Source organism: Duganella sp. Dugasp56, assembly GCF_047304105.1.
GTDB classification, from domain to species: domain Bacteria; phylum Pseudomonadota; class Gammaproteobacteria; order Burkholderiales; family Burkholderiaceae_D; genus Rugamonas; species Rugamonas hordei.
Genome location: NZ_JBGLYQ010000041.1, coordinates 1 through 57,173, shown reverse-complemented (window position 1 = coordinate 57,173; position 57,173 = coordinate 1). Strand labels below are relative to the sequence as shown.

Below are 57,173 nucleotides of genomic sequence, written 5' to 3'. Positions count from 1 at the left end.
CGCCCAAGCGCGACGACTACCAGGTCGCCGTGCTGACGCTGGCGCTGGAGAAGACCGTGTCATCGTTCGGCCCGTTTTCGGTGGTGCGGGTGCTGGATAGCCTGAGTACCTTCCGCGTACGGCGGGAAGTCCATGAAGGCAAGCACCTCAACGTCCACGTGGGCCCATGGCGAGACCTGGAGGCCGGTGATCCGCAGGAACGCAACTACCTGATCAACACACCCATCTTGGGCGGTTTGCTGGGCTATCGAAGGCTGATCGTACGCAGGGAAGACCTGGCGAAATTCAAGGCGATCGCCAACGAAGCGCAGCTCAAGAAGTTGATGGCGGGGCTGGGCCGCGGCTGGGTGGATGCCACGGTGCTGCGCCACAACGGCTATCAAGTGGAGGACAGCGGCAATCTGGCGACCTTGCTGGACATGCTGCTGACCAAGCGCTTCGATTACCTGCCGATCAGTGTGGTCGAGGCGAGTTCCCTGCTCGAGCGGCACGCGCAACTGGCGAGCGAACTGGCCTTGGTGCCGGATCTGGTGCTGTACTACCCGCTGCCCGCCATGTTCTACGTCAGCGCCAGCGAGCCCAGGCTGGCACAACGGCTGGAAGCGGGAATGGCGGCGATCAAGCGGGATGGATCGCTGGATGAGTTGACCGCGCGCCACTTCCAGAAGGAAATCCAGCAGTTGAAAACCAGTTCCAACCGCTGTTTCATCCTGACCAATCCGCTGTTGTCGAAAATCTACGCGCCGCCGCCGCGCTTTATTTGATCAGCGATTCCAGCGCGTACAGGTCGGCCGGATTCTCGCGCTGGCGCACCACGTGGCAGACGTCGCCGTCGACGATGATCTCGGCCGCGCGGCCGCGCGTGTTGTAGTTCGACGCCATCGTCATGCCATAGGCGCCTGCGCTGTGCATCACCAGCAGGTCGCCGGCTTCCACCGCCAGTTCGCGGTCGCGCGCCAGCCAGTCGCCCGATTCGCAGATCGGTCCCACCACGTCATAGGTCAGCGCGCCGGACTTGCCCTGCACCACGGGCTGCATGTCCATCCACGCCTGGTACAGGGCCGGACGCGCCATGTCGTTCATCGCCGCATCGACCACGCAGAAATTCTTTTCCTCGCCGTGCTTGATGAACTCCACCTTGGTCAGCAGCACGCCGGTGTCGCCGACGATGGAGCGGCCCGGCTCGAAGATCACCTTGATCGGCTTGCCGCCGTGACGTTCGCCGCGCCAGGCGTCGATCCGCGCGAACAGGCGGCCCAGGTAGTCGCCCACCGGCACCGGCGCGGCTTCCCCCGCTTCGCCGTAGTTGATGCCGATGCCGCCGCCGATGTCCAGGTGGTGCAACACGATGCCTTCCGAGCCCAGTTTGTCGATCAGCTCGATCAGGCGGTCCAGCGCCTCCAGCAGCGGCGCGTCGTCCAGCAGCTGCGAGCCGATGTGGCAGTCGATGCCGGCCACTTCCAGGTGCGGCAGCTTGGCGGCGGTGCGGTAGGTGTCGAGCGCGTCGTCGAAGGCCACGCCGAATTTGTTGGCCTTCAGGCCGGTGGCGATGTACGGGTGGGTCTTGGCGTCCACGTTCGGGTTGACGCGCAGCGATACGCGCGCGGTCTTGCCCATGGAACCGGCCACTTCATTCAAGCGGTGCAGCTCGGGGATCGATTCGACGTTGAAGCACAGGATGTCGTGCGACAGCGCCAGGCGCATTTCGTCGACGCTCTTGCCGACGCCGGAGAAGATCACCTTGCGCGGATCGCCGCCGGCCGCCAGCACGCGCAGCAGCTCGCCGCCGGAGACGATGTCGAAACCCGCGCCCTGGCGCGCCAGCAGGTCGAGGATGGCCAGGTTGGAATTGGCCTTCATCGCATAGCAGACCAGCGCGTCGCGGCCGGCGCAGGCGTCGGCGTAGGAGGCGAAATTGGCCAGCAGCGCGGCCTTGGAGTACACATAGGTCGGCGTGCCGAACTGCTCGGCGATGGCGCTCAGCGACGCGCCCTCGGCGTGCAGCACGCCGTTTTGATAAGAAAATTGCGACATAAGGAAAATTATTGTTGTGGTGCTGGGGGAGTGGACGGTGCCGGGGCAGCTTCGGTGCTCTTGGCAGGCTTGGCCGGAGGAATCTTGGGCAGATACAGCGGGCCGGGTTGGCCGCAGGCGCTCAGCAAGACGGTCAGGCACAGGGTCGCTGTGCCGATAAATAAACGGAAAGAGGACTTCACGATAAAATCATGGATTAAGTGTAGATATTGGAGTGTAGCATGGGCGAATCAGAATTCCTGGCGCAGGCCGAGGCCACCCTCAGCGCCATCGAGGCCAAACTGGACGATTTGAACGACGAGGACATGCTCGACGTCGAGTGCAGCCGCAGCGGCAATGTGCTGGAAATCGAGTTTATCGACAACGGTTCCAAGATCATCGTCAACAGCCAGGCCGCGATGCAGGAGCTGTGGGTGGCGTCCCGCTCGGGCGGCTACCACTACAAGCAGAAGGACGGCAAGTGGCTCAACACCCGCGACGGCAGCGAATTGTTCGCCGCGCTGTCGGAGATGGTCAGCACGCAGGGCGGCAGCCCGGTGGTGCTGGCTCCCTGATTCCCTGATGTGGCCTAGAACAACTCGTTCTTGACGGCGTCCTTGGCTTTTTCCTCCGCCGGCGTGCCATGGGTGGCGCCGTCGATATTGTGGACGCCGGTGCCCGGCGGGTTCTCCGCGTAGTAGTACTCGTCGCCCACCAGCATCACGCCGTCCGGCACCGCCCGCTCCTCGATCGGGATATTCTTCAGCGCCTTTTGCATGTAGCCGATCCAGATCGGCAGCGCCAGGCCGCCGCCGGTTTCCTTGTTGCCCAGGTTCTTGGGCTGGTCGTAGCCTATCCACGCGATCCCCACCAGATGCGGCTGGTAGCCGGCGAACCAGGCGTCGATCGAGTCGTTGGTGGTGCCGGTCTTGCCCGACAGGTCGGGACGCTTGAGCACCAGCGCCTTGGTCGCCGTGCCGAAGCGCACCACGTCCTTCAGCATGCTGTCCATCAGGAAGGCGTTGCGCTCGTCGATGACGCGGTTCTTCTCGTCGCCGGCCTTGTCCGGATTGGCCTGCGACAGGATCTTGCCGTCGGCGTCGGTCACCTTGGAGATCAGGTAAGGACTGACTTTGTAGCCGCCGTTGGCGAACACCGAGTAGGCGCCGGCCATCTGCAGCGGCGTCACGTTGCCCGCGCCCAGCGCCAGGGTCAGGTAGGGCGGGTTCTTGTCGGCGTCGAAACCGAAGCGGGTGGTGTATTCCTGGCCGTACTTGGCGCCGATCTTGTGCAGGATGCGGATCGAGATCATGTTCTTGGACTTGGTCAGGCCCTTGCGCATGGTCATCGGACCTTCGTACTTGCCGTCGTAGTTCTTCGGCTCCCACGCCTGGCCGCCGGTCTGGCCGGCGTCGAACGAGATCGGCGCGTCGTTGATGATGGTGGCCGGCGACAGGCCGCGCTCCAGCGAGGCCGAGTAGATGAAGGGCTTGAACGACGAGCCCGGCTGGCGCCAGGCCTGGGTCACGTGGTTGAACTTGCTGCGGTTGTAGTCGAAGCCGCCGACCATGGCCTTGATCGCGCCGTCGTGCGTGTCGGCCGCAACGAAGGCCGATTCGATTTCCGGCAATTGCGTCACCAGCCAGTCCTTGCCCTCCTGCATGACGCGGATCACCGCGCCGCGGCGGATGCGCTTGTTCGGCGCGGCCTTGTCGGACAGCCACGAGCGGCCCATCTCCAGCCCCGGGCCGGCGATCTTGATTTCCTCGCCGGTGGCGGTGACGGCGGTGATCAGCTGCGGCGTGGCCGACAGCACCATGGCGGCGATGATGTCGTCGCTGTCCGGATGGTCGGCCAGCTCGGTCTCGATGGCGTCGTCAGCCTCTTCCTTGTTCTGCGGAATGTCGATATACGCTTCCGGGCCGCGGTAGGCGTGGCGCTTCTCGTAGTCCATCACGCCCTTGCGCAGCGCCAGGTAGGCGGCGTCCTGGTCGGCCTTGGTGATCGTCGTGAACACGTTCAGGCCGCGCGTGTAGGTGTCTTCCTTGAATTGCTCGTAGACCAGCTGGCGCGCCATCTCGGCCACGTACTCGGCGTGCACGCCGAACTCGCTGCTGTCGGTCTTGACCTTGAGCTGCTCGGCCTTGGCCGCCTCGTACTGCTTGTCGGTGATGTAGCCGAGGTCGTGCATGCGCTGCAGGATGTATTGCTGGCGGGTGCGCGCGCGCTTGGGGTTGACCACCGGGTTGTAGGCCGACGGCGCCTTCGGCAGGCCGGCCAGCATGGCAGCCTCGGCCACGCTAATGTCTTTCAGATTCTTGCCGAAATAGATCTGTGCTGCCGACGAGAAGCCGTAGGCGCGCTGGCCCAGGTAGATCTGGTTCATATAGACCTCGAGGATCTGGTCCTTGGACAGGTTCTTCTCGATCTTCCACGCCAGCAGCACCTCGTAGGCCTTGCGCTTGAGCGTCTGCTCGCTCGACAGGAAGAAGTTGCGGGCCACCTGCTGGGTGATGGTCGAGGCCCCCTGCTTGGCGCCGCCGGTGGCGTTGTGCACGGCCGCGCGCAGGATGCCGGTGTAGTCGACGCCGCCGTGCTCGTAGAAGCGGTCGTCCTCGATCGCCAGCACGGCCTTTTTCATCACGTCGGGGATGTCCTTGATGCGCACCAGGTTGCGCCGCTCCTCGCCGAATTCGCCGATGAGGACGTTATCGGCCGAGAAGATACGCAGCGGCATCTTGGGCCGGTAGTCGGTCAGCGTGTCGAGTTCGGGCAGGTTGGGGTAGGCCATCGCCAGGCCGAACACCACCAGCAGCAGCGCCACCAGTCCGAGGCCGACCACGGACAGGCCGGCCAGCAGGAAGAAACGCGACGGTGCTTTGCTGTTGCCGGCGCTCTGGGGCGGGTTCGATGGTGGAGGTGCCGAATTGGAAGTGGCCATGCGATCTTTCTGTTGATCTAGCTGTTATGTATGCGACGCATTATAAGCGAGCGGTCACCCCCACGGCGCGCGCTGCCGGATGACAGGAATATTTCCCCGTGAGTAACAAAACAACTGAGTTGCTTTAGGCCTAACAGCAGCGCAATAAAGTGTGGCGAAACCCTCACACCACGGCAATTGTGCACAATAGAAATACCTTTACACTTATATAGGCACGATTTAATGTACGGTCTTATATAAGCAGTCTAAACGCTGGTTTTCAAACGAGTTCCTATATGCAAACAGTTCCAAGCGTCATCCGGCGGCACTGCGGTGCTGGCGTCAGCCATGGCGCCGGGGGGCTCGTATGATCGATATCCAGACGCTGCTGGGACAGGGCAATCCGCCGCTGGTCGGGATCGACATCAGCACGTCCAGCGTGCGGCTGGTGGAATTGACGCAGAGCAAGGGCGACATCCGCCTCGAGCGCTACGCCTCCGAGCCGCTGCCGCGCGGCGCCGTGGTCGACGGCAATATCGAGAACATGGACCAGGTGGTCGAGGCGGTGCGCCGGGTGTGGAAGAAAAGCGGCACCCGCGCCAAGCACGCCGCGCTGGGCATGCCGCCCGCTTCCGTGATCACCAAGAAAATCATCCTGCCGGCCGGCATGTCGGAAGACCAGCTGGAAGTGCAGGTCGAATCCGAGGCCAGCCAGTACATCCCGTTCGCGCTCGACGAGGTCAGCCTGGACTTCGACGTCATCGGCCCGGCCGCCAATTCGCCGGAAGACATCGAGGTCATGCTGGCCGCCTCGCGCCGCGAAAAAGTCGAGGACCGCGTCGCCATCGCCGAAGCGTCCGGCCTGAAGGCCACCGTGATGGACATCGAATCCTACGCCGCCCGCGCCGCGCTCGACCGCGTCACCGCCCAGTTGCCCGAGGCGGGCGCCGGCCAGGTGGTGGCGCTGTTCCAGGTCGGCGCCCAGGTCACCCATATTTCCGTCATGCTGGACGGCGTCACCGTCTACGAGCGCGAGCAGCCGTTCGGCGGCAACGCGCTGACCCAGGACATCGTCCGCTCCTACGGCATGGCCTTCGACGAGGCCGAGTCGCGCAAGAAGTCCGGCGACCTGCCCGACAACTACGCCGCCGACCTGCTGGCGCCGTTCCTGGAAAGCGCCGCGCTGGAAGTCACGCGCGCGATCCAGTTCTTCTACACGTCCACGCCGTACACCAAGGTCGACCAGCTGTTCCTGGCCGGCGGCTGCGCGCTGCTGCCCGGCCTGCTGGAACTGGTGGCCAGCCGCACCAAGATCTCCAGCGCCGTCATCTCGCCGTTCAAGGGCATGCAGCTGGCGCCCTCGGTGCGCGAATCGCAGCTGCGCAGCGACGCGCCGGCTTACCTGGTCGCCTGCGGCCTGGCCTTGCGGAGGTTCGGCTGATGATCAGAATTAACCTGCTGCCGCACCGCGAGGAAAAGCGCAAGCAAAAGAAGGCCGCCTTCTTCGCGCTGCTGGCGCTGGGCGCCATCGTCGGCGTCGGCGTGGTGCTGCTGGTCGGCGGCTACAACGCCCGCGCGATCTCGATCCAGAATGAACGCAACCAGGTCATCAAGACCGCCATCAGCGGGCTCGACACGAAGATCGCCGAGATCGCCACGCTGAAGCAGGAAATCGAAGCGCTGAAGGCGCGCCAGCAGGCGGTGGAAGACTTGCAGGGCGACCGCAACCAGCCGGTCTACCTGATGGATGAGCTGGTCAAGCAGACCCCGCCCGGCGTCTACCTGAAAGGTTTCAAGCAGGAGGGCCAGAAGGTGTCGCTGCTCGGCTATGCGCAGTCGCAGGAGCGGGTGTCCGAATTCCTGCGCAACCTGGCCGGCGTGTCGCCATGGCTGGAGCGGCCGGACCTGATCGAAGTGCACTCAACCGGCCTCGGCCAGGGCAAGACCGCCAAGAAGGTGGTCGAGTTCAGCATGGCGGTCAACATCAAGCGTCCGCGCGACAAGGACCTTCCCGCCGATGGCGCCAAGGGCAAACCGCCCGCCGCGCCGGGGGCTGGCGTCCACACGGCAACCGGCCTGCCGCCGGCCAAGAGCTAGGAGCGGCGCCATGGCAAAGAATCTCAATTTGAACCTGATGGCGGCCCAGCTGGCCGACCAGTTCCGCAACCTCGGCGACCGCCACCCGGGCCAATGGCCGGTCGCGCCGCGCGTGCTGTGCAGCATCGGCGTGATGGCGGTGGTGGTCGGCCTGGGTTATTTCTTCTACTGGCAGTCGCAGTTCGAGGAGCAGGACGCCGGTGCCCAGGCGGAACTGAAACTGCGCGACGAATACAAGATCAAGACCGCGCAGGCGGTCAACCTGGAGGCGCTGCGGGCGCAGAAAGTCCAGGTCGACCAGTATGTCGACCGCCTGCAGAAGCAGCTGCCGAGCAAGGCCGAGATGGCCGCGCTGCTGACCGACATCAACCAGGCCGGTTCCGGCCGCGGCCTGCAGTTCGAGCTGTTCAAGCCGGCGCAGGTGGTGGTCAAGGATTACTACGCCGAACTGCCGATCGACATCCGCGTCACCGGCAGCTACCACGACATCGGCGCCTTCGCCGGCGACATGGCCAACCTGCCGCGCATCGTCACGCTCAACAACATGACCTTGAACACCGGCAAGGACGGCGTACTGACCCTGGAGGCGGTGGCCAAGACCTTCCGCTACCTGGATCCGGAAGAGGTCAGCGCCCAGCGCAAGGCCGCTGCCGACAAGAAGAAGGCGGCGAAAAAATCATGAAGATCCTGATCCCGCCCATGGCGCCGTTGTTGCCGCTTCTATTACCGCTTCTGCTGCTGTCCGGCTGCGGCGACAGCGACGTGCAGGAAGTGCGCACCTGGATGAAGCAGGTCGACTCGCAGGCCAAGGTGGCGGTGCCGCCACTGGCCGAGCCGAAGACCTTCATCCCCTTCGCCTACGTGCCGAACGACGCGGTCGACCCCTTCAACCCGAACAAGCTGCTGGCCGAGCTGGCCAAGGCCTCGGCCAAGGGCGGCAGCGGCATCCGGCCCGACATGGACCGGCGCAAGGAACTGCTGGAGAGCTATCCGCTCGACACCATCAAGATGGTCGGCACCATGCAGCAGCGCGGCGTGTTCTACGCGGTGCTGCAGATCGACCGCTCGGTGCACCATGTGGTCGTGGGCCAGCACATAGGCCAGAATTTCGGCCTCATCACCAGCATCGGCGATGACGCTGTCAGCATCAAGGAAATCGTACAGGATGCGACCGGCGACTGGGTCGAACGCATGTCGAAGTTGGAACTGCAGGAAAGCAAGGAGAACACCAAATGACCGCTCACAACATGCCCCGGCGCGCACTGGCGGCCGCCACCCGGGCGCCTGCGCGGGCCTTGACGTGCGCCTTGATGGCGCTGGCGCTGGCCAGCCAGCTGGCCGGCACCGCCCACGCTCAAACAGCCGCCGCCACGCCCGCTGCGGCCGGCAACGCCATCGAATCGATCAGCGCCAACCAGCAGGGCGCCAACGTCATCGTCAAGATCGCGCTGAAGAACGCGCCGGACAAGCTGCCGATCGGCTTCGCCATCACCAATCCGCCGCGCATCGCGCTGGACTTCGGCGCCACCTCCAACGGCACCGGCAAGAGCGCGCAAGACCTGGCGCTGGGCGACCTGCGCAGCGTCAACGTGGTGCAGGCCGGCGAGCGCTCGCGCCTGGTGTTCAACCTGAAGCGCAGCCTGAACTATGCCACCGCCATCGACGGCAACTCGGTGATCCTGACCATCGACGGTTCCGGCGGCCTGGCCACGGCGGTCGACTCGCGCGGCCTGCCGGTCGCCGCCGCAACGTCGGCGCCGGCCGGCCGTCAACTGCTGCGCGACATGGATTTCCGCCGCGGCGCCAACGGCGAAGGCCGGGTCGTGGTCGACCTGCCCAACAGCCAGGTGGCGGTCGACGTGCGCCAGACGCCGAACGGCGTGGTGGTCGACTTCCTCAAGACGGGCGTGCCGGAGAGCCTGCGCCGCCGGCTCGACGTGGGCGACTTCGGCACCCCGGTGTCGCTGGTCACCACCGTGCCGCAGGGCGACAACACGCGCATGACGATCGAGGCGCGCGGCCTGTGGGAACAGACCGTCTACCAGAGCGACACCCAGCTGGTGATCGACGTCAAGCCGATCAAGGAAGACCCGAACAAGCTGACCCAGGGCACCCAGGGCTACCGCGGCGAGAAGCTGTCGTTCAATTTCCAGAACGTCGAAGTGCGGGCGGCGCTGCAGGCGATCGCCGACATTTCCGGACTGAACATCATCACCAGCGACAGCGTCAGCGGCAACCTGACCTTGCGCCTGAAGGAAGTGCCGTGGGACCAGGCGCTGGACGTGGTGCTGCAGGCCAAGGGCCTGGACATGCGCAAGAACGGCTCGGTGCTGTGGATCGCGCCGAAAGAGGAATTGCTGACCAAGGAAAAGCTGGAGCTGGAGCAGCGCGCCCAGATCGCCGACCTTGAACCGCTGAAGTCCGAGATCTTCCAGCTGAACTACCAGAAGGCCGACGCCTTCAAGACCGTGTTCGGCCTCGAGGGCGGCGGCGCCGACGGCAAGAACCGCATCCTGTCCAAGCGCGGCAGCGCCATCATCGAACCGCGCACCAACCAGCTGTTTGTCACCGACATCCCGTCCAAGCTTGACGATATCCGCAAGCTGATCGCCAAGACCGACATCGCCTCCAAGCAGGTGCTGATCGAGGCGCGCATCGTCGAGGCCAGCGACACCTTCACCCGCAACCTCGGCGCCAAGCTGGGCTTTGCCGACATGCGCACGATACGCGGCGGCGACGCCGGCTACCAGATCGGCAACGGCAACACCCGCATCGGCATCGGCGGCAACCTGACCGGCGTCGGCGAAGCCACCGGCCAGGTCAAGGTCACCGACAACAGCTACAACAACACCCAGTTCATCAACCTGCCGGCGGCATCGATCAACGGCGCCAACGCCGGCAGCCTGGCGGTCAGCCTGTTCTCGTCGGCCGCCAACCGCTTCCTGAACCTGGAACTGTCGGCGCTGGAAGCGGACGGCACCGGCAAGATCATCTCCAGCCCGCGCGTGATCACGGCCGACAAGGCCATCGCGCTGATCGAGCAGGGCATCGAACTGCCCTACCAGGTGGCCACCAGCAGCGGCGCCACCTCGATCGTGTTCCGCAAGGCCAACCTGCGGCTGGAAGTGACGCCGCAGATCACGCCGGACGGCAACGTCGTCATCGACGTCGACGTCAACAAGGACAGCGTCGGCCAGGAAACCCGGGCCGGTTTCGCCATCGACACCAAACACGTCAAGACCCAGGTCATGGTGGAGAACGGCGGCACCGTGGTGCTGGGCGGGATCTACCAGCAGACCGAGCGCAACACCACCGACAAGGTGCCGCTGCTGGGCGACGTGCCGGTGCTGGGCTACCTGTTCCGCAGCAACAGCCGCACCAACGACAAGACAGAATTGCTGGTCTTTATCACGCCGAAGATCGTCGCCGATCGGCTGTCGACGCGCTAAGCAACTGAATCGCAGGTAACTCTATGACCACTATGGAAAGAAGCACCATGAAAAAAATTACCGGATGGCTGGCCGCGCTGGCCTGTTCCAGCCTGCTGGCCGCTTGCGGCGGCGGCGGCGGATCGCCTGGCACCAACAGCAACGGGGTGACGCCTTCCAAGGTCGCCACCGTGGTGCTGACGTCCAGCGCCGCCACCATCGCCTCGTCGGGTCTGGACGGGACCGAGGTGACGCTGACGGCCATCGTCAAGGACAGCGGCGGCAACGCACTGGCCAACGAGACCGTGAGCTTCAACGCCAGCTCGGGCACCGTCAGCAGCACCAACCGTGTGACCGACAGTTCCGGCAAGGTGGTTGAAAAACTCAGCGTCAAGGGCGACACCTCGCTGCGCACCATCACCCTCAGCGCCAGTGTCGGCAGCGTCAAATCGACCGACATCAAGATCGACGTGATCAACGCCGTGCCGACGCTGTCGCTGACCACCGACTCGGGCACGCTGGCCTCGGCCGGCACGGCCGGCAACGAAGTCAACGTGGTGGCGCTGGTGCGCGACTCCAACAACACCGTGATGCCGGGCGTGACCGTCGACCTGAAGGTCGATTCGGGCAGCCTGTCGCTGACCAATCGGGTCTCCAACGCCCAAGGCCTGGTGACAGAGAAACTGGGCACCGGCGGCGATTCGACCTCGCGCGCGATCAAGATCACCGCCACCGTTCCCGGTGCCACGCCGGTCACCACCGTCGTCAACGTCGCCGGCAACAAGCTGACCATCAACGCCCAGCCGACCATCAACGTGGGTGCCAGCGCCGACGTCACCGTCAAGCTGGTCGATTCTGCCGGCAATGCCTTGGCCGGCAAGCCAGTGGTGTATGGTTCCAACGCCAACTCGCTGACCGTCAAGGGCGGCGGCTCGGCCGTCACCAATTCGGCCGGCCAGCTGGTGCTGACCTATGCCGCCAGCGGCGGCACGGCCGACGTGATCACCGTCAAGGCGGCCGGCGAAACCACCACGGCCGGCATCGCGATCAATTCCTCGACCTTCGGTGTCAAGGTGCTCGATGCCGGTGGCAACGTCATCACCTCGGCGTTCATCGGCGGCTGCCAGCAGGTCGCCGTGACCGGTGGCCCGAGCGGCAACGTCACCATCAGCAGCTCGCGCGGTGTGGTCTACGCCAATTCGGCTTGTACCTCGCAGCTGGTCGGCACGCTGCCGCTGGCAAGCGGCGCCGCCACCGCGTATGTCAACGCCAGCGGTCCGGGCGTGGCCACCATTACGGCCACCGCCAGCAGCCTGACCACGCAGACCGACCTGGAATTCATCGCGCCGCTGACCGGCATCGCCACCATCAGCGTGCAAGCCGATCCAGCAGTTATAGGAGTCAACACGTCCGGCAGCACCACGCAGCAGACCACCTTGCGCGCTGTGGTGCGCGACGGCACCGCGCAGAACAACGTGGTCAAGAACGCGCAGGTAGCGTTCTCCATCGCGACCGACCCGAGCGGCGGCACGCTGACCCAGCCTGCATTGGTGATCACTGGCGCCGATGGCGCCGCCACGGTCAGCTTCATCGCCGGCACCAATCCGTCGGCCAAGGATGGCGTGCAGATTCGGGCCAGCATCATTGGCGGTTCCGGCGCCAGCGCGGTGGCCAGCCTGACGGTGGCGCAGAAATCGCTGTTCATCAGCGCGGGCACCGGCAATACGGTGTCCGTGCCATCCAGCGCGCTGTACCAGCTCGACTACGCCGTTGTGGTGACCGACGCCGCCGGCAACGCCGTGCCCAGCGTCAAACTGACCGCTTCAGTGCTGCCGACCTCGTACTACAAGGGCGTCATGCAGTACACGGTGCCGTTGGGGCCATGGTCGCCTGTGCGCAGCGCCCAGTGCGCCAATGAGGATGGCAACCATGACGGTATCCTCGACAGCGGCGAGGATACCAACGGCAACGGCGTGCTCGATCCCGGCATACCGGTCTCGGTCACCACCAACGTCACCACCGATGCCCAAGGGCGGGCCGTGGTCTCGCTGGTGTATCCGAAGGACCGCGCCTATTGGCTCGATGTCAACCTGACGGTACGAGGCCAGGCCAGCGGCACCGAGCCAGGCTACGTCGGTCTGGTACACTTGCCGGGTTTGTCGGCCGATTATGCGATCCAGGCCATATCGCCGCCAGGCATCACCAGCCCCTATGGGACCTCAACCTCATGTACTACCCCGAATTAACCCGGATTTTTCATGCCTAATGTGTTTCTAGTCGGCCTGATGGGGGCAGGAAAAACCACCATCGGCCGCATCCTGGCCCGCAAGCTGGGATTGCGTTTCATCGATTCAGACCACGAGATCGAAGCCCGCACCGGCGCCTCGATCCCGTGGATCTTCGAAATTGAAGGGGAGCAGAGTTTCCGCCGGCGCGAGGCGGACGTCATCCGCGAGCTGACCGGGCAGCAGGACCTGGTGCTGGCCACCGGCGGCGGCGCCATCCTCAACGCCGACAGCCGCGCCTTCCTCAAGTCGCGCGGCACCGTGATTTACCTGCGCGCCACCGTCCACAGCATCCTGCAGCGCACCGCGCACGACAAGAACCGGCCGCTGCTGCAAACGGCCGATCCGCGCAAAAAACTCGAAGAATTGATGGCCGTGCGTGATCCTTTGTACATGGAAATTGCCGATGTAGTAATCGATACCGGCCGACCTAACGTACAATCGATGGTCCAAACCATTTTGACCCAGCTGGAAACGAGGGCCTGCGAGGCCTCGCCCAACTGCGTCACACAAGCCGAACCATCGATGAACGAAGAATCCACCATCCTGTTAAATGTCGAGCTGGGCGAGCGCAGCTATCCCATCTCCATCGGCCCCGCGCTGCTCAACGACGGCGCGCTGCTGGCGCGTCACGTCAACGGCGGCAAGGTCGCCATCATCACCAACACCACCATCGCGCCGCTGTACCTGGCGCGCGTCGAGGCGGGCCTGCGCGGCGCCGGCAAGGACGTGATGTCCATCGTGCTGCCGGACGGCGAAGAGTTCAAGAACTGGTCCAGCCTGATGCAGATCTTCGACACGCTGCTGGCCAACAAGGCCGACCGCAAGACCACGCTGATCGCGCTGGGCGGCGGCGTCATCGGCGACCTGACCGGCTACGCGGCCGCCAGCTACATGCGCGGCATCGATTTCATCCAGGTGCCGACCACCCTGCTGTCGCAGGTCGATTCCTCGGTGGGCGGCAAGACCGGCATCAACCACCCGCTGGGCAAGAACATGATAGGCGCGTTCTACCAGCCGCGCGCGGTGATCGCCGATACGTCGACCCTGGAAACCCTGCCGGCGCGCGAGCTGTCGGCCGGCCTGGCCGAGGTGATCAAGCACGGCGCCATCATCGACGCCGCCTTCTTCGACTGGATCGAAGCCAACATGGCCAGGCTGATGGCGCGCGACAAGGGCGCGCTGGCCTACGCCATCGCCCGCTCCTGCGAGATCAAGGCCGACGTGGTGCGCCAGGACGAGCGCGAAGGCGGGCTGCGCGCCATCCTGAACTTCGGCCACACCTTCGGCCACGCGATCGAGAACGGCCTGGGCTACGGCGCCTGGCTGCACGGCGAAGCCGTCGGCTGCGGCATGGTGATGGCGGCCGACCTGTCCCATCGCATGGGCCTGGTCGACGCAGCCACCGTGGCGCGCATGCGCGCGCTGGTGGCGGCGGCCGGCCTGCCGGTCAAGGCGCCGGACCTGGGCGCCGAGCGCTGGCTGGAGCTGATGGAAGTCGACAAGAAGAACGAGGGCGGCGCCATCAAGTTCATCCTGCTCAAGCCGCTGGGCGCGCCCAGCATCACCAACGCGCCGCGGGAACTGCTGCTGGCCACGCTGGCAGCCTGCGTTTGATCGGATCCCCCGCCATGCTGCCCGACGAATTCCTCGCCCCTTACGCGGCCCATTCGGCGGGCGGAGCGGGGCGCCGCTTTCCTGAAACGGCGCACGCCTCGCGCAGCCAGTTCCAGCGCGACCGCGACCGCATCATCCATTCGTCGGCCTTCCGCCGGCTGGAATACAAGACCCAGGTGTTCCTCAACCACGAAGGCGACCTGTTCCGCACCCGGCTGACGCACAGCCTGGAGGTCGCGCAGGTCGGCCGTTCGCTGGCGCGCAACCTGCGGCTGAACGAGGACCTGGTGGAAGCCATTTCGCTGGCGCACGACCTGGGCCATACGCCGTTCGGCCACGTGGGCCAGGACGTGCTGAACGAATGCATGAAGGACCATGGCGGCTTCGAGCACAACCTGCAAAGCCTGCGGGTGGTGGACGAGCTGGAAGAGCATTACGGCGCGTACGACGGCCTGAACCTGATGTTCGAAACCCGCGAGGGCATCCTCAAGCACTGCTCGCTGAACAATGCGCGCCTGCTGGGGCCGGTCGCCCAGCGCTTCATCGACCGCACGCAGCCGTCGCTGGAGGCGCAGCTGACCAATCTGGCCGACGAGATCGCCTACAACAGCCACGACATCGACGACGGCCTGCGCTCCGGCCTGATCACCATCGAGCAGCTGGAGCAGGTGGAATTCTTTGCCCGGCTGTGGCACGACGTGCAGCAGACGTTCCCGGGCCTGTCCGGCCGCCGCGCGATCTACGAAACCCTGCGCCGCCTGATCACCGCGCTGGCGGACGACCTGATCGTCACCTCCAGCGCCTTGCTGGCCGACGCCGCGCCGAAGAGCATAGACGAGGTGCGCGCGGCGCCGCCGCTGATACGCTTTTCCGATGCCATGCGCAAGGATGCGACCGAGCTCAAGCGCTTCCTGCGCGAGAACCTGTACCGCCATTACAAGGTCAACCGCATGCGCGTGAAAGCCAGCCGCATCGTGCGCGAGCTGTACGGCGCCTTCATGGCCGAGCCGGTGCTGCTGCCGCCGGACTACCAGGACAAGTCGGGCGACGTCGGCAAGCAGGCGCGCAAGATCGCCGACTACATCGCCGGCATGACCGACCGCTACGCCATCCGCGAACACCGCCGCCTGTTCTCGCTCGACGAACTTTGAGCTGTTAAAACATCCTCTGCTGCGCGGCCTTGCTGTCGCCCACCAATTCCAACAGCAGTTTCTTGATCGGCGCCGGCAGCGGGGCGTCGGCGATGCGAGCGGCGTCGTACCAGACGTGGCCAGACTCGGCGGCCATCGCCAGCCGCCGCGCCAGGGTCACACGGTAGGGCGCGATGTGCAGCTTGTAATGCGTGAACACATGCGTCACCGTCGACAGCCGCTCATGCGACTCCATCTCGCCGAACTTGCCCACCGCTGACATCAGCGCATCGTCATCGGCCGCCGGCACGTCGTCGTCCTCGGCCAGCAAGTGGCCGTCCAGTTCCGGCAGCGACAGCAAGCCGCCCCAGATGCCGCTTGGCGGACGCTGTTCCAGCAGCACCTGGCCGCCGTCGATAATCGCCAGCATCACCGCATGTTTTTCCGGGCTGCTTTTCTTCGGCTTGCGCACCGGCAGGTCCTTGGTGCGGTTGCTGGCGTAGGCCACGCAGCGCGGCTGCATCGGGCAGCGTTCGCACGACGGGCTGCTGCGCGTGCACAGGGTGGCGCCCATGTCCATCAGGCCCTGCGTGTACGATTCGATGCCTTGCTCCGGCAACAGCGCCTCGGCGCGGCGCCACATCATTTCCTCGGTCTTGCGCTCGCCGGGATAGCTGTCGATGCCGAACACACGGGCAAACACGCGCTTGACGTTGCCGTCCATGATGGCCGCCCGCGTGCCGCTGGAAAACGCCGAGATTGCCGCCGCCGTCGAGCGGCCTATGCCGGGCAACTCCGCCAGCAGGGCCGGATCGGACGGGAACACGCCGCCGTATTCGGCCACCACGCGCTGCGCGCACTTGTGCAGGTTGCGCGCCCGCGTGTAGTAGCCCAGGCCGCTCCACTGCGCCATCACATCCTCGACCGGCGCCGCCGCCAAGTCGCGCAAGGTGGGGAAGCGCTCCAGGAAGCGCGCGTAATAGCCCAGCACCGCCGACACCTGCGTCTGCTGCAGCATGATTTCCGACAGCCAGATCAGATACGCGTCGCGCGTGTTTTGCCAGGGCAGCACATGGCGTCCATGCACTTTTTGCCAGCCGATCAGATCCGCCGAAAAGCTGGGATCCGCAAAATTCTCCACTGCTACAACCTTCATTCTTTTCCTAGATTAAGCCGCGGCGTCCAGCGCCACGAATTCCGCATTGATGGCGATGCTGATATTGCCCGCCAATTCATTGAGCCGCGCCTTCTGCGCGTCCAGCTCCTGCTGGCTGCTTTCAAACGCGTCGATTTTCTGCTCCAGGCTGTCGGTCGCATCGTGGATGCGCTGGATCGACGCCAGCCTATGCTTCAACTGGTCCTTGTGCTGGCGGATCTGCGCCTCCAGCGGCGCCATGATCACCTTCAGCCACGCCTCGGCGTCGTTGTTGGCCGACTTGAAGCAGCCGCGTACGCGCGAGGCGATGGTGTCGAAAAACTTCTCCATCAGCACCACCCGGCTGGTGGTCAGCAGGGTCGCCGTGCCGAACTGCTTGTAATAGATCGCCTCGATGGCGACGATCTCCTCGCGGTAGCGCTCCAGCGAAAACGGCATCGGCAGCGCCAGCGTCAGCCCGTGCTCGTTGGAGAAGCGGCGGTACATCACGCCCATCATCTCGGCGATCTCCACGGTCTTGCTCTCGGCCGCGTCGAGGTTGGCGCGGATGCGCTCGAAGTAGTTGCGCACGGCCTCGCGCACGCCGGTGAAGAAGCGGCTGCGCTGCATTTCCTCGCGCACCTGGTCGATGTCGTCGCGCACGATGTCCATGCCCATGCTGGTGTACAGCTCGGTGGACAGGCGCGTGAACACGGCGCGCGTGGCCTGCAGCTTGAACAGGCTGGCGTCGAATTCCTTTTTCTCGACGTCGATGCGGCGCATCATGTGCGCGATCACGCTCTGGTTTTTGCCGCGCAAGCTCTTCAGCTCGTGCAATTGGTCGACGATGCCGCGCGCGCGCGCGTTGACCAGGCCCAGCTGAGCCGCGCTGAGCGCCTGCAGTTCCTCGCTCAGCTGCTTGCGGACGATTTCCTTCTTGGCCGGGATCAGCTCGTTGAACAGCGCGCTTTCCAGCGTCTGCAGGCGGCTGCGCTCGAGCAGCGCGCGGTCCTGCGTGATCTTGGCCACCAGCGCCTTTTGCGCCGACACGGGAAACACCTGGCGCGGCTCCAGCGCCAGCACGTGGGCGACGTTGGCCTGCTGGCGCTCGATCTCGACGTTGACCTCGGCTTCGCTGCGCAACTCGTCCCACATGCTGTCGATCTTGTTCAGCACCACCAGGCGGCCGGCGCCGGCGCCGATGTGGTTGCGCCAGACTTCGATGTCGCTCTTGGTCACGCCGGTGTCGGCCGCCAGGATGAACAGCACCGCGTGCGCGTTGGGAATCAGGTTCAGCGTCAGCTCGGGCTCGGTGCCGATGGCGTTCAGGCCCGGCGTGTCGAGGATCACCAGCCCCTGCTTCAACAGCGGGTGCGGGAAGTTGATCAGCGCGTGGCGCCACAGCGAAATCTCGACCATGCCCTGGTCGTCCAGGGTGACCGGCATGTCGGGATCGTCCTCGTCGTACAGGCCGTAGCGCTTGGCTTCCTCGACCGGCACGTGGCGCGTCATGCTGACCTGCTTGAACACTTCGTGCATCTGGTCGGCGGCGTCCAGGTTCAGCGGCAGCACGGTCCAGGCGGCCGGCTGGTCGCGGTAGTCGCTGGTGGACAGGTGGTCGGCGCGGGTCTCGATCGGCAGCAGGCGTATCGACGGCGCCATGCTGGGATCGTACATCAGCTCGGTCGGGCACATGGTGGTGCGGCCGGCGGCGGACGGCAGGATGCGCTGGCCGTAGTCGGCAAAGAAGATGGCGTTGATCAGCTCGGATTTGCCGCGCGAGAATTCGGCGACAAACGCCACCGACAACTTGTCGTCGGCCAGCCGCGCCAGCGTGCGCATGATGCGCTGGTCGGTGGCGGCATCGGTCAGGGACGCCTCGGCCACCCAGGATTGATAATTTTTTAACGCGGTGACGACACCTTGCCGCCACGCGCTGTATTGCTCGAAATCCCTGACCATCATGTCTGCCCTTATTTTTGGCAATTCACACAGTAGAACGTGGACCGCTGCCCCTGCTTGATCTGCCGTATCGGCGCCGCGCACACCTTGCAGGGCACGCCAGCACGATCATAGACGAAATAAGTCTGCTGGAAATACCCGGATTGCCCGTTGACGCTAATAAAATCGCGCAAGGTGCTGCCGCCCTGGACAATGGCCTCGGCCAGGATCTCGCGCACCGCCTGCGCCAGCTTTTCATAGCGCGCCAGGCTGATGCGCCTGGCCGGCGTCTTCGGATTGATGCCGGCGCGGAACAGGCTTTCCGAAGCATAAATATTGCCTACGCCGACAACGATATCGCCGGCCAGCAGCACCAGCTTGACGGCCGCGCTGCGCTGGCGCGTCTGATCGTACAGCAATTTGCCGGAGAAGCCCGGTTCCAGAGGTTCCACGCCCAGCCCGCGCAGCAGCACGTGATGCTCCAGCAAGCCGTCGGCGTCGTCGTGCCACAGCACGGCGCCGAAGCGGCGCGGATCCTTCATGCGCAGCACCTGCAAGCCCTTGGGAGCCTGCACGACGAGATCAAAATGATCATGTTTTTCCGGCTCGATGCCGCTGTCCATCACCCTCAGGTGGCCCGACATGCCGAGGTGGACGATCAGCGTGCCGTGCTCGAAATGTATCAGCAAGTATTTGCCGCGGCGCCCGGTCCGCAGCACCTGCCGTCCGGCCAGCAGCTGCCGCAGCTGCGGCGGAAACGGCCAGCGCAGGCCGTCGCGGCGCATCACCACCGTCTCCACGGTACGGCCTTCGATATGGGGCGCGACGCCGCGGCGCGTCACTTCAACTTCTGGTAATTCTGGCATCTGAGAGGCAGGCAGTCGAAATTATGAGATGGCACAGTCTGGCTGAGGCGGAATATTTGGTTACACTAGTCAAAAGACGCAATCGATGTGATGGGCGTAAAATCCGACTGACGCTGTACCTTTTGCCGACTTGCCAGGATCTTCCCTTGAAAAACGCTTTCGCCATTGTAACCCTCTCTGCCTTGCTGTCGGCGTGCGCCGTGGCGCCGCAAAAACAGGCCGAGTCCGCCGCGACACCCGGCCAGGCCCCTGCGGCCGCGCCGGACAGCGCCGCGCCGGCCGAGGATGGCGTTGCCGCCGCCCCGGCGCCTGCCGAGGAAGCGCTGCCCAACACCGAATTGACCGGCGATCTGCTGTTCCGCATCACCAAGGCCGAACTGGAATTCAAGCAGGGCAAATGGCAGGGTTCCTACATCACCATGATGGCGCTGGCGCAGCAGACCCGCGACCCGCGCCTGGCGCGCCGCGCCGCCGAAATGGCGCTGGCCGCCAAGCAGGGCGGGGAAGCGCTGGCGGCGATCCGCCTGTGGCGCAGCCTGGCGCCGGATTCGGACGAGGCCACCCAATACTTCCTCGGCTTCGCCGTCGTCAACGACGACCTCAGCGAAGCGGAGCAGATTTTTACCGACCGCCTGAAGGCCGCGCCGGTGGCTGGCCGTCCGCTGGCGATGTTCCAGATGCAGCAATTCCTGCTGCGCGCCAAGGACAAGCCGGCCGCGTTCGCGCTCGAACAGCGCGTGCTGGCACCCTACGGCGACACGCTGGAAAGCCATCTGATCCTGGCGCAGGGCGCGTTTGCGCTGGGCGACAACGAGCGCGCCCGCACCGAGGCGGAAAAGGCGCTGGCCATCAAGCCCGATTCGGAACTGGCGATCCTGACCACGGCGCAGGTGTCCGGCGACATCGACAGCGCGATGAAGACGCTGTCCGCCTTCCTGGAAAAATATCCGAACTCGCGCGAGGTGCGCGCCGCCTACGCCCGCATCCTGGTCGACGCCAAGCAGTACGATCCGGCCCGCAAGGAATTCCTGACCCTGCTGAAAGACCAGCCGGACAACCTGGCCACCTTGTACGCGCTGGGCGTGATGGCGATGCAGACCAACGATGTGCCGTCGGCCGAGAAATACTTCACGCAATTCGTCAACGTGCTGGCCGACCATCCCGGCGATGAGCGCGATCCGTCCAAGGTGCTGATGATACTGTCGCAGATCGCCGAGCAGCGCGGTGACCTGGACGCGGCCTACAACTGGCTGGAGCGCGTCGACGGCAGCGATGAAAAGATCTTCCTGGCCGCGCGCATGAAGATGGCGTCGCTGACCGCGCGCAAGGGCAATGTCGACGAGGCCCGCAAGCAGCTGGCCGAGCTGAAGCCGTCCGAGCCGGCCGACCAGGCGCAGGTGTTCCAGGCCGACGCCCAGATCCTGCGCGACGCCGGCGACAACCGTGCCGCCTACACCGTGCTGGAAAACGCCGTCAAGCGCTACCCGGACAATCCCGACCTGCTGTACGACTTCGCGCTGATCGCCGAGAAACTGGGCCAGCTGGAACTGATGGAAAAAGCGCTGCGCCAGGTGATGATCGCCGCGCCCGACAACCAGCACGCCTACAACGCGCTGGGCTACTCGCTGGCCGAGCGCAACGAGCGCCTGCCGGAAGCCTACGCCTTGATCGACAAGGCGATGAAGATGGCGCCGGGCGATCCCTTCATCATGGACAGCATGGGCTGGGTGCAGTACCGCATGGGCAACCTGAGCGAGGCGGAAGCCTTGCTGCGCCGCGCCTACGCGCTGCGCAGCGATCCGGAAATCGCCGTGCACCTGGGTGAGGTGCTGTTCGTCAAAGGCGACAAGAACGGCGCGCAGCAGATGTGGCAGGAAGCCCAGAGCAAGGACCCGAAAAACGACGCGCTGAAAAGCACGCTGGCGCGCCTCAACCAAAGCCTATGATACGACCATCCTCTCTGATATTCGCCGCCGCGTTGGGCGCACTGGCCGGCTGCGCCACCACCTCCGCGCCGCGCTCCGGCGCCGCAGTCGCGCCGTACCGCGACAGCATCGACCTGGCGGGCCGCATCGCCATCAACTACAGCCGGGACGGCAAGCGTGAATCGCTGAGCGGCAAGTTCACCTGGCGGCAAAGCAAGGCCAATACCGACGTCAGCCTGATCTCGCCGACCGGCCAGACAGTGGCCGTCATCAACGTCACGCCGTCGTCGGCCACCTTGAAGCAAAGCGGCAAGGAGGCGCGCACCGCGCCCGACCTCGACAGCCTGACCACGCAGACGCTGGGCTGGACCTTGCCCGTATCGGGCCTGCGCGACTGGCTGCAAGGCTACGCCACCGCCGTGGACGGCAAGCGCTTCGTCGCCACGCCGGCCAACGACAGCGTCGTCACGCGCGACGGCTGGAAGCTCGACTACGTGTCATGGCAGGATGACGCAGCGGCCGTCCCGCAGCCGAAGCGCATCGACGTCACGCGCATCGCGCTGGGCCAGCAGGTCGATGAGATGGCGATCCGCATCGTCATCGATCCGGTCGCACAGTAAAATGCCGGCATGACTGAACTGAAAAACTGCCCGGCTCCGGCCAAGCTCAACCTGTTCCTGCACGTGAACGGCCGCCGCGCCGACGGCTACCACCTGCTGCAGACCGTATTCCAGCTGATCGACCACGGCGACACGCTGCATTTCACGCTGCGCGACGACACGGCCCTGCGCCGCGTGACCGACCTGCCGGGCGTGCCGGAAGAGAGCGACCTGATCATCCGCGCCGCCAGGCTGCTGCAGGCCGAGGTGCTGCGCCGCCAGGGCGCCTTGCCGCGCGGCGTGGACATCGCCATCGACAAGATCCTGCCCATGGGCGGCGGCCTGGGCGGCGGTTCGTCCGACGCGGCCACCACGCTGATGGCCTTGAACAAGCTGTGGAACGCCGGCCTGGACCGGCAGGAACTGATGGCGCTGGGCCTGCCGCTGGGCGCCGACATCCCGTTCTTCATCTTTGGCGAAACCGCCTTTGCCGAAGGGGTGGGGGAGGCCATGCGGCCGGTTCAGGCGCCGGATTGTTGGTATGTCGTCATCGAACCGGGCGTGGCGGTGCCGACCGCGGCAATTTTTTGCTCGGAATATTTGACAAGGGATACTCCCCCCGTCATAATAACGGACTTTTCCAGCCACCTCGAAAATCGAAACGGATTGACAGGGTTTGGAAAGAATGACTTGCAGCAGGTAGCAACCAGGTTGTTCCCGCCGGTGGCAGAGGCGATAGAATGGCTGGGGGCTTACGGTGATGCCAGGATGACTGGCTCCGGTGCTTGCGTGTTTAGTGCGGTGGCAACCGAGGCTGAAGCGGATGCGGTGCTTGAAAAAGTGCCGGCAAAGTGGAAAGCGTGGAAGGCCAAAGCGCTGGAACGCCACCCGATCATCGCGGCGCTGTAGGGCATAAAAAGGCACAAAAAAATTTGGCTTAGCGTGAAAATGGCTGTAAAATACCGGCCAGTAACGACAAGCAGTCAGTTGCGTAGGGGAATCGCCAAGCTGGTTAAGGCACTGGATTTTGATTCCAGCATACCAAGGTTCGAATCCTTGTTCCCCTGCCATTCGTTTGTATCTGGATCCGTCGAGGCGCAAGTCTCCGGCCAGGTAAAGCAAAGATGGCTCCGCCCAGAGCGAGTCATTCTACTAAGATACTACTAGTACAGCGCCACGCGGCTTTCGCTGGCGATCCTTCAAAAATTTCTACGACTATCTCTGGGACTCCCATGGCTTACGAAAACCTGATGGTTTTTACCGGCAACGCTAATCCTGCGTTGGCAGAAGGAGTCGCAAAAAATCTCGGCATCCCTCTCGGCAAGGCAAACGTCTCGAAATTCTCGGACGGCGAAGTGATGGTCGAAATTAACGAAAACGTCCGCGGCAAAGACGTCTTCGTCCTGCAATCGACTTGCGCACCAACCAACGACAGCCTGATGGAACTGATCCTGATGGTCGATGCGCTGAAGCGCGCGTCCGCTGGCCGTATCACCGCTGCGATTCCTTACTTTGGCTATGCCCGCCAAGACCGCCGTCCGCGTTCGGCGCGCGTCGCGATCTCGGCCAAGGTGGTGGCCAATATGCTGGAAAAAGCCGGCGTCGAGCGCGTCCTGATCATGGATCTGCACGCGGACCAGATCCAGGGCTTCTTCGATATCCCGGTTGACAATATTTACGCTTCGCCAATTCTGCTGGGCGACCTGCAGAAGAAGAACTACCAGGACCTGCTGGTGGTGTCGCCGGACGTCGGCGGCGTGGTCCGCGCGCGCGCGCTGGCAAAACGCCTGGGCTGCGACCTGGCCATCATCGACAAGCGTCGTCCGAAGGCCAACGTGTCCGAAGTGATGAACATCATCGGTGAAGTCGAAGGCCGCAATTGCGTGATCATGGACGACATGGTCGACACCGCAGGCACGCTGGTCAAGGCGGCCGAAGTGCTGAAAGAGCGCGGCGCACAGAAAGTGATCGCGTATTGCACGCACCCTGTGCTGTCCGGCCCGGCGATCGAGCGCATCACCAATTCGTCGCTGGACGAGCTGGTCGTGACCGACACCATTCCGTTGTCCGACGCGGCCAAGGCTTGCGGCAAGATCCGCCAGCTGACCTGCGCGCCGCTGCTGGCCGAGACGTTCAAACGCATCATCAAGGGCGACTCGGTGATCTCCCTGTTTATCGACTGAGATAAACGGTTTAGCCAGTTTTTGAGGCGGCGCGACAAGCAAAAACGCTTGTCGCGCCGTTGTACTTCCCGGTTTCATGAGCGCAGTCAGCTCATTTTCGAGGCACCCTGGTCGCGGGGGCCTCATAACACGGGGCGCGAGCCCTGTTATTTTTGGAGTATCACATGAAAGTTGTTGCATTCAAACGCGAATTGCAAGGTTCCGGAGCGAGCCGCCGCCTGCGCAATTCGGGCCAAACCCCAGGCATCATCTACGGCGGTACCGAAGCGCCAGTGACCATCTCGCTGGATCACAACGCGCTGTACCACGCGCTGAAAAAAGAAGCCTTCCACTCGTCGATCCTGGATCTGGAAATCGACGGCAAGACCCAGCAAGTGCTGCTGCGCGACTTCCAAGTCCACGCATACAAGCAACTGGTTCTGCACGCTGACTTCCAGCGCGTTGACGCTTCGAAAAAAGTGCACATGAAAGTGGCTCTGCACTTCGCTAACGCCGATGTGTCCCCGGCAGTCAAGCTGCACGGCGCCACCATCAGCCACGTAGCCAACGAAATCGAAGTTTCGTGCCTGCCGAAAGACCTGCCAGAGTTCATCACCGTTGACCTGTCGAACATCGACGTCGGCCACTCGCTGCACATCGGTGAACTGACCCTGCCAGCCGGCGTGACCGCAATCACCCACGGCGCCAACCTGACCATCGCTACCGCTTCGGTACCAGCTGGTCACGTGGCTGCTGAAGCTGCTGCAACCGAAGCTGCTCCTGCAGCTGAAGCCAAGCCAGCCGCCAAAGCCAAGAAGTAATCACTGACACCGCCCTCGGGCGGTTGATGCAAGAAGCCCGCCGGCCATGCCTGGCGGGCTTTTTTACCATAAGCACACCATGCCCATACGTCTCATCGTCGGCCTAGGCAACCCAGGCCCCGAATACGAACAAACCCGCCACAACGCCGGCTTCTGGCTGGTGGACAATCTCGCCAACGACGTCGGCGCGCGCCTGCAGCGCGAGACCAAGTACAACGCGCTGATGGCCCGGGCCTCCGTCGCCGGCCAGGAAGTGTATCTGCTGGAGCCGCAGACGTATATGAACCGCTCCGGCCAGTCGGTCGGCGGGCTGTGCCGCTTCTTCAAGATCGCGCCGGACGAGGTGCTGGTCGTGCACGACGAACTGGACCTGATGCCCGGCACCGTGCGCCTGAAGAAGGGCGGCTCGTCCGGCGGCCACAACGGCCTGAAGGACATCACCGCCGCGCTCGGCACGCAGGACTACTGGCGGCTGCGGCTCGGCATCGGCCACCCGCGCACGCTCAGCCTGCAGCAGCAGGTGGCGGACTTCGTGCTGCACCGTCCGCGCCGCGAAGACCAGGAGCTGATCGAGCAGGCGATAGCCAAGTCGCTGCTGGTGATGCCGCAGATCGTCGAAGGCAAGTTCGACGCCGCCACGATGAAGTTGCATACGGCCTGAAGCGCCAGTGGTATGCTGGAGCCATCCCCACTCCAGCCCAAGGACCATCGATGAAGCTCCTCCCGATCGCCGCGTTGCTGCTGGCGCAAGCGGCCCAGGCGCAGCAAGGCGCCGCCGTCTCCAGCCAGATCAATGGCATGTATCCCCAGCTCGACGCGATCTACAAGGACTTGCACGCGCATCCCGAGATCGCCTTCCAGGAACAGCGCACGGCCGCCAGGCTGGCCGCCGAGATGCGCGCGATCGGCTTCGAGGTGACCGAGAAGGTCGGCAAGACCGGCATCGTCGCCATCTACAAGAACGGCGCCGGCCCGACGGTGCTGGTGCGTACCGAGATGGACGGCCTGCCGATGGAGGAAAAGTCCGGCTTCGCGTATTCCAGCAAGGCGCACGCGCTGCTGGACGGCAAGGACACGATGGTGGCCCACAGCTGCGGCCACGACGTCCACATGACCGCCTGGCTGGGCGCCGCGCGCGCGCTGGTGGCGATGAAGGCGCAATGGAAGGGCACCCTGATGTTCATCGGCCAGCCGGCCGAGGAGACCGTCAGCGGGGCCAAGGCCATGCTGGCCGACGGCCTGTTCAAGCGCTTCGGCAAGCCGGACTACGCGTTCGCGCTGCACAGCTGGCCGCTGGCCTACGGCACCATCGGCTACAACAGCGGCGCGGTGTCGTCGAACTCGGACGCGATAGAAATCACCTTCAAGGGCCGCGGCGGCCACGGCTCGGCGCCGGACAAGGCGCTGGACCCGATCGCCATCGCCGCGCGCTTCGTGGTGGAGGTGCAGACGGTGGTCAGCCGCGAGAAGGATCCGAAGGAGTTCGGCGTGGTGACGATAGGCGCGATCAACGGCGGCACGGTCGGCAACATCATCCCGGACACGGTGCGCGTGCGCGGCACGATACGCTCGTACAGCCCGGAGGTACGGGCCAAGCTGCTGGCCGGCGTGCGCCGCATCGCCAACGCCTCGGCCGCGATGGCCGACGCGCCGGCGCCGGACGTGGAGCTGATCAGCGGTGGCGCCGCGATTGAAAACAGCGACGCGCTGGTCACCCGCACCGAAGGCGTGCTGAAACAAGCCTTCGGCGACGCCAACGTCGCCCGCATGCCGGCGATGACGGCCAGCGAGGACTTCTCGCAATTCGTCAACGAGGGCGTGCCGGGGATGTTCTTCTTCACCGGCGTCTACGATCCGAAGGCGGTGGCCGAGGCGGCCAGGCCGGGCGGCAAGCCGCTTGCCTTCAACCATTCGCCGTACTACGCGCCGGTGCCCGAACCGTCGATCAAGACCGCCGCCCAGGCGATGACCTTGGCGGTCTTGAACGTGCTGCCCAAATAAATCCGGGGTCAGATCCGAAAATTGGACACGGCCTCTGCCGCAGCGGCCGCTACGGCAGAGGCCGTGTCCAATTTTCGGATCTGACCCCGGGTTTTTATTTGCTGGCGGCGATCCAGCGGTCGACGCGGGCTTCCAGGATAGGCAGCGGCAAGGTGCCGTCGCCGATCACCACTTCGTGGAATTTCTGGTAGCTGAACTTATCGCCCAGCGCCTGCTGCGCGCGGGCCCGCAGTTCCAGGATCTTCAACGAGCCGATCTTGTAGCTCAGCGCCTGCGCCGGCCATACCATGTAGCGCTCGATCTGGTTTTTGGCGCGCGCTTCCGGCCAGCCCAGCGTGTCGGCCAGGTAGGCGATCGCCTGCTCGCGGCTCCAACCCTTGGCGTGCATGCCGGTGTCGACCACCAGCCGCGCGGCGCGCAGCATTTCCGCGTTCAGGTGGCCGTAGTAGGCCACCGGATCTTCATACAAGCCCATCTCGCGGCCCAGCGTTTCCGAGTACAGCGCCCAGCCTTCGGTGTAGGCCGCGCTGTTCGGGTTCTCGGTGCTGAACTTGCGGAAGTCCGGCAAGTCCAGCTCTTTCAGCAGCGCCGCATGCAGGTGGTGGCCCGGCACGCCTTCGTGCAGGAACAGGCTGACCATGTCGACCCGGCTGTATTTTTTCGGATCGTTCACCACCGGCCAGAACACGCCCGGATGCGAGCCGTCCGCCGCCGACGGCGTGTAGTGGTCGGACGCGGTGGCGCGCGTCAGTTCCGGTTCCAGGTGCAGCTCCAGCTTGGCTTTCGGGATCAGACTGAAATAGGTCGGCAGCTTGGTCTGCACCTGCGCGTAGATGTCGCGGTAGGCTTGCAGCACCTGTTCGTCGCTGGTGAAGATCCTGAACTTGTCCTGCGCGCCTACCCATTGCGGCAGCTGCTTTTCCGGGCCCTCGTAGCCCAGCTTGGGACCGAGCGCGGCCAGCTGCTGCTGGATGCGCGCCACTTCCTTCAGGCCCAGCTCATGCACCGCGTCCGGCGTCAGCGGCAGGTTGGTGCTGTCCTTGATGCGGGCCGCGTACCAGGCGGCGCCGTTCGGCAGCGCGCTCCAGCCGGTGCTGGCGCGGCTGGCCGGCAGATACTCGTTTTCCAGGAAGCTGACCAGGCGGTTCAGCGCCGGCGCGATCTTGCCGTCGACCGTCTTCAGGTAGGCGGCGGTCAGCTTCTGCTGGTCGGCGGCCGAGAAGCCGGCCGGGAAGCGCGTCACCGGCGAATAGTAGACGCTGGCTTCCGGCGTCGCGCTGCGCAGGTTCTGGAACTGCGGCAGCATCGCCACCGTGATCGCCTTCGGCTGCACCACGCCGGCGCGCATGCCTTCCCTCATGTTGGCGATGGCCTGGTCGATCCAGCCCGGCAACTGGTTCAGCCGGCTCAGGTAGGCCTGGTACTGCTTGACCGTGCCCAGCGGCTGCGAACCGGTGCCGTCGGCATAGTTTGCCAGCGTGGTGATCACGTTGTCGAAATGATTCAGCGGCAGCAGATGCTCGGGGAAGGACTCCAGCTGCATCGCGTTGTTGAGCTCGTAGGACAGCAGGTCGTAGGTCAGCTGGTCCTGGCTGCCCAGCTGGTCGCGGCGCACCGCCATCAGCTGCTTCTGCATGCCGCGGTACAGCGCGAACTGGGCCGCCCGCACCTTGGGCGAAATGCTCAGGCCGATCTGGTCGTCGTAGCGGCTGTCGCCGTTGGCGGTGGCGAACAGCAGCGGATCGAACTTGCAGCGCGCGGTGTGGAAGGCCGCCGCCAGCCTGGCCAGTTGCTTCTGCGCCGCGCCGGCCCGCACCTGCGCGTTGGCCGTGGCCGCCAGCGCCGGCGGCGCCATGCCGGCCCCCATCAGTAACGTCGCAATCAGGGTGGCGGTGGTCAGCGCGGCGCGCGGGCGGCGGGAGTGGGGCATACGTTGTCCTCGATGGGTAGTGGATAGCGCCCAGCAGTCTAGCATCTCTGGCGCTGGACGCAACAGGGGCGGACGCCTTGCCGGCCGTCCGCCCCCCGTATCCATCATGGATTACTGCGCTACATCAACCTTGCTTGGCCTTGCGGCGGCGCGCGGCGAAGCCGGTCAGGCCCAGCCCGGCCAGCAGCATGGCGTAGGTCTCCGGTTCCGGAACGGCTTGCGCCAGGCCGTCCATCGCGTAGATTTGAGCGGTGGTTTTATTGTAGGTTGGATTGGCCAGGATGTTCTGGTTCAAGTTCCAGCCCATGGCGTCAAACGCGGCCAGGTCGTTCTGGGTCACCGAACCGCCGGCACAGGCGGCGATGGTTGGATCCATGATGCCGACCGAGCGGGTGCTCAGGAAGCATTTGCCACCCAGGTCCAGCACGGCCTTGTTGTCGGCCCAGTGCGAAGTCTGGTTGCCGTCGCCGTTGTAGGCACCGGTCGAGAAGAACGCCGCTTCCTGGTTGTTGTCCGGCAGGTTGAACACGCTGGCGCCGCCGTCGATCGAGAAGAACGCGGTCTTGTTGGCGCCCCAGTTCAGGTAGCGGGTGCCGTTGGCTTCCACGCCGGAACCATAGCGGAACAGGTCGAGCGTGCTGCCGATGGCGAACTCGTCGATATTGGTGGTGCCGAAGGCGCCGGCGTTAAAGAGCGAAGCGTATGGGCCTTTGCCGCCCAGCAGATCGAATGTGTCGGAGCCGCTGACGAAGCCCAGCGCGTGGCCGATTTCATGCACGGCAACGGCGGTGAAGTCGTATTTGCCAGTGGCGATGCCGTCGGTCGGGTTGTAGTCGAAGGCGAAGTTGGAACTGAAGGTGATGCTGGCATCGGCGTGATGGGCCGCATAACTGCCGGTGTAAGTGGCGTTCATGCCCATGGCTTTCAGCACAGAGGTGTTGACGTCCAGGTACTGGTTGATACCGTTGCTGCCGTTCGAGATACGGCTGTTCAGCGTGGTGTCGATGCCGCTTTGGGCTGCTGCGTCCTTGTAGGCGTTGACGCGCATGGCCAAGTCGGTGCCGTTGGCCAGTGTCGGCAGGTGGGCCACGGCGGACGCGTCGAGCGCGCTGTTGCCGGTGGTCTGCAGGCCATGATAGACGTTGGCGACCGACACCACGTTCGAGTTGCTGCCGGTGCTGCCGAGGATGCCGGCGCCCAGTGCGGCGAAGCTAATGTCGATATTGATCGTGGCGTTGTTGGTCAGCGTCTGGTTCCAGTAGTTGGCAGCTTTCTGGAAGGCGAACAGCGCCTGCACGCCCTGCGGGCTGGACGAGAAGCTGCCGGTGCTGTCGATCAGGACAATATTGGCAGACATCGCTGGCACGGCCATCGCCGCGGCAACTGCCGTGGCACCCAGTTTAAGGACTAAGGACTTTTTCAATTTATTTCTCTCCCTATGAGCGGTATTTCTCTGTACCCGTGCTCTTGTAGGCCGGGTCGATTTTGTTTGGGTTGGGATCGGCCACCCCGCCGTAGTCAGCAATTGACGTTCAGAAAGACTAGCATAAAGGTTAATTTTTGTTGTGTTAACATCACTTAGTTATTTGAAAAAAAATTAAAATTTACAACAGTCGAGCTTGCCTCAAATAATCTACCGCGATCCATCCCGGCGGCGGCGCGCCCGGTTTTTTTGAACAGAGGCGGCAGCAGGGGTACAATTGACCCTTGAACGCTGTTATTCAGCCCGAATATCCCGAAAACGCCCTCTCGCTGGCCGTTTTTCACGAGCCGCTCGCCGGCGCAATTGATAATTAAAGGTTTTTCATGAGTCTCCAATGCGGCATCGTCGGCCTGCCTAACGTCGGCAAGTCCACCCTCTTCAACGCCCTGACCAAGGCCGGCATTCCGGCCGAGAACTATCCGTTCTGCACCATCGAACCCAACGTCGGCGTGGTCGAAGTGCCGGATCCGCGCATGGGCGCGCTGGCCGAGATCGTCAAGCCTGAGCGCATGGTCAACGCCATCGTGGAATTCGTCGACATCGCCGGCCTGGTGGCGGGCGCGTCGCAGGGCGAGGGCCTGGGCAACCAGTTCCTGTCGCACATCCGCGAAACCGACGCCATCGTCAACGTGGTGCGCTGCTTCGAGGACGACAACGTGATCCACGTGGCCGGCAAGGTCAGCCCGCTGGACGACATCGAAGTGATCCAGACCGAGCTGGCTCTGGCCGACCTGGGCACCGTGGAAAAAGCCATCCACCGCGAAAACAAGAAAGCCCGCTCGGGCGACAAGGACGCCGCCAAGCTGCTGGCCATCATGGAGCGCATCGTGCCGCACCTGAACGAAGCCAAGCCGGTGCGCGCGATGGGCCTGGACGCCGACGAAATGGCGCTGATCAAGCCGCTGTGCCTGATCACCGCCAAGCCGGCCATGTATGTGGCCAACGTCTCCGACACCGGCTTCAAGGACAACCCGCTGCTGGACCAGCTGACCGCCTATGCCGCCACCCAGAACGCGCCCATCGTCGCCATCTGCGCCTCGATCGAGGCGGAAATCGCCGACCTGGACGACGCCGACAAGACCGCTTTCCTGACCGACATGGGCATGGAAGAGCCAGGCCTGGACCGCCTGATCCGCGCCGCCTACAAGCTGCTGGGCCTGCAGACCTACTTCACCGCCGGCGTCAAGGAAGTGCGCGCCTGGACCATCCACATCGGCGACACAGCGCCGCAGGCGGCCGGCGTGATCCACACCGACTTCGAACGCGGCTTCATCCGCGCGCAAACCATCGCCTACGACGACTACATCCAGTACAAGGGCGAGGCCGGCGCCAAGGAAGTGGGCAAGATGCGCGCCGAAGGCAAGGAATACGTGGTCAAGGATGGCGACGTGCTGAACTTCCTGTTCAACGTTTAAAGAGATCGCTCTCCCACAGGCCCCGCAGAGATGCGGGGTTTTTTTATCCGTGTCGTTTACTTTACTGATGGTAAGATGGTAAATAATTAATACTATTTATCCAACTTATGATCATTTCCGTATTCCGGCGTGCCGCTGCCACCCTGTTGTTGTCGACCGGCCTGTGGTCCATGGCGCATGCCGCGTGCCAGTTTGCCAAAGTGGCTGAAATGCCGGTGCAATGGTCTGCGAACGGCCAGCCCCTGGTGGGGGCGGAGATTAACGGCAAGCCGGTTTCCATGTTGTTCGATACCGGCTCGAACTGGACGGTGCTGACGCGGCAGGGGGCCGAAGCCCACGGCTTGTCCATCTCGCCTGGCTCGGGCTATGCCTATGGTGTAGGCGGCGTCAGCAGCAATATGGCGGCCGAGGTAAAAGAGTTCGTGCTCGGGGCGGCACGCAACAAGAACATCCAGCTGTGGGTGATGGGGTCTGCCGAGCTCGGTAGCGAGATTGTCGGCCTGGTTGGCGCCGACTATTCGATGCAGATGAACCTCGAGGTGGCGCTCGCCGACAATGCGATCCGTTTTTTCCGCACCATCGACTGCGACAATGCCTACCTCGGCTACTGGGACAAGGACGCGCTGGAAGTGCCGCTGGACTGGCCAGGGTCCTTTGACAAGCGTCCTTTCGTGACGGTGGAATTGAACGGCAAGAAGGTCGTTGCCCTGGTCGATACGGGCGCCAGTGTTTCTGCTGTGTACCGCCGCACGGCCAAGCTGGCCGGCGTCGACGTCAACGATGCGCAGGCTGCCGGCCTGATCGGCGGCATAGGAGATCACAAAGTCAAAATGTGGCCCGCCAGGTTCGATTTCAAACTGGGTGACGAAGTGGTCAAGAACGTCAAAATGACCGTGATCGACGAGCGCTCCGACTCCAGCGATGACTATTCCGGCATGCTGCTCGGCCAGGACTGGCTGCGCGCGCACCGCGTGCTGTTCGTGCGCTCGCAAAAGCGCATGATTTTCTCCTACCTGGGCGGCGCAGTGTTCTCGGCGCCCTGAGCGTTCGCTCCGCAGCGGTATCGGCTCCGTGGTCTGCAGCGGTTGCCTATTTTCGCGAATCGTCACAGAATGCGTGGTAAATGCAACGCACGGGGCTAGCTATGAAAACCGCAACATTTTCATCTCTACTCGTCGATCCCGAATTGCGCCAGGCGGCCGAGGAGAGCCTGAAGGAAGGCGAAACGATTTCGAGCTTTGTCGAGCAGTCGATACGCGACAATATCGCGCGTCGCCAGCGGCGACGCGAATTCCTTGGGTGTGGCTTGGCCTCGCTGGGCGAGGCAGCTCGTAGTGGGGCTTACGTCAGCTCCGAGGTGGTGCTGGGCCGGCTTGAGCAGATGCTGGCAAAGGTCAAGGCCGGCAAGTGACCTTTTCCGTTCGCGTCGCGCGGCACGCGGAATCGGATCTGCTCCATGATTGAAGACGACTATTATTGACCGCCGGATACATGTGCATATGCCCGGCACGATATAAGACGTCGCAATCGACCTGCTAGTATGAGGTTTCCTCATGCATCAAGCCGGACTGGACACATCATGATGGTAGGGCGATTGGCGAAGACCTGGCTGGCCGGATTCCTGTTGTTGTGGGCGCAGGCCGGCCTCGCGGCGGAGAAGGTTCCGCTGTACACCTACTATGTCGACCCGCCGTTCGCCGTCGGCGCCGATTCCCTGACCGACAAGCTGGCCGCATGGCTGAGCCAGCGCTCGCAAGGCCGCTACCTGTTCGTCCCCACACAACTGCCAAGGCGCCGGCTCGACGCGTTGATCGCGCAGCCGCACTGGCGCGGCGTGGTGGCCTGGGCCAATCCGGCATGGTTCGGCGAGACCGTCCATCCCCGGCAAAGCTGGACCCGCCCCTACATGGTCGATGCCAACCTGGTGGTGTCGTTGCGCAGCGAGCCGATAGCCTACGAGAACGACCGCTCGCTGGAAGGGCGCCGCGTCGGCAGCGTGCTCGGTTTCAGCTACCCCGACCTGGACGCCATGCTCAAGGCCGGCAAGCTGACGCGCGACGACGCCAACGGCGAGTTCCAGAACCTGCTCAAGCTCAAGCTGCAGCGCGTGCAAGTGGCCTTCCTGCAGGCCAGTTCCTTTCCCTACTTCAAGCGCGAATTTCCCGACATGGACGACTGGGCTTATGTCGCCGCCAAGCCACGGACGGTGTTCGAACGCTCGCTGTTCATGGCGCCGGGCCAGCCGGCGCTGCGGGCCTTCCTGGATGCCCAGCTGGACCTGCTGATCGCCGACCGGGACTGGCAAACCCGGCTGGGAACCTGCCCGCTGGTGGCGCCCGGTCTGGTCCGGCAGATGGACGCCACACGCAAGCTATGCCGGTAGGCAGCCTTTGTTGGGTATAATCGCCGGATTGCCGGAGCGCCGGACCGCGCGTCTGCCTCCCTCACCCGTCCCACCCTTCACTAGAAAAAATACTCCTCATGGCTTCTTCCAACGATAACGTCAGCATGGCGCTGTTCTGCGATTTCGAAAACGTGGCGCTCGGTGTGCGCGACGCCAACTACGACAAGTTCGACATCAAGCCGGTGCTGGAGCGTTTGCTGCTGAAGGGCAGCATCGTGGTCAAGAAGGCGTATTGCGACTGGGACCGCTACAAGGCCTTCAAGGCGCCGATGCACGAGGCCAACTTCGAGCTGATCGAGATCCCCCACGTGCGCCAGTCCGGCAAGAACTCGGCCGACATCCGCATGGTCGTCGATGCGCTGGACTTGTGCTACACCAAGTCCCACGTCGACACCTTCGTCATCATTTCCGGCGATTCCGATTTCTCGCCGCTGGTGTCCAAGCTGCGCGAGAACGCCAAGAAGGTGATCGGCGTCGGCGTCAAGCAGTCGACCTCCGACTTGCTGGTGGCCAACTGCGATGAATTCATTTTCTACGACGACCTGGTGCGCGAGAGCCGCCGCGCCAAGCGCGAGGCCAGCAACGAGACCAAGCCGGCGGTCAAGCGCTCGCCGGAAGAGGAACGCGCCCGCCGCGACGAGATGGACAAGCGCCGCAACCAGGCGGTGGAAATCGCCGTCAATACCTTCGAGGCGCTGGTGCTGGAACGTGGCGACAGCGGCAAGATCTGGGCTTCCGTGCTGAAGGAGGCGATCAAGCGCCGCAAGCCGGATTTCAGCGAGTCCTATTACGGCTTCCGCACCTTCGGCAACCTGATCGAGGAATGCAAGGCGCGCGGGCTGCTGGAATTCGGCCGTGACGACAAGTCCGGCGCCTATGTGTATCGCGGCAGCGGCGTGCCGACCGCCGGCGGTTCGTCGGCCGACGCGTCCGGCGCCGACGGCATGACGGTGGAGGCGCAGGAAGGCGGCAAGCCCGAATCGCGCCGCAGCCGCGGCCGCGGCCGTACCGCCGCCGAGCGCTTTGCCGAACGCCAGGCCGAGCGACTGGCGCAGCAGGCCCGCGCGCCGCAGGAATCGGATGAGCCGTCGGCGATTGAAATCGACGCGGAACACAATTATGTCGAACCGGAGCAGTTGGCCGGACAGCCGGAGGCTGCCGAAGTACCGGCAGCGGCGCCGGCAGGCGAGGGCGAGCGCGGTGGTCGTGGTCGTGGTCGCGGCAATCGCGGCGGTCGTGGCAATCGCCAGGACGGGCAGGGAGGCAATGTTGCGCCTGCCGCTGTGGTCGCGGAGGCGCCGGTAGTGCTGGAAGCAGCCATCGAACTGCCTGTCGCGGCCGAACCGGTCGCAGCCGAGCCCGCGCCGGCCAAGAAGAAAAGCGGCGCCAAGCCGCCGGCACGCAAGCTGAAAACAGCGGCCAAGCCTAAGACGGAAAACATCAGGCAGGCCAAGGGCGGCAACGGCTCCGGCGAACAGCCGGCTGTTGCGGCGCCAGCCCCGGCTCCGGTGGAAGCTGCACCGGCTCCCGCCGATGCCGGCGTCAGCCCGGCCGAGGCGACAGCCAAGCCAGCCAAGGCCAAGGCGGCCGCCAAGCCGGCCCGCAAGCCGGCCGCGCGCACCCCGCGTCCAGCGAAGGCCAAGGCGACCCCGGAAGAGTAAGCCGGGGAGGGCGCGGCGGCGGCAAGCCGCTGCGCTCAACGCCGTTCTCAATCGTATAATGACAATGTTTTCATCTGACTAACCGGCGGCCCGGCCGCCTTGCAAGGTGCTGAGCATGCCCATTCTTTCCGACATCACGCTGTATCCGATCAAGTCCTGCGGCGGCATGCCGCTGCAGGAAGCCACGCTGACCACCACCGGTCTGATGACTGAACAGATCTACGACCGCGAGTGGATGGTGGTGGATGCCGCCGGCGTCTGCCTGACCCAGCGCGAACATCCGCGCATGGCGCTGATCGCGCCGACCTTGAAAGGCGCCACGCTGGAGCTGCGCGCGCCCGGCATGCTGCGGCTGGAAATCCCGCTCGGCCTGCCGGATCCCGACAGCGCGCCCACCCTCACCACCCAAGTCTGGGACGATACCGTGCTGGCCTACGACTGCGACGACCTGACCGCCGAATGGTTCACCAAGGCCATCGGCGTGCCGTGCCGGCTGGCGCGCTTCCACGCCAAGGCCGAGCGCGCCGTCAGCGACAAATGGACCAACGGGGTGGCCGCCACCACCATGTTCTCGGACGGCTATCCTATGCTGGTGGCCGGCACCGCCTCGCTGGACGACCTGAACGGCAAGCTGCGCGCGGCCGGCCGCGAGGCGATCCCGATGAACCGCTTCCGTCCCAACCTGGTGATCGACGGCATCGAAGCCTTCGAGGAAGACTATGCCGAATCGTTCCAGCTCGGCGATGCCCTGCTGAAACCGGTCAAGCCCTGCCCGCGTTGTCCCATGCCGTCGGTGAACCAGGCCACCGGCGAATTCGGTCCCGATCCGCTGGACATCATGCACAGCTACCGGGCCAAGCCGGAAGTCGACGGCGCCTTGTGTTTCGGCATGAACAGCATCCTGATTGCCGGCGAAGGCCAACGCGTGCGCGTCGGACAGGAAATCGTGGTTACACTGGCCTTTTAACGCACACCGGCATTCCCAAGTGGCAAAACTTGGCGTAATGTGGCAACTGATATGAAACCAGGTGACGAGTAAGGGCCTATATGACGCAAACTGCAACCGGCAAGTTCACGCCCCAGACCGATCACGCCGCGCGCGCGACGGACCTGGCGGCCGAAAACCAGGCCCTGCGGGCGCGCATGGCCTACCTGCTCGAACAGGCCGAGCGCAACCACTCGATCATGACCCGGCACCAGGCGTTCGACCTGGAGATCGTCGGCGCCGGCAATTTCCCCGAACTGATCGGCACCATCTTCCGTGTACTTCCGGTTATTTCCGAACTGGACACCGTGACCCTGACCTTGCTCGACGAAGACGCCGACATCCGCACCGTGATGGGCAAGCTGGACGTGGTGTTCGAAGATTTCCCCGACTTGATTTTCGTTGAAGAACTGGACAACCTGGGCTTCGACCTGAGCCAGCGCAACGCCTACACGCCGACGCCCAAGCCCGTGCTGGGCATGTACGACCGGCAGCGCCACGCCACGCCGTTCCCGAACGCGCCGGCCGGGCTGCAAAGCGTGGCGCTGGTGCCGCTGCTGCGCAACAAGCGCATCATCGGCAGCCTGAACCTGGGCAGCTGCGACCCGGCCCGCTTCACGCCCAGCCTGGGCACCGACTTCATCGAGCACATGGCGTCGATCATCGCCATCTGTCTGGAAAACGTCATCAGCAACGAGATGCTCAAGTACATCGGGCTGACCGATTCGCTGACCGGCGTCTACAACCGCCGCTATATCGACCGCCGCCTGCTGGAGGAGATCGCCCGCGCGCGGCGCCAGTCCTATCCGATCTCGTTCATGTACATCGACATCGACCACTTCAAGCGCGTCAACGACACGGTCGGCCACGGCGGCGGCGACGACGTGCTGCGCGAAGTGGCCAACCGCATCAAGAACGAACTGCGCACGTCCGATGCGCTGGCGCGTTTCGGCGGCGAGGAATTCGTCGTGCTGCTGATCGACGCCAACCTGGAAGCGGCCGCCTTTGTCGCCGAGCGCATCCGCGCCAGCGTGGCCGGCAGCATGATCGCGCTGTCGCAGGAGCTGCAGTTGTCGGTGACGGTATCGATCGGCGTGGCCTGCCTGGACGCCGGCGAAGCGGAAGGTGATCCGGCCGCGGTCGCCCGCGCCTGGGTGGCCGAGGCGGACACGCTGCTGTACGTGGCCAAGGAATCCGGCCGCAACCGCGTGGTCAGCCGCCGCGAAGAATAATCCGGGGTCAGATCCAAAAAATGGACACGAGCTCTACCGTAGCGGTCGCTACGGTAGAGCTCGTGTCCATTTTTTGGATCTGACCCCGTCTTTAACGCAGCAGACGTTGCTCGGCGCGGTGGACCGCGTCGGCGGCGCCGCGCAGCACCACCACGTCACCCGCTTCCAGCACGATCTCCGGACTGACATCGAGCCGGCCCTTGCCGCGGCGGATGCTGCTCACCTCGGCGCCGGCGCCGCTGACGTCGATCTCGCCCAGCGGCTTGCCGACGCCGGACGCGCTGCCGTTCAGGGTCACCGAATGCAGCCGCTCCAGATCGGCCTCCTCGCCGGCGTCGCTGGCGCCGTGGAAGTAGCCGCGCAGCGAGGCGTAGCGCTCCTCGCGCGCCGCCTGCACCCGGTGCACCACGCGCCGCAGCGGCACGCCCAGCATCACCAGCGCGTGCGAGGCCAGCATCAGGCTGCCTTCCATCAGTTCCGGCACCACTTCGGCCGCGCCGGCCGCCTTTAGCATGTCGAGGTCGGTATCGTCGTGCGAGCGCACGATCACCGGCAGCGTCGGCGCCAGTTCATGCACCAGGTGCAGCACCTTCAGCGCCGACGGCGTGCTGGCGTAGGTGATCACCACCGCGCTGGCACGGTAGATGCCGGCGGCCACCAGGCTTTCGCGCCGCGCCGCGTCGCCGTACGACACCTGCCGGCCCGCGCTCTGCGCTTCCTGCACCCGCTCCGGGTCCAGGTCCAGCGCGTGGTAGTCGATCTTCTCTTCGCTCAGCATGGTGGCCAGGTTCTGGCCGCTGCGGCCGAAGCCGCACACGATCACGTGCTTGTTGGTGGACATGGTGCGGCTGGCGATCTTGGTCAGCGCCAGCGACTGCATCATCCATTCGTTGGCCGACACCTTCATGACGATCTGGTCCGACTTGGAGATGATGAACGGCGCCACCAGCATCGACAGCACCATCGACGCCAGCACCACCTGGATGATGAACGGGTCCATCAGGTTGATGCCGCCCGCCAGGTTCAGCAGAACGAAGCCGAACTCGCCCGCCTGCGCCAGCGCCAGGCCGGTGCGCATCGACACGCCGTCCGAGGCGCCGAACAGCTTGGCCAGGCCGGCGATCAGCGCGAACTTCAGCAGCACCGGGCCGGCCAGCAGCACCAGCACCAGCCACCAGTTTTCCAGCACCAGGTGGACGTTGAGCAGCATGCCGATGGTGATGAAGAACAGCCCCAGCAGCACGTCGCGGAAGGGCTTGATGTCCTCTTCCACCTGGTGCTTGAATTCGGTTTCGGAAATCAGCATGCCGGCCACGAAGGCGCCCAGCGCGAGCGACAGGCCGGCGCGCTCGGTGATCCAGGCCGCGCCCAAGGTGATCAGCAGCAGGTTCAGCATGAACAGTTCCTGCGAGCGCCGCTTGACCACGATGGTGAACCAGGTGCGCACCAGCTTCTGGCCGAAGAACAGCAGCAGCGCCAGCACGATGACGGCCTTGACGCCGGCCCAGGCCAGCGTCTCGACCAGCGCGTCCGGCCGCTGGCCCAGCGAGGGGATCAAGATCAGCAGCGGCACCACGGCCAGATCCTGGAACAGCAGGATGCCGATGATCTTGCGGCCATGTTCGCTTTCCAGCTCCAGCCGCTCTGTCAGCATTTTTGACACGATGGCCGTCGACGACATGGCCAGCGCGCCGCCCAGCGCAAACGCGGCCTGCCAGCCGATATGGATGTCGGCCGGCAGCTGGGTGGCGAGGGCCCAGCCGAACACCATGGTCGCGACGATGGTCAGCCCCACCTGCGCCATGCCCAGCCCGAACACGATGCTGCGCATGGCCAGTAATTTGGGCAGGGAGAATTCCAGCCCGATGGAGAACATCAGGAACACCACGCCGAATTCGGCCAGCGAATGGGTCGCCTCGCTTGATTCGGCCAGGCCCAGCGCGTGCGGGCCGATCAGGATGCCGACAGCCAGGTAGCCGAGCATGGGCGGCAGGTGCAGCATGCGGAAAGCGACGACGCCCAGCACCGCGCTTCCCAGCAGGATCAGCGTTAATTCCAGCGGCGTAAACGTCATGTCAACATAGCCAGTAAAAAAATATAATTTCGTTGTTTGTGGGCCGATGCGGGGGTTATGTTGTGACTGGCAAGTTTTTTGCTTTCTCAATTCGGCTATACTTGGGCATGAGTGTAACCCATGAAAAAACAATGCTGAAAGCTTTTGACGCAAAAATGGCCGCCCACGCGCTGCGCCTGGCCCGCGATACGCTGCAAAACGAAGCGGAGGCGATCGCCGCCCTGAATGCCCGTCTGGAGACCGACGATAGTGTCGTTCAGGCAATTTCCCTGCTGCTGAACTGCAAGGGCCGCGTGGTCGTGTCAGGCATCGGCAAGTCCGGCCATATCGGCCGCAAGATCGCCGCCACGCTGGCCTCGACCGGCACGCCGGCGCTGTTCGTGCATCCGGCCGAAGCGGCCCACGGCGACCTCGGCATGGTCACCGCCGACGACGCCTTCATCGCCATTTCGTACTCCGGCGAAAGCGCCGAGCTGATGACCATCCTGCCGGTGGTCAAGCGCATGGGCAGCAAGGTCATCGCGATGACCGGCAAGCCGGGCTCCAGCCTGGCCGACATCGCCGACGTCCACCTGAACGTGGCCGTGGCCAAGGAAGCCTGCCCGATGAACCTGGCGCCGACCACGTCGACCACCGTCACCTTGGCGCTGGGCGACGCCATCGCCGTCGCGCTGCTGGACCTGCGCGGCTTCAAGGAAGAGGATTTCGCCCGCTCGCACCCGGGCGGCGCGCTGGGCCGCCGCCTGCTGACCCACGTGCGCGACGTCATGCGCAGCGGCGACGCCGTGCCAAAGGTGACCGCCGACGTCAAGCTGACCGACGCGCTGCTGGAAATCACGCAGAAGGGCATGGGCATGACCGCCATCGTCGACGCCGACGGCAAGCCGGTCGGCGTGTTCACCGACGGCGACCTGCGCCGCATGATCGAGAAGGTCCAGGACTTCAGCAAGGTCATCATCCGCGACGTGATGCACGCCAACCCGCGCTCGATCTCGCCGGAAAAGCTGGCCGTCGACGCGGTCGCCGTGATGGAGCAGTACCGCATCAACCAGATGCTGGTGACCGACGCCGACGGCAAGCTGGTCGGCGCGCTGCACATCCACGACCTGACCCGCGCCAAGGTGATCTGATGACTGAATTAACGTATGTCGAACGGGCCGCCCGCGTCAAGCTGATGATCTTCGACGTCGACGGCGTGCTGACCGACGGCAGCCTGCACTACGGCGCCGAGGGCGAGGCGCTGAAGACCTTCAACGTGCACGACGGCCTGGGCATCAAGCTGCTGCAGGAAGCCGGCGTGCAGACCGCCATCATCAGCGCGCGCACGTCGCCGCAGGTGATCAAGCGCGCCGCCGACCTCGGCATCGCCCACCTGCACCAGGGCGGCCACGACAAGCTGACGCCGTTCAACGCGCTGCTGGAAAAGACCGGCCTCACCGCCGAGCAGGTAGGCTTCATCGGCGACGACGTGGTCGACCTGCCGATCTTGACGCGCGTCGGCTTCGCCGTCGCCGTGCCGAACGGCCGCGCCGAAGTGCTCGAGCGCGCGCACCACACCACCGTCGCCGCCGGCGGCCGCGGCGCCGTGCGCGAAGTGTGCGAACTGCTGCTGCACGCGCAGGGCAGCTACGAGCGCGTGATGGCGCAGTTCCTGGTTTGACGGGGATCAGTCATGCGTAAAAGAACAGCCCACCGCTGGCAGCTGACCGTCATCATGGTCGTCGGCGTGTTTGTCGCCGTCGGCAGCTTCTGGCTGGTGCAGGTGGTCAATCAGGCCGGTCAGGAAGCACAGGCCGACCAGCACCGCAACGAGCCGGACTACATCATCGACCGCTTCAGCCTGGTACGCATGAACAAGGCGGGCCAGCCGGCCTACATCATTTCCGGCGACAAGCTGACCCACCGTCCGGTCGACGACGCTTCCGACATCGACAAGCCTTACGTGCACAGCCTGGCGGGCAACCAGCCGCCGATGAATATCCATGCCGATACCGCGCATGTCGACCAGGGCAATACGCGGGTCCAGCTCAATGGTAATGTGGACGTCGTGCGCCCGGCCACGCCGCAAGCGCAGGCGATGCGCATGACGACCCCGGCGCTGACCGTCTTCCCGGACGAGGAAAGAATGGAAACCACGGCGCCGGTCGCGCTGGAAATGGGCAACGCGACGGCCAACGGCGTCGGCATGAAGGCCAACAACGCCACCCGCCAGGTGCAACTGGGCGGGCGCGGGCAACTGACCATGCCGCCGCGCGGCCATTGAAAGAACCAATGATGAAGAATGGAATGATGATGAAAAAACTGATCCTGACGGCCGCGATGCTGCTGATGGCGGCTGGCGCGGCCCATGCGGAAAAAGCCGACGCCAACAAACCGACCAAGATCGATTACGACGATCTGCAGATCGACGACGTCAAGCAAATCAAGACGCTGATCGGCAACGTCGTGCTGACCCGCGGCACCTTGCTGATGAAATCGCCAAAGGCGGTCGTGACGACCGATCCGGAAGGCTATAACTTTGTCGTGCTGACCAGCACGCCTGGCACGCTGTCCACCTTCCGCCAGAAGCGCGACGGCGCTGGCGACCAGTGGATTGAGGGCGAAGCCGAACGCATCGAGTACAGCGATAAGACCGACCTGGTAAAGCTGTTCGCCAAGGCTAAGGTACGCCAGCTGGAGGGCGGTCGCCTGGCCAGTGAAGTCGACAGCGAATTCATTTCCTATGACAGCCGCACCGAACATTTCGATGTCAAGAACAACGTCTCTGGCGTCAGCAAACCGGGTGCAGGCCGCGGCACCATGGTGATCCAGCCGACGATCCGTCCGCCTGCCGCCTCGGCGCCCGCCGCCTCCGCCACCACGCCTACGCCGGGGAAATAAATGGAACCATCCTGCGGTAGCACCCTGATCGTCAAAGGCTTGCAAAAGACTTACGGCAAGCGCCAGGTCGTGCACGACGTTTCGCTGCAGGTCGAGTGCGGCGAAGTGGTCGGCCTGCTGGGCCCCAACGGCGCCGGCAAGACCACCTCGTTCTACATGATCGTCGGCCTGGTGCCGTCGGACGCCGGCACCATCGACATCAGCGGCACCGACATCTCCAGCCTGCCGATCCACCGCCGCGCGTCGCTGGGGCTGTCCTACCTGCCGCAGGAGGCGTCGGTGTTCCGCAAGCTGACCGTGGAAGAAAATATCCGCGCCGTCCTCGAAATCCAGAAAGTGGACGGCAAGCCTTTATCCAAGGCTGCAATTGATGAACGGCTCAATACCCTGCTGGCCGATTTGCAGATCGAAAAGCTGCGCGAAAACCAGGCGCTGTCGCTGTCGGGCGGCGAACGCCGCCGGGTCGAGATCGCGCGCGCGCTGGCCACCAATCCGCGCTTCGTGCTGCTCGACGAACCATTCGCCGGGGTCGACCCGATCGCCGTCATTGAGATCCAGCGCATCGTGCGCTTCCTCAAGGAACGCGGCATCGGCGTCCTCATTACCGATCACAATGTGCGCGAGACGCTGGGCATCTGCGACCGCGCGTATATCATCAACCAGGGCACGGTATTGGCTTCAGGCCGGCCAGACGACATCATCGCCAATGAGTCGGTGCGTCGCGTGTACCTGGGTGAACACTTCAGGATGTAGCCTTACCCCATGAAACAGTCATTGCAACTGCGCACGTCGCAGCACCTCGCGCTGACACCTCAGCTGCAGCAGTCGATCCGGCTGCTGCAGTTGTCCACGCTGGAGCTGCACCAGGAACTCGAACAGCTGCTGACCGATAACCCGCTGCTGGAGCGTCTCGACGACCCGCTGGACCGCTCGCTGCGGCTGCTGTCGGACGGCGCCATCAGCCAGCAGGCCCCGGTCGGCGACGCGCCGCCGGAAGGCCCGCCCAACGCGCAGGAAGCGCCGGCCGCCGACGCCGACAACTACGACGGCCCCGCCGCCGACACCGAAAGCACCAGCAGCGACGCCGACGTCGACTGGAGCGACGCCGGCCGCAGCAAGGCGCCCGACGACGAGGACGCGCGCCCGCAGCTCGAAGCCAACCACTGCACGCTGCGCGAGCACCTGATGGAACAGATGCGCGTGACGGTGCTGGAAATGCGCGACCGCGCGCTGGTCGAGCTGATCATCGACGCGCTCGACGAAAACGGCTACCTGGAGGAATCGCTGGAGGACATCCACGCCCGCCTGCCGGAGGAGCTGGAACTGGACATCGACGAACTGCAGACCGCCTTGTCGCTGCTGCAGAGCTTTGATCCGATGGGCGTGGGCGCGCGCAACGCGTCCGAGTGCCTGGCGCTGCAAATCAAGCGCTTGCCGGGCGTGCCGATGGTGACGCGGCGCATGGCGCTGGCCATCGTTGAAAACCATCTGACGTGGTTTGCCCAGCGCGATTTCAACAAGCTGAAAAAAGCGCTGCTGTGCGACGACGAGGATTTGCGCGAGGCGCAAACCGTGATCCGCCAGTGCAATCCGCATCCCGGGTCGGCGTTCGCGTCGGACGTGTCCGACTACGTGGTGCCGGACGTCATCGTCAAGAAATCGCGCACCGGCTGGCAGGTCAGCCTGAACAACGACGTCATGCCGCGCCTGCGCGTCAACGCCATGTACGCCAACCTGCTCAAGCAGGGAAAAGGCGAGGGCGCGATGGGCGCGCAGCTGCAGGAAGCCAAGTGGCTGATCAAGAATATGCGCCAGCGTTTCGACACCATCCTGCGCGTCGCCCAGGCGATAGTAGAAAGACAAAAGAACTTTTTCTCGCACGGCGCGGTTGCCATGCGCCCCCTTGTGCTTCGCGAAATTGCTGATACACTGGGTTTACACGAGAGTACTATTTCTCGGGTAACAACTCAAAAATACATGCTGACCCCGCACGGCATGTTTGAGTTGAAATATTTCTTTGGTAGCCATGTCGCCACCGAAGCGGGAGGGGAAGCAAGTTCGACGGCGATACGCGCACTCATCGTGCAATTGACAGGAGCAGAAGACCCGAAAAATCCTTTATCCGACAGTAAGATTGCGGACATGCTGGGAGAACAAGGCATGGTGATTGCGCGACGAACTGTTGCCAAATATCGCGAAGCGTTGAAAATCCCGCCAGTCAGTCTCCGCAAGTCTTTGTAGTTACTTGGTTCCTGCGCGCCCGGTAGTAATGGGCCACGCACTAACCGTAAGAAGCGACATCATCTTTAGGAGTGTGTATGAATCTCACCATCAGTGGACATCATCTCGAAGTGACCTCGGCCATCCGTGAATACGTGCAGAACAAGCTCGAACGCGTCACACGCCACTTTGATCAAGTGATTGATATTGCTGTCATTCTGACTGTAGATAACCTTAAAGAGAAAGAGAAACGCCAGAAGGCTGAAATCAACCTGCGCATGTCGGGTAAAACCGTCTACGTGGAAAGCCTGTCCCAGGACCTGTACGCCGCCATCGATACGCTGATCGACAAGCTGGATCGGCAGGTCATGAAATACAAAGCCAAGGTCCAAGAGCACGGCCACGATGCGATCAAGCATCTCCCGGATAGCTACGAACCCGCTGCCGCCGCCCTATAACAACGGCCCCGGCACCACTCGACTAAGGGCGCATCGGCGCCCTTTTTTGCGCCGGTACGGTTTACGGTAAACGATTATCTAGTATTTGGCAATACACTCCCGCGGCCGCTCAAAATTTATGGCGTTTACCTTGGAATAGTGATTTAATTGAAAAGTTAAACGTTTTCCTTGTCTGACCCATAAATATAAAGAGAGACTATCCAATGCAGAAATTAGCCATCCGTCCGATGAGCGCGGCCGTCGCCATCGCCATGCTCAGCCTGGCCAGCGCGCAAGCGGCCGCCCAGGAAACCGCCGCCGCCGACGGCGCCACCGTGGTGGTGACCGGCATCCGCAAATCCTATGCGGACGCGGTCAACATGAAGCGCGACACGCTGGAGATCACCGACAGCATTTCCTCCGACGGCCTGGGGCGTTTCCCCGACTTGAACGTGGGCGAGGCGATCCAGCGCATCCCCGGCGTGCAGATCAACCGCGAAGCCGGCTCGCGCAACGCCACCATCAACCTGCGCGGCCTGCCGGGCACGTTCGCGCTGACCACCATCAACGGCATGTCCTTCGCGCAGCCGGTGCTGAACGGCTCGACGCCGCTGGGCGCCTTCAACTCGGACATCTTCAGCGCCGTCACCGTGCTGAAAAGCCCGACCGCGGCCGAGCAGCCGGGCGGCCTGAGCGGCAACATCGACCTGCGCATCGCGTCCGCGCTGTCGCGCAAGGACGGCGGCGGCGTCACCATCGGCGACGAGTACGACGAGCTGGGCCGCCTGAGCACGCCCAACGCCACCGTGTCGTACAACAAGCACTTCAGCAAGGACCTGGCGGTGTTCGGCGTCTACGCGTACAAGAAGGAAAACTTCCGCCGCGACTCGACCCAGATCCAGGACTACGACACGCTGACGCCGGGCAACCTCGGCATCACGCAGGCGCAGTTCGACGCGCGGTATCCGAAGTCGCAATACCCGACCGGCATCCTGTTCCCCGGCCAGATCCGCCAGACCGTCACCGCCAACACCGGCGCCACCAACAGCGGCGCCGGCGGCATCGGCTGGCGCATGAACAGCGAGACCAAGCTCAACCTGACCGGCTACTTCAGCGACCGCAAGCTGGGCTCGTCGAACCAGTACCTGAACTATATCGATCCGACCGCCAATTCGCCGATCACCAACCTGGGCCCGATCTTCACCGTCGACACCAAGTCGCCGCTGGGCGTGACGGGCAAGCAGGCGATGATCAATTCCTACGACTACGCCAACGCCAGCGTCACCGACTCGCTGCGCTCGGCGCCGCAACGGCAGAAGACCCACGGCGTCACCGGCGAAGCCGATTGGGAGAACGACGACTGGCACCTGAACGGCGCCTTCCACACCTCGCGCGCGGAGAACCGCTCGGACCAGCTGGAAATCGACATCGTGCAATCGGCGCGCACGCTGCCGGCCACCAACGGCACCTACGGCCACTACTATTCGGGCGGCGACGACCTGGCCAACTCCATCCTGACCCTGTTCACGCCGACGACCAGCCACATCAACCCCGGCCCGTACGACCAGCGCCCGGGCACCTCGGTCACGCAGGCGCGCAACAACGGCAACGACCGCTTCGGCATCACCGGCACCAACGGCCGCGCGCTGACCTCGGTCGATTCGGTGCAGGGATCGGTGGAGCGCAGCTTCGAGCAGGGCTTCTTCAAGTCGGTCAAGGCCGGCCTGCGTTTCGAGAACAACGACTTCGTCTCCACCGGCACCCGCAACACCGCGCAGGGCATCAACTTCTCGGCCATCCAGTCGTCGCTGGCGATCGACAATCCCTACGTGCCGACCTTCGCCGACGGCTACATTCCCGGCTACACGAAGAACTGGGTGGCGGTGGATATTCCGTCGGTGCTGAAGGCGGTCACGCCGGTCACGCCGCTGCCGGGCCAGACGCTGACGCAATACGGCCTCGTCAACAACGATGCCGATCCCGGCTTCTCGTCGTATAACTTCTCGGTCAAGAACAAGATCTCGTCGGCCTATGTATCCAGCCTCTTCGGCACCAGCGTGTTCGGCGTGCCGCTCAAGGGCAACCTCGGCGGGCGCTACGAGGCCACGCGCGAAACGGTCGACTCGGTCGACACCAGCAACCTCACCGTGACCATTCCGGGCGGCACCAAGGTCGTCACCACCAAGACCCCGCGCGAGTTCGAGCAGACCTACCGCAACTTCCTGCCGTCGCTGGTGGCCAAGGCCGACCTGAGCGACAAGCTGGCGCTGCGCGGCGCCGCCTACCGCACCTTCGTGCGTCCGCAGCCGCGCGACATCACGCCGTCCACGGTGGTGACCGAGCCGGCGCAGGGCGTTTCCACGCCGACCTACAACGTCACGCTGGGCAGCGCGAGCCTGAAGCCGTACAAGGCCAACTCCTACGACCTGGCGCTGGAGTGGTACAACCGCCCGAACGGGCTGGTCGCGCTGACCGTGTTCCAGAAGGATGTGCAGGGCCTGGTGGGACCGGTGCGCGACATCGGTCGCCTGTGCCCGGCCGACGCCACCGCGCTCGGCCTCGGCCACCTGTCGGTGGTCGGCACCGACTGCCTGAGCGACATCATGATCAACGTCGGCACCGCGCAGGCGCCGTCGCTGCAGCGGGCCAAGGTGGTCATCTCGGGCCAGGCCAACCAGCAGGCGATCAAGGTCAACGGCGTCGAGTTCAACGTGCAGCAGAACCTGGACTTCCTGCCGGCGCCCTTCAACAACCTGGGCGGCGCCTTCAACTACGCCTACACCACCATCAAGGGCAGGAACGACGACGGTTCGCCGGCCACGCTGCCCGGCGTATCGCGCAACAACTACAACCTGATCGCCTACTACGAAACCAGGAGCTGGGGCGTGCGCACCGTGTACAACTATCGCGACGACTACGACCTGGCGGCCGGCGGCACCTTCAACGGCGCGGCCCGCTCGGTCAAGGCGCGCGGCCAGCTGGACATGTCGGCCAGCTACACCTTCGACGGCGGCTACAAGATTTCCTTCGACGCCTTCAATATGACCAATGCGGTGCGCGAGGAATACGAGGGGACGGTCATGAAGCCGCGCCGGCTGGACGTGGACGGCCGCACCTACCAAGTTAAACTGAGCACCACCTTCTGACGGGAGCAACATGAAACGCACTAAATTATTTACCTCGATACTGCTGGCGCTGGCCGCTTCCGCGGCGCTGGCGTGCGAAGCGCCGCCGCCGGCCCGCATCGACATCGACGCCAACAGCTACTACTCGGACGCGCACCATTCCGTCATCGATCCGGTGCTGCGGGCGCGCAACATCGCCAACACCAAGCCGATCGAGGATTTCCTGGCCGAGGTGGCGAAGGGCGCCACCGCCTACCAGCTCGACCCCAAGGCCAACGCGGCCGACGGCGCCTGCGCGCTGACCTGGCTGGCCAGCTGGGCCGAACAGAAGGCCATGCTGGGCAAGCTGTCCAGCGAGCAGGCCTACTACGTGCGCAAGTGGACGCTGGGCGGCATGGCGCTCAGCTATGCGCGCTTGAAGCCGGCCGCCGGCGCCGCGCAGCAGCAACTCATCGAAGGCTGGCTCAAGACGCTGGCCGACGCCACGATGGCGCACTCCGATGCGAAGAAGGGCGGCCGCAACAACCACTACTACTGGGAAGGCCTGGCGGTCACCGCGGTCGGCGGCGTGACGGGCGACCAGCGCTACCTGGGCTGGGGTCGCAAGGTGTTCGACCACGCGATGGGGCAGATGGCGGCCGACGGCTCGCTGCCGGCCGAGATGGAGCGCGCGGCCAAGGCGCTGCACTACCAGGTGTACGCCACCGTGCCGCTGGTGATGATCGCGTCGATCCTGGACCTGCATGATCCCAAGCTGGACCAGATCGTCAAGTTCACCGTTGCCGCGTCGGCAGATCCGTCGGGCATCGCCAAGGCCACCGGCTTCGAGCAGGAGCGCGTCGGCGTGCTCGACGTGACCACCATCTACGGCCGCCACGAAGGCAAGCCGCAGGAGGCGCCGGCAAAGAAGCAATGGCAGCCGCGCCTGGGCGGCGATCTCAATCTGCCCAATCCGCTCGAACATCTGGCGGCGCGGAAGTCGCAGTAGAATAGGGTTTTTCCTTCAGCCCTTTTTACTCATGAGCGAATACGTCCACACCAGCGTCGGCAACGGCACCGGCACCATCACGCTGGACCGGCCCAAGGCCCTGAACTCGCTGTCGCTGGCGATGGTGCGCGACATCACGCAGGCGCTGCTGGCATGGCGCGACGACAGCTCGGTGGCCGCCGTGGTCATCCGCAGCAGCAGCGAAAAGGCGTTCTGCGCCGGCGGCGACATCCGCTTCTTCTACGACGTCGGCCGTGGCTCGCCGCAGGGCGGCAGCGCGCTGCTGGAGGATTTCTTCAGCGAGGAATACGCGCTCAACCACCTGATTCATTTTTATCCCAAGCCCTACATCGCGCTGATGGACGGCGTGGTCATGGGCGGCGGCATGGGCGTCTCGCAGGGCGGCCCGGACTGCCGCGTGCGCATCGTCACCGAGCGCACCCGGATGGCGATGCCGGAAGTGAACATCGGCCTGTTCCCGGACGTGGGCGGCAGTTATTTCCTGCCGCGCGCGCCGGGCAAGCTGGGCTACTATCTCGGCCTGACCGGCGCGACGATAGGCGCCGCCGACGCGCTGTACGCCGGCCTGGCCGACCACTACGCGGCCGTGGCCGACATGGAGGTGCTGGAGGCGATCCTGGAGTCGACCGCGGGCGCGGAACTGCCGGAGGCGATCGCCGCCTTCGCCGCCCCCTACAGGCCGGCCGCGGGCAAGCTGGAAGCCGAGCGCGCCGCCATCGACCGCCACTTCGGCGCCGGCTCGGTGCCGGCCATCGTCGCCTCGCTCAAGACGGACGACAGCGCCTTCGCGCAGAAAACGCTGGAGATCATGGCCACCCGTTCGCCGCTGATGATGTGCGTCACGCACGAGCTGCTGAAGCGCGGCGCCGCTTCAAGCGTGGCCGACTGCCTGCGCATGGAACGCACGCTGGTGCGCCACAACTTCGAGGACGGCGAAGTGATCGAAGGCGTGCGCGCCCTCGTCATCGACAAGGACAACGCGCCGCAGTGGAAGCCGTCGTCGCTCGAAGAAGTAACCGAAGAGATGGTGCAGCGCTTCTTCCAGCCGGTGTGGCCGGATTACGCGCACCCGCTGCGCCACCTGGACTAGGCGCCGATGTCCGTCCAACTGGACCGTATCGACATCCAGATACTGAACCTGCTGCAGGACGACGCGACGATACCGCTGCGCCGTCTTGCCGAGCTGGTACACGCCTCCGCCGCCACCTGCCAGCGCCGCATCGCCCAGCTGCGCGCCAGCGGCGTCCTGGTCAAGGATGTGGCGCTGGTCGACCGCGTGCGGGTCGGCCGTCCGCTGACGGCGTTTGTCACGGTGCAGCTGGAGCAGCAAAACACCGCGCTGCTGAAGATGTTCGAGTCGCTGATGCGCGAAGAGTCCGACGTCATGGCCTGCTACGAAGTGGCCGGCGAATTCGACTTCATGCTGGTGGTCACGGCGGCGTCGATGGAATCGTTCCAGGCGTTCACGCGGCGCGTTTTCACGTCGAACAACAATGTCAGCAACTACAAGAGCTTGCTGGCCATGAACTGCGCCAAGTTCGAGACCAAGGTGCCGCTGTGAAAATTGAATAATTCGTGCACCGCAAGGGGCGAGAATGCGATTTTGTCTCACGGCCGCTCGGTAAGATGTGCCTTCCATCTACACAGGAATGCCATCATGATCGACCACGTTTCCATCGGCACGCGCGAGCTCGCGCGCGCGACCGCCTTTTACACCGCCTGCTTCAACCCGCTGGGCTACAGCTTGCAGCACCAGGACGCCACGCAAGTGATCTACGGCGCCGACGGCGCGTGGAGTTTCTGCCTGTATCCGTCCAGCGGCGACGGCGTGCTGGCCGGCGACCGCGCGCACCTGGCGGTGTCCGCACCGAGCCGGCAGGCCGCGCGGGAATTCTTCCATGCCGCCATGAGCCTGGGCGCGATGGCGCTGCGCGAGCCGGGCCTGCGGCCCGACATCAACGACCGGTATTTCGGCACCATGATCAAGGACCCCGACGGCCACACCATCGAAGTGGTGCACTGGAGCCGATGATATTTTTGCTGGTCCTGGTTTGTTACTGCTCGCGGTGGCGCAGCACCACGCGCTCCGTGGCGTGGAAGTAGGCGGCCAGTTTTTCCGCCATGTAGACCGAGCGGTGCTGGCCGCCGGTGCAGCCCAGCGCCACCGTCAGGTAGCTGCGGTTGTCGGTCTTGAAGGACGGCAGCCACTTTTCCACGAAGGCGCGGATGTCGCTCATCATTTCCAACGCGCTCGGCTGCGCGTCGAGGAACTCGATCACCGGCGCGTCGCGTCCCGTCAGCGGGCGCAGCGTCAGGTCGTAATAGGGATTCGGCAGCGCCCGCACGTCGAACACGAAATCCGCGTCCATCGGCACGCCCAGCTTGAAGGCGAACGATTCGAAGAACAGCGTCAACGGCGCGCGTTCCGCCGCCACCAGGTCCTTGACCCAGGTGCGCAGCTTGTTGGCGCTCAGTTCCGACGTGTCGATCACGTGACCCAGCTGTTCGATATGCGACAGCCGCTCGCGCTCTTCCAGGATGCATTCGATCAGCGTGCGGCGTGCGGCAGGGTTCTGTCCCGGCCGCAGTTCGTGCGACAGCGGATGGCTGCGCCGCGTTTCGGAAAACCGCGCCACCAGCGAGTGCGTGTTGGCGGTCAGGAACATGACCTTGACGTCGTGGCCTTCCTCGCGCAGCCGCTTGACGTCGGCCGGCAGCGAGGCCAGCGATTCGGCGCTGCGGGCGTCGACGGCCACGGCCAGCGCCTGCAGCCCTTCCTCGGCCAGCGTGGTCACCAGGTGGGACAGCAGCGCGGGCGGCAGGTTGTCGACGCAATAGTGTCCCGTGTCTTCCAGGACGTTGAGGGCGACGGATTTGCCGGAGCCCGAAATGCCGGTGATGAGTACGATGCGCATGCTCAGTCTCCGCTCATGGCTTGGCGTTGGTGGAGCGGGGAATTCGTGGAGCGCAGCTCCGCGCCTGCGGAACGGTTGCGCCATGCATGGCGCAACTCCTTAGCAACATTCAATCTTTGCTGCATCTCAATCTCCGCTCATTGCTTGGCGTTGCCGTTCCATGAATTCCTGCAGCGTGTCGATGCCGCGCAGCTGCAAAATGGTGTTGCGCACGGCGGCCTCCAGCAGCACCGCGATGTTGCGGCCGGCCGCCACCGGGATCACCACCTTGCGGATCGGCAGGCCCAGCACGTCCTCGGTCGGGAACTGGAACGGCAGGCGCTCCACTTCCTCGTCGGCCGCGCCGCGCCGCACCAGGTGCACGATCAGCTTCAGGCGCATCTTGCGGCGCACGGCGGTCTCGCCGAAGATGGCCTTGATGTCCAGCAGGCCCAGCCCGCGCACTTCCAGCAGGTTCTGCAGCAGGGCAGGGCAGCGTCCCTCGATCATGTTCGGCGCGATGCGCGAGAACTCCACCGCATCGTCGGCCACCAGGCCGTGCGAGCGCGAAATCAGCTCCAGGCCCAGCTCGCTCTTGCCGAGGCCGGAGTCGCCGGTGATCAGCACGCCCACGCCCAGCACGTCCATGAACACGCCGTGCATGATGATGCGTTGCGCCAGTTTCTTCGACAGGTAGACGCGCAGGAAGTCGATCACCTGTGCGGCCGGCAACGGCGTCGAGAACAGCGGGATGTTTTTTTCGTCGCAGATGGCGAGGATGTCGGGCGGCGTTTCCAGGCCCTGCGCGATGATCAGCGCCGGCGGGCCGCCGGCGATCAGCTCGCCGATGACGTGGGCGCGCGTCAGCGATTTTAAACGCTGGTAGTAATTGATTTCCTGGTGCCCGAAGACCTGGATGCGGCCCGGGTGGATGGTGTTCAGGTGGCCGACCTGGTCGGCGGCCGAAGCGACGTCGCCGGAGATCAGGCGTTCGCCGCCGGGGAAGCCGGCGAACCAGCCTAGCTGCAAACTTTCGCGATTGTCGTCGTAAAGCCTTTGTATCGTCAGCGGAGTTTGCAGCATGGGTGTCTTTAAGGAATAGGTTGGACTAGACCTTAGTTTAACCTATCTCACCCGGCTGCTTGCAGGCTGGGCATCCAGTTGATGATGCGCGAGTGTACCGACTTCGGTTCCGTGTCCGTGCTCAGCGCGGTGCGGAAGGCGTCGTCGGAGAACATTTCGGCGATTTCCGACAGGATCTCCAGGTGCTGCTGGGTGACGTGGTCGGGGATCAGCAGGAAGAACAGCAGGTTGACCGGCTTGCCGTCGGGCGACTCGAACGGAATCGGCTCGGCCAGGCGCACAAACGCCGCCAGCGGCGACTTCAGGCTCTTCATGCCCTTGATGCGGCCGTGCGGAACCGCCACCCCGTGGCCCAGCCCGGTCGAACCGAGGCGCTCGCGCGCGAACAGGTTGTCCGAGACGGTGGAGCGGGCGATGCCGCAGTTGTTTTCAAAAATCAGGCCGGCTTGCTCGAAAGCGCGCTTCTTGCTGGAAACTTCCAGGTCGAGCAAGACATTTTCAAGTGAGAGTATTTTGCTAAGGTTGTTCATAACACGACATAAAATGTTGCAACGCACAAAGGTGGCATGCGAGCAGAATTATAGGCTTGTTTCTGCGCCATGTAACATGAAATCGCTCGCGCCTGTCATTGCGTTTATGTCCGCCAGCCGACGCGCGGGCTGGACTTGAAATGCATCAAAGAAAGGAATCGCTATTTCTGAATAGAAATCTCGGAAAACGCCGGTTTTTTGCCAGGGTCTGGGGCAAATTTCCGATTTTTGCGCGTTTTCAGGCCGTTGTGGCCGTGTGACGCAACTCTGCACGCCATATGCACATCATACGCCTGATTTTTCCGGTTTGATCGAAGAAAAAGAGGGCTTTATTGACGTGCGCCACGAAGATTGGGCGGTTTCTGTGCGGTGCTGAAGTTGCTGCGCCATGGATTGATGTCGAGGCCGCCGCGGCGGGTGTAGCGGGCGTACACGGCCAGCTGCTGCGGCTGGCACTGGCGCAGGATGTCGGTGAAGATGCGCTCGACGCACTGCTCGTGGAATTCGTTGTGCTCGCGGAAGCCGATCAGGTATTTGAGCAGGCTTTCCTGGTCGATCTGCGGGCCGGCGTAGTGGATCTGCACGCTGGCCCAGTCCGGCTGGCCGGTGACCAGGCAGTTCGATTTGAGCAGGTGCGAGATCAGCTTTTCCTCGACCGGCTCTTCGTCGAGGGCGGCCTTGAGGAGGTCCGGCGTCGGGCTGTAGTGGTCGACTTCGATGTCGAGGCGGTCCAGCAGCAGGCCGTCCAGTTCGCCCATCTCCACCATGCCGAATTCTTCCGGCTGCGTGATTGAAATGTGCACCGTGGCGCCGAAGCCGTTCGACAAGTCCTGCTGCAGCAGCGTCTTCAGCGCGACCACGCTGTCGAGGCGGGTCTGGTTGAACGAGTTCAGGTACAGCTTGAAGGATTTCGATTCGATGATGTTGGGCGAATCGGCCGGCACGGTGATGCGGGCGATCGCCACCTGCGGCTTGCCGCGCTGGTTCAGCCACGAAATCTCGTAGGCGTTCCAGATGTCGACGCCGAAGAACGGCAGCGTGCCGGTCAGGCCCAGCTCGTCGCGCTTGCCCTGGCGCGCGATCGGGAACAGCAGTTCCGGCGCGTAATCGGTGCGGTAGGCGGAGGTTTTTCCCAGCGGGGACAGGTCGACGGAGTTGGTCATGGCGATCATGGTGTTTCGGTGAAGGACGGCATGGTAGCGCAAACCATGCCGTCGTGCTGCGTTTAGCCCAGGAACAGCTTGTACACGGGATTGGCGCTCTCGTCCCAGTAGCGGTAGCCGAGCGTGGTCAGGAACTGCGCGAACTGGCCCATTTCCTCGGACGGCACCTGCAGGCCGATCAGGATGCGGCCGACGTCGCCGCCCTGGCTGCGGTAGTGGCACAGCGAGATGTTCCAGTTCGGCGCCATCGAGTTCAGGAAACGCATCAGCGCGCCCGGACGCTCGGGGAACTCGAAGCGGTACAGCAGCTCGTCCTTGGCCAGCGTGCTCTTGCCGCCGACCAGGTGGCGGATGTGCGCCTTGGCCAGCTCGTCGTGCGTCAGGTCCAGCGTCCGGAACTCGTTCTGCTCGAAGGTGCGCGCCAGCGCGCCCGATTCGCCGCGGTCGGCGATCTGCACGCCGACAAACACGTGGGCCTCGTCCTTGTCGCTGATGCGGTAGTTGAACTCGGTCACGTTGCGCGGGCCGACCAGCGCGCAGAAGCGCTTGAAGCTGCCGCGCTGCTCCGGCAGCGTGACGGCGAACACCGCCTCGCGCGCCTCGCCCAGCTCGGCGCGCTCGGCGACGAAGCGCAGGCGGTCGAAGTTCATGTTGGCGCCGCTGCAGATGGTGATCAGCGTTTCGTTCCGGATCGGATCCTTGGTCAGCGCTGCGCGCTCCACGTAGGCCTTGGCGCCGGCCACGGCCAGCGCGCCGGACGGTTCCAGGATCGAGCGCGTATCGCTGAACACATCCTTGATCGCCGCGCTGATGGCGTCGGTGTCGACCAGGATGATGTCGTCCACGTACTGCTGCACCAGGCGGAAGGTTTCCTCGCCCGCCAGGCGCACAGCGGTGCCGTCGGCGAACAGGCCGACGTCGGACAAGGTGACGCGCTCGCCGGCCTTGACGCTGCGCGCCATGGCGTCCGAATCGAGGCTTTGCACGCCGATGATCTTGATGTCCGGGCGGATCTGCTTGACATACGCGGCGATGCCGGAAATCAGGCCGCCGCCGCCGATCGGCACGAAGATGGCGTGGATAGGGCCGGAATGCTGGCGCAGGATTTCCATGCCGATGGTGCCCTGGCCGGCGATGACGTCCGGGTCGTCGAACGGGTGGACGAAGGTCAGCTTCTGCTCCTGCTCCAGCATCAGCGCGTGGTTGTAGGCATCGGTATAGGATTCGCCGTGCAGCACGACTTCGACTTCGGCGCCGCCGCGCGCCTTGACCGCCTCCACCTTCACTTGCGGGGTGGTGGTCGGCATCACGATGACGGCGCGGCAACCCATGCGCGCAGCCGACAGCGCCACGCCCTGGGCGTGATTGCCGGCCGAGGCGCAGATCACGCCGCGCTTGCGCTGGGCTTCGCTCAGGTGGGCCATCTTGTTGTAGGCGCCACGAATCTTGAAGCTGAACACGCTCTGCATGTCCTCGCGCTTGAAATAAATTCGGTTCTCGAAACGCTGCGACAGCGTCGGCGCGAGTTCCAGCGGGGTTTCAGTAGCGACGTCGTAGACGCGCGCGGTCAAGGTTTTCTTCAGATAGTCGATAGTCATAGTCTGCAAACAAAGTGATTCCAGGGCTCAAACCCGGGGGGGGGGGGGGGGGGGGGGGGGGGGGGGGGGGGGGGGGGGGGGGGGGGGGGGGGGGGGGGGGGGGGGGGGGG

The 57,173-nt window shown here is 64.3% G+C and carries 50 protein-coding genes and 1 tRNA gene (1 of these 51 running past the window's edge); 37 read left to right on the top strand and 14 right to left on the bottom strand.

The window, feature by feature from the left end:
- Positions 1–764, top strand: the 3' portion of a protein-coding gene (locus ACCD07_RS24865; protein WP_176655274.1) for a transporter substrate-binding domain-containing protein. The gene continues 157 nt to the left of window position 1, outside the view; the window shows 764 of its 921 coding nt (coding positions 158–921); its start codon lies off the left edge, out of view; it ends in the stop codon at positions 762–764.
- Here ACCD07_RS24865 and lysA read toward each other — a convergent pair.
- Positions 757–2,034 carry a diaminopimelate decarboxylase gene (gene lysA / locus ACCD07_RS24860; RefSeq protein ID WP_353405291.1) on the bottom strand — a complete coding sequence of 426 codons (1,278 nt, stop codon included), beginning with the start codon at positions 2,032–2,034 and terminating at the stop codon, positions 757–759. The two genes, ACCD07_RS24865 and lysA, sit on opposite strands and share 8 nt — an antisense overlap.
- A gap of 8 nt (positions 2,035–2,042) precedes the next feature.
- Complete coding sequence (lptM, locus tag ACCD07_RS24855; protein ID WP_176655276.1) at positions 2,043–2,216, bottom strand: LPS translocon maturation chaperone LptM; 174 nt, start codon at positions 2,214–2,216, stop codon at positions 2,043–2,045.
- A gap of 39 nt (positions 2,217–2,255) precedes the next feature.
- Between lptM and cyaY the strand changes: the two genes are divergently transcribed.
- A complete protein-coding gene (gene cyaY, locus ACCD07_RS24850) occupies positions 2,256–2,588 on the top strand; it encodes an iron donor protein CyaY (protein ID WP_176655277.1) in 333 nt (110 codons plus the stop codon).
- A gap of 14 nt (positions 2,589–2,602) precedes the next feature.
- Here cyaY and ACCD07_RS24845 read toward each other — a convergent pair whose 3' ends face one another.
- Positions 2,603–4,954: a penicillin-binding protein 1A gene (locus ACCD07_RS24845; protein ID WP_176655278.1), complete on the bottom strand. Its 2,352-nt coding sequence runs from the start codon at positions 4,952–4,954 to the stop codon at positions 2,603–2,605.
- A 346-nt stretch (positions 4,955–5,300) separates the two neighbouring features.
- Here ACCD07_RS24845 and ACCD07_RS24840 point away from each other — a divergent pair, with 346 nt between their 5' ends.
- From ACCD07_RS24840 to ACCD07_RS24805, 8 genes are read left to right on the top strand one after another with little or no spacing between them, the layout of a single operon-like run.
- Positions 5,301–6,374 carry a pilus assembly protein PilM gene (locus tag ACCD07_RS24840; RefSeq protein WP_176655279.1) on the top strand — a complete coding sequence of 358 codons (1,074 nt, stop codon included), beginning with the start codon at positions 5,301–5,303 and terminating at the stop codon, positions 6,372–6,374.
- A complete protein-coding gene (locus ACCD07_RS24835) occupies positions 6,374–7,030 on the top strand; it encodes a PilN domain-containing protein (RefSeq protein ID WP_176655280.1) in 657 nt (218 codons plus the stop codon). Before ACCD07_RS24840 ends, ACCD07_RS24835 begins: the two co-directional genes overlap by 1 nt.
- A gap of 10 nt (positions 7,031–7,040) precedes the next feature.
- Positions 7,041–7,712: a type 4a pilus biogenesis protein PilO gene (locus ACCD07_RS24830; RefSeq protein ID WP_176655281.1), complete on the top strand. Its 672-nt coding sequence runs from the start codon at positions 7,041–7,043 to the stop codon at positions 7,710–7,712.
- On the top strand, positions 7,709–8,266 hold the full coding sequence (locus ACCD07_RS24825) for a pilus assembly protein PilP (RefSeq protein WP_353405287.1): 558 nt from the start codon (positions 7,709–7,711) through the stop codon (positions 8,264–8,266). Before ACCD07_RS24830 ends, ACCD07_RS24825 begins: the two co-directional genes overlap by 4 nt.
- The gene (gene pilQ / locus ACCD07_RS24820) at positions 8,263–10,479 is read left to right on the top strand and encodes a type IV pilus secretin PilQ (RefSeq protein ID WP_413448890.1); all 2,217 of its coding nucleotides are present in this window, start codon (positions 8,263–8,265) and stop codon (positions 10,477–10,479) included. Before ACCD07_RS24825 ends, pilQ begins: the two co-directional genes overlap by 4 nt.
- Before the next feature lie 47 nt (positions 10,480–10,526).
- A complete protein-coding gene (locus ACCD07_RS24815; protein WP_413448889.1) occupies positions 10,527–12,704 on the top strand; it encodes a beta strand repeat-containing protein in 2,178 nt (725 codons plus the stop codon).
- A 12-nt stretch (positions 12,705–12,716) separates the two neighbouring features.
- Positions 12,717–14,360 carry a bifunctional shikimate kinase/3-dehydroquinate synthase AroKB gene (gene aroKB / locus ACCD07_RS24810; protein ID WP_353405284.1) on the top strand — a complete coding sequence of 548 codons (1,644 nt, stop codon included), beginning with the start codon at positions 12,717–12,719 and terminating at the stop codon, positions 14,358–14,360.
- Positions 14,361–14,374: 14 nt separating this feature from the next.
- Entirely contained in the window at positions 14,375–15,511 is a 1,137-nt protein-coding gene (locus tag ACCD07_RS24805; protein WP_413448888.1) for a deoxyguanosinetriphosphate triphosphohydrolase, read from the top strand.
- 4 nt (positions 15,512–15,515) lie between these two features.
- Here the strand turns inward: ACCD07_RS24805 and mutY are convergent, their stop codons facing one another.
- Genes mutY through mutM form a run of 3 tightly spaced genes read right to left on the bottom strand, consistent with a single transcriptional unit; the run spans position 15,516 to position 19,432 of the window.
- Positions 15,516–16,646: an A/G-specific adenine glycosylase gene (mutY, locus tag ACCD07_RS24800; RefSeq protein WP_413448887.1), complete on the bottom strand. Its 1,131-nt coding sequence runs from the start codon at positions 16,644–16,646 to the stop codon at positions 15,516–15,518.
- A 12-nt stretch (positions 16,647–16,658) separates the two neighbouring features.
- A complete protein-coding gene (locus ACCD07_RS24795) occupies positions 16,659–18,587 on the bottom strand; it encodes a dynamin family protein (protein WP_413448894.1) in 1,929 nt (642 codons plus the stop codon).
- 11 nt (positions 18,588–18,598) lie between these two features.
- Positions 18,599–19,432 (bottom strand): bifunctional DNA-formamidopyrimidine glycosylase/DNA-(apurinic or apyrimidinic site) lyase, encoded by an 834-nt coding sequence (mutM, locus tag ACCD07_RS24790; RefSeq protein WP_413448886.1) that lies wholly within the window; start codon positions 19,430–19,432, stop codon positions 18,599–18,601.
- A 146-nt stretch (positions 19,433–19,578) separates the two neighbouring features.
- On the opposite strand from mutM, the gene ACCD07_RS24785 reads away from it, so the two are divergent.
- The 8 genes from ACCD07_RS24785 to ACCD07_RS24750 all read left to right on the top strand — a co-directional run bounded on the left by ACCD07_RS24785 (position 19,579) and on the right by ACCD07_RS24750 (position 26,940).
- Positions 19,579–21,378 (top strand): tetratricopeptide repeat protein, encoded by a 1,800-nt coding sequence (locus ACCD07_RS24785; protein ID WP_413448885.1) that lies wholly within the window; start codon positions 19,579–19,581, stop codon positions 21,376–21,378.
- The gene (locus ACCD07_RS24780; protein ID WP_413448884.1) at positions 21,375–21,977 is read left to right on the top strand and encodes an outer membrane lipoprotein LolB; all 603 of its coding nucleotides are present in this window, start codon (positions 21,375–21,377) and stop codon (positions 21,975–21,977) included. Before ACCD07_RS24785 ends, ACCD07_RS24780 begins: the two co-directional genes overlap by 4 nt.
- A gap of 9 nt (positions 21,978–21,986) precedes the next feature.
- Positions 21,987–22,865: a 4-(cytidine 5'-diphospho)-2-C-methyl-D-erythritol kinase gene (gene ispE, locus ACCD07_RS24775; protein WP_353405278.1), complete on the top strand. Its 879-nt coding sequence runs from the start codon at positions 21,987–21,989 to the stop codon at positions 22,863–22,865.
- 84 nt (positions 22,866–22,949) lie between these two features.
- Positions 22,950–23,026: transfer RNA gene (locus ACCD07_RS24770), tRNA-Gln, on the top strand.
- A gap of 162 nt (positions 23,027–23,188) precedes the next feature.
- On the top strand, positions 23,189–24,139 hold the full coding sequence (locus ACCD07_RS24765) for a ribose-phosphate pyrophosphokinase (RefSeq protein WP_176655291.1): 951 nt from the start codon (positions 23,189–23,191) through the stop codon (positions 24,137–24,139).
- Between the two features lie 164 nt (positions 24,140–24,303).
- The gene (locus ACCD07_RS24760) at positions 24,304–24,939 is read left to right on the top strand and encodes a 50S ribosomal protein L25/general stress protein Ctc (protein WP_176655292.1); all 636 of its coding nucleotides are present in this window, start codon (positions 24,304–24,306) and stop codon (positions 24,937–24,939) included.
- Positions 24,940–25,018: 79 nt separating this feature from the next.
- Positions 25,019–25,600 carry an aminoacyl-tRNA hydrolase gene (gene pth, locus ACCD07_RS24755; RefSeq protein ID WP_176655293.1) on the top strand — a complete coding sequence of 194 codons (582 nt, stop codon included), beginning with the start codon at positions 25,019–25,021 and terminating at the stop codon, positions 25,598–25,600.
- 50 nt (positions 25,601–25,650) lie between these two features.
- The gene (locus tag ACCD07_RS24750) at positions 25,651–26,940 is read left to right on the top strand and encodes an amidohydrolase (protein WP_176655294.1); all 1,290 of its coding nucleotides are present in this window, start codon (positions 25,651–25,653) and stop codon (positions 26,938–26,940) included.
- A gap of 94 nt (positions 26,941–27,034) precedes the next feature.
- Here ACCD07_RS24750 and ACCD07_RS24745 read toward each other — a convergent pair whose 3' ends face one another.
- A complete protein-coding gene (locus ACCD07_RS24745; RefSeq protein ID WP_176655295.1) occupies positions 27,035–28,870 on the bottom strand; it encodes a DUF885 domain-containing protein in 1,836 nt (611 codons plus the stop codon).
- A 124-nt stretch (positions 28,871–28,994) separates the two neighbouring features.
- Entirely contained in the window at positions 28,995–30,227 is a 1,233-nt protein-coding gene (locus ACCD07_RS24740) for an NF038122 family metalloprotease (protein ID WP_413448883.1), read from the bottom strand.
- A 449-nt stretch (positions 30,228–30,676) separates the two neighbouring features.
- Between ACCD07_RS24740 and ychF the strand changes: the two genes are divergently transcribed.
- From ychF to ACCD07_RS24705, 7 genes are all read left to right on the top strand, one after another.
- Positions 30,677–31,768 carry a redox-regulated ATPase YchF gene (gene ychF, locus ACCD07_RS24735; RefSeq protein WP_176655296.1) on the top strand — a complete coding sequence of 364 codons (1,092 nt, stop codon included), beginning with the start codon at positions 30,677–30,679 and terminating at the stop codon, positions 31,766–31,768.
- Between the two features lie 107 nt (positions 31,769–31,875).
- Positions 31,876–32,811: an aspartyl protease family protein gene (locus ACCD07_RS24730; RefSeq protein WP_413448882.1), complete on the top strand. Its 936-nt coding sequence runs from the start codon at positions 31,876–31,878 to the stop codon at positions 32,809–32,811.
- Between the two features lie 101 nt (positions 32,812–32,912).
- On the top strand, positions 32,913–33,179 hold the full coding sequence (locus tag ACCD07_RS24725; protein WP_413448881.1) for a YlcI/YnfO family protein: 267 nt from the start codon (positions 32,913–32,915) through the stop codon (positions 33,177–33,179).
- Positions 33,180–33,347: 168 nt separating this feature from the next.
- The gene (locus ACCD07_RS24720; RefSeq protein WP_413448880.1) at positions 33,348–34,151 is read left to right on the top strand and encodes a hypothetical protein; all 804 of its coding nucleotides are present in this window, start codon (positions 33,348–33,350) and stop codon (positions 34,149–34,151) included.
- A 98-nt stretch (positions 34,152–34,249) separates the two neighbouring features.
- Complete coding sequence (locus ACCD07_RS24715) at positions 34,250–35,833, top strand: NYN domain-containing protein (protein ID WP_413448879.1); 1,584 nt, start codon at positions 34,250–34,252, stop codon at positions 35,831–35,833.
- 115 nt (positions 35,834–35,948) lie between these two features.
- Entirely contained in the window at positions 35,949–36,800 is an 852-nt protein-coding gene (locus ACCD07_RS24710; RefSeq protein WP_413448878.1) for an MOSC domain-containing protein, read from the top strand.
- A gap of 80 nt (positions 36,801–36,880) precedes the next feature.
- Complete coding sequence (locus ACCD07_RS24705) at positions 36,881–38,050, top strand: DUF484 family protein (protein WP_413448877.1); 1,170 nt, start codon at positions 36,881–36,883, stop codon at positions 38,048–38,050.
- Between the two features lie 91 nt (positions 38,051–38,141).
- On the opposite strand, the gene ACCD07_RS24700 is transcribed toward ACCD07_RS24705, so the two are convergent.
- Positions 38,142–40,124 (bottom strand): cation:proton antiporter, encoded by a 1,983-nt coding sequence (locus ACCD07_RS24700; RefSeq protein ID WP_353405268.1) that lies wholly within the window; start codon positions 40,122–40,124, stop codon positions 38,142–38,144.
- Positions 40,125–40,255: 131 nt separating this feature from the next.
- Here ACCD07_RS24700 and ACCD07_RS24695 point away from each other — a divergent pair, with 131 nt between their 5' ends.
- The 12 genes from ACCD07_RS24695 to ACCD07_RS24640 all read left to right on the top strand — a co-directional run bounded on the left by ACCD07_RS24695 (position 40,256) and on the right by ACCD07_RS24640 (position 51,827).
- Positions 40,256–41,254 carry a KpsF/GutQ family sugar-phosphate isomerase gene (locus ACCD07_RS24695; RefSeq protein ID WP_176655304.1) on the top strand — a complete coding sequence of 333 codons (999 nt, stop codon included), beginning with the start codon at positions 40,256–40,258 and terminating at the stop codon, positions 41,252–41,254.
- On the top strand, positions 41,254–41,784 hold the full coding sequence (locus ACCD07_RS24690) for a KdsC family phosphatase (protein WP_176655305.1): 531 nt from the start codon (positions 41,254–41,256) through the stop codon (positions 41,782–41,784). The genes ACCD07_RS24695 and ACCD07_RS24690 overlap by 1 nt, the downstream gene beginning before the upstream one ends.
- Before the next feature lie 12 nt (positions 41,785–41,796).
- Complete coding sequence (gene lptC, locus ACCD07_RS24685) at positions 41,797–42,387, top strand: LPS export ABC transporter periplasmic protein LptC (RefSeq protein WP_413448876.1); 591 nt, start codon at positions 41,797–41,799, stop codon at positions 42,385–42,387.
- 23 nt (positions 42,388–42,410) lie between these two features.
- Complete coding sequence (lptA, locus tag ACCD07_RS24680; RefSeq protein WP_413448875.1) at positions 42,411–43,004, top strand: lipopolysaccharide transport periplasmic protein LptA; 594 nt, start codon at positions 42,411–42,413, stop codon at positions 43,002–43,004.
- The gene (gene lptB / locus ACCD07_RS24675) at positions 43,005–43,757 is read left to right on the top strand and encodes an LPS export ABC transporter ATP-binding protein (protein WP_176655307.1); all 753 of its coding nucleotides are present in this window, start codon (positions 43,005–43,007) and stop codon (positions 43,755–43,757) included.
- A 9-nt stretch (positions 43,758–43,766) separates the two neighbouring features.
- The gene (locus ACCD07_RS24670) at positions 43,767–45,245 is read left to right on the top strand and encodes an RNA polymerase factor sigma-54 (RefSeq protein ID WP_176655308.1); all 1,479 of its coding nucleotides are present in this window, start codon (positions 43,767–43,769) and stop codon (positions 45,243–45,245) included.
- A gap of 77 nt (positions 45,246–45,322) precedes the next feature.
- A complete protein-coding gene (gene hpf, locus ACCD07_RS24665) occupies positions 45,323–45,682 on the top strand; it encodes a ribosome hibernation-promoting factor, HPF/YfiA family (protein ID WP_026334892.1) in 360 nt (119 codons plus the stop codon).
- A gap of 203 nt (positions 45,683–45,885) precedes the next feature.
- Positions 45,886–48,807, top strand: a complete 2,922-nt coding sequence (locus tag ACCD07_RS24660; protein WP_413448874.1) for a TonB-dependent receptor — start codon at positions 45,886–45,888, stop codon at positions 48,805–48,807.
- Positions 48,808–48,817: 10 nt separating this feature from the next.
- Positions 48,818–49,774 (top strand): alginate lyase family protein, encoded by a 957-nt coding sequence (locus ACCD07_RS24655; RefSeq protein WP_413448873.1) that lies wholly within the window; start codon positions 48,818–48,820, stop codon positions 49,772–49,774.
- A gap of 31 nt (positions 49,775–49,805) precedes the next feature.
- On the top strand, positions 49,806–50,885 hold the full coding sequence (locus ACCD07_RS24650) for an enoyl-CoA hydratase/isomerase family protein (protein ID WP_413448872.1): 1,080 nt from the start codon (positions 49,806–49,808) through the stop codon (positions 50,883–50,885).
- 6 nt (positions 50,886–50,891) lie between these two features.
- Positions 50,892–51,356: an Lrp/AsnC family transcriptional regulator gene (locus ACCD07_RS24645; protein ID WP_176655312.1), complete on the top strand. Its 465-nt coding sequence runs from the start codon at positions 50,892–50,894 to the stop codon at positions 51,354–51,356.
- A gap of 96 nt (positions 51,357–51,452) precedes the next feature.
- Positions 51,453–51,827 carry a VOC family protein gene (locus ACCD07_RS24640; RefSeq protein WP_353405262.1) on the top strand — a complete coding sequence of 125 codons (375 nt, stop codon included), beginning with the start codon at positions 51,453–51,455 and terminating at the stop codon, positions 51,825–51,827.
- A 22-nt stretch (positions 51,828–51,849) separates the two neighbouring features.
- Here ACCD07_RS24640 and rapZ read toward each other — a convergent pair whose 3' ends face one another.
- The 5 genes from rapZ to ilvA all read right to left on the bottom strand — a co-directional run bounded on the left by rapZ (position 51,850) and on the right by ilvA (position 57,063).
- Positions 51,850–52,710: an RNase adapter RapZ gene (gene rapZ / locus ACCD07_RS24635; RefSeq protein ID WP_176655314.1), complete on the bottom strand. Its 861-nt coding sequence runs from the start codon at positions 52,708–52,710 to the stop codon at positions 51,850–51,852.
- Between the two features lie 126 nt (positions 52,711–52,836).
- Positions 52,837–53,772 (bottom strand): HPr(Ser) kinase/phosphatase, encoded by a 936-nt coding sequence (hprK, locus tag ACCD07_RS24630; RefSeq protein WP_008444515.1) that lies wholly within the window; start codon positions 53,770–53,772, stop codon positions 52,837–52,839.
- 47 nt (positions 53,773–53,819) lie between these two features.
- Positions 53,820–54,302 carry a PTS sugar transporter subunit IIA gene (locus tag ACCD07_RS24625; protein ID WP_176655315.1) on the bottom strand — a complete coding sequence of 161 codons (483 nt, stop codon included), beginning with the start codon at positions 54,300–54,302 and terminating at the stop codon, positions 53,820–53,822.
- Positions 54,303–54,631: 329 nt separating this feature from the next.
- A complete protein-coding gene (gene queF / locus ACCD07_RS24620; protein WP_413448893.1) occupies positions 54,632–55,465 on the bottom strand; it encodes an NADPH-dependent 7-cyano-7-deazaguanine reductase QueF in 834 nt (277 codons plus the stop codon).
- A gap of 62 nt (positions 55,466–55,527) precedes the next feature.
- Positions 55,528–57,063: a threonine ammonia-lyase, biosynthetic gene (ilvA, locus tag ACCD07_RS24615; protein ID WP_176655317.1), complete on the bottom strand. Its 1,536-nt coding sequence runs from the start codon at positions 57,061–57,063 to the stop codon at positions 55,528–55,530.
- Positions 57,064–57,173 lie beyond the last annotated feature (110 nt).

Excerpts from the sequence above, each read along its gene's own strand:
- lysA (WP_353405291.1), bottom strand. The coding sequence starts at position 2,034 with ATGTCGCAATTTTCTTATCAAAACGGCGTGCTGCACGCCGAGGGCGCG.
- cyaY (WP_176655277.1), top strand. The coding sequence starts at position 2,256 with ATGGGCGAATCAGAATTCCTGGCGCAGGCCGAGGCCACCCTCAGCGCC.
- ACCD07_RS24845 (WP_176655278.1), bottom strand. The coding sequence starts at position 4,954 with ATGGCCACTTCCAATTCGGCACCTCCACCATCGAACCCGCCCCAGAGC.
- ACCD07_RS24840 (WP_176655279.1), top strand. The coding sequence starts at position 5,301 with ATGATCGATATCCAGACGCTGCTGGGACAGGGCAATCCGCCGCTGGTC.
- ACCD07_RS24835 (WP_176655280.1), top strand. The coding sequence starts at position 6,374 with ATGATCAGAATTAACCTGCTGCCGCACCGCGAGGAAAAGCGCAAGCAA.
- ACCD07_RS24830 (WP_176655281.1), top strand. The coding sequence starts at position 7,041 with ATGGCAAAGAATCTCAATTTGAACCTGATGGCGGCCCAGCTGGCCGAC.
- ACCD07_RS24825 (WP_353405287.1), top strand. The coding sequence starts at position 7,709 with ATGAAGATCCTGATCCCGCCCATGGCGCCGTTGTTGCCGCTTCTATTA.
- pilQ (WP_413448890.1), top strand. The coding sequence starts at position 8,263 with ATGACCGCTCACAACATGCCCCGGCGCGCACTGGCGGCCGCCACCCGG.
- ACCD07_RS24815 (WP_413448889.1), top strand. The coding sequence starts at position 10,527 with ATGAAAAAAATTACCGGATGGCTGGCCGCGCTGGCCTGTTCCAGCCTG.
- aroKB (WP_353405284.1), top strand. The coding sequence starts at position 12,717 with ATGCCTAATGTGTTTCTAGTCGGCCTGATGGGGGCAGGAAAAACCACC.
- ACCD07_RS24805 (WP_413448888.1), top strand. The coding sequence starts at position 14,375 with ATGCTGCCCGACGAATTCCTCGCCCCTTACGCGGCCCATTCGGCGGGC.
- mutY (WP_413448887.1), bottom strand. The coding sequence starts at position 16,646 with ATGAAGGTTGTAGCAGTGGAGAATTTTGCGGATCCCAGCTTTTCGGCG.
- ACCD07_RS24795 (WP_413448894.1), bottom strand. The coding sequence starts at position 18,587 with ATGGTCAGGGATTTCGAGCAATACAGCGCGTGGCGGCAAGGTGTCGTC.
- mutM (WP_413448886.1), bottom strand. The coding sequence starts at position 19,432 with ATGCCAGAATTACCAGAAGTTGAAGTGACGCGCCGCGGCGTCGCGCCC.
- ACCD07_RS24780 (WP_413448884.1), top strand. The coding sequence starts at position 21,375 with ATGATACGACCATCCTCTCTGATATTCGCCGCCGCGTTGGGCGCACTG.
- ispE (WP_353405278.1), top strand. The coding sequence starts at position 21,987 with ATGACTGAACTGAAAAACTGCCCGGCTCCGGCCAAGCTCAACCTGTTC.
- ACCD07_RS24765 (WP_176655291.1), top strand. The coding sequence starts at position 23,189 with ATGGCTTACGAAAACCTGATGGTTTTTACCGGCAACGCTAATCCTGCG.
- ACCD07_RS24760 (WP_176655292.1), top strand. The coding sequence starts at position 24,304 with ATGAAAGTTGTTGCATTCAAACGCGAATTGCAAGGTTCCGGAGCGAGC.
- pth (WP_176655293.1), top strand. The coding sequence starts at position 25,019 with ATGCCCATACGTCTCATCGTCGGCCTAGGCAACCCAGGCCCCGAATAC.
- ACCD07_RS24750 (WP_176655294.1), top strand. The coding sequence starts at position 25,651 with ATGAAGCTCCTCCCGATCGCCGCGTTGCTGCTGGCGCAAGCGGCCCAG.
- ACCD07_RS24745 (WP_176655295.1), bottom strand. The coding sequence starts at position 28,870 with ATGCCCCACTCCCGCCGCCCGCGCGCCGCGCTGACCACCGCCACCCTG.
- ACCD07_RS24740 (WP_413448883.1), bottom strand. The coding sequence starts at position 30,227 with ATGTCTGCCAATATTGTCCTGATCGACAGCACCGGCAGCTTCTCGTCC.
- ychF (WP_176655296.1), top strand. The coding sequence starts at position 30,677 with ATGAGTCTCCAATGCGGCATCGTCGGCCTGCCTAACGTCGGCAAGTCC.
- ACCD07_RS24730 (WP_413448882.1), top strand. The coding sequence starts at position 31,876 with ATGATCATTTCCGTATTCCGGCGTGCCGCTGCCACCCTGTTGTTGTCG.
- ACCD07_RS24725 (WP_413448881.1), top strand. The coding sequence starts at position 32,913 with ATGAAAACCGCAACATTTTCATCTCTACTCGTCGATCCCGAATTGCGC.
- ACCD07_RS24720 (WP_413448880.1), top strand. The coding sequence starts at position 33,348 with ATGATGGTAGGGCGATTGGCGAAGACCTGGCTGGCCGGATTCCTGTTG.
- ACCD07_RS24715 (WP_413448879.1), top strand. The coding sequence starts at position 34,250 with ATGGCTTCTTCCAACGATAACGTCAGCATGGCGCTGTTCTGCGATTTC.
- ACCD07_RS24710 (WP_413448878.1), top strand. The coding sequence starts at position 35,949 with ATGCCCATTCTTTCCGACATCACGCTGTATCCGATCAAGTCCTGCGGC.
- ACCD07_RS24705 (WP_413448877.1), top strand. The coding sequence starts at position 36,881 with ATGACGCAAACTGCAACCGGCAAGTTCACGCCCCAGACCGATCACGCC.
- ACCD07_RS24700 (WP_353405268.1), bottom strand. The coding sequence starts at position 40,124 with ATGACGTTTACGCCGCTGGAATTAACGCTGATCCTGCTGGGAAGCGCG.
- ACCD07_RS24695 (WP_176655304.1), top strand. The coding sequence starts at position 40,256 with ATGCTGAAAGCTTTTGACGCAAAAATGGCCGCCCACGCGCTGCGCCTG.
- ACCD07_RS24690 (WP_176655305.1), top strand. The coding sequence starts at position 41,254 with ATGACTGAATTAACGTATGTCGAACGGGCCGCCCGCGTCAAGCTGATG.
- lptC (WP_413448876.1), top strand. The coding sequence starts at position 41,797 with ATGCGTAAAAGAACAGCCCACCGCTGGCAGCTGACCGTCATCATGGTC.
- lptA (WP_413448875.1), top strand. The coding sequence starts at position 42,411 with ATGATGATGAAAAAACTGATCCTGACGGCCGCGATGCTGCTGATGGCG.
- lptB (WP_176655307.1), top strand. The coding sequence starts at position 43,005 with ATGGAACCATCCTGCGGTAGCACCCTGATCGTCAAAGGCTTGCAAAAG.
- ACCD07_RS24670 (WP_176655308.1), top strand. The coding sequence starts at position 43,767 with ATGAAACAGTCATTGCAACTGCGCACGTCGCAGCACCTCGCGCTGACA.
- hpf (WP_026334892.1), top strand. The coding sequence starts at position 45,323 with ATGAATCTCACCATCAGTGGACATCATCTCGAAGTGACCTCGGCCATC.
- ACCD07_RS24660 (WP_413448874.1), top strand. The coding sequence starts at position 45,886 with ATGCAGAAATTAGCCATCCGTCCGATGAGCGCGGCCGTCGCCATCGCC.
- ACCD07_RS24655 (WP_413448873.1), top strand. The coding sequence starts at position 48,818 with ATGAAACGCACTAAATTATTTACCTCGATACTGCTGGCGCTGGCCGCT.
- ACCD07_RS24650 (WP_413448872.1), top strand. The coding sequence starts at position 49,806 with ATGAGCGAATACGTCCACACCAGCGTCGGCAACGGCACCGGCACCATC.
- ACCD07_RS24645 (WP_176655312.1), top strand. The coding sequence starts at position 50,892 with ATGTCCGTCCAACTGGACCGTATCGACATCCAGATACTGAACCTGCTG.
- ACCD07_RS24640 (WP_353405262.1), top strand. The coding sequence starts at position 51,453 with ATGATCGACCACGTTTCCATCGGCACGCGCGAGCTCGCGCGCGCGACC.
- rapZ (WP_176655314.1), bottom strand. The coding sequence starts at position 52,710 with ATGCGCATCGTACTCATCACCGGCATTTCGGGCTCCGGCAAATCCGTC.
- hprK (WP_008444515.1), bottom strand. The coding sequence starts at position 53,772 with ATGCTGCAAACTCCGCTGACGATACAAAGGCTTTACGACGACAATCGC.
- ACCD07_RS24625 (WP_176655315.1), bottom strand. The coding sequence starts at position 54,302 with ATGAACAACCTTAGCAAAATACTCTCACTTGAAAATGTCTTGCTCGAC.
- queF (WP_413448893.1), bottom strand. The coding sequence starts at position 55,465 with ATGACCAACTCCGTCGACCTGTCCCCGCTGGGAAAAACCTCCGCCTAC.
- ilvA (WP_176655317.1), bottom strand. The coding sequence starts at position 57,063 with ATGACTATCGACTATCTGAAGAAAACCTTGACCGCGCGCGTCTACGAC.